Here is a 56502-nt window from a genome sequence, read left to right on the forward strand (position 1 = left end):
CATCAATGCGCACCCGACGAAAACCGCACCGGTCAATGCGGCTGATAGCGACAGCGTGCCACCGCATCAAACCACCCCTGATAATTATCCTGCATGCTTTTCGCCTGATCCTCACGCGGCAAAATGACGCTGCCGCCTTGCAATGCCTGCATCTCACTGCCCTGTTGCCACCAGTTAAGTTGGCGGCCCGCCAATAACGCTGCGCCCAATGCGGAGACTTCCGCCGTTGGCGCTCGCTTAAGTGGCCGCTGCAATACATCCGCCTGCAGCTGCATCAACCAGCTGTTTTCCGTGGCGCTGCCATCAACGCACAACGCTGGCAACCGCACGCCGCTAGCCTGTTCCATCGCGAAAAACACATCCGCAATCTGAAAAGCGATCGATTCCAGCGCCACGCGCGCCAGTACTTCTGGCGTCGCCGCATCGGTCAGCCCGCACACCATACCGCGCGCTTTAAGATCCCACCATGGCGCACCCAGGCCGGAGAGCGCTGGCACAAAATAGATGCCCTGATTGTGCTCGCTGCGCTGGGCCAGCGCCGTAAGTTCGCGCGGATCGCTAACGCCGAGCATGCGCCCAAGCCACGCGGCACCCGATCCGGTATGGGTGATGTTGCCTTCAAAAGCGTAGCGCAGCGTGCCGTCGTGCCAGGCTACCGTGGTGCTGAGGCCATTTTCGGTGAGCAACGGCGTCGCCATTGACATCATTAATGACGACCCGGTGCCGTAAGTCGCTTTCACCACCTCCTGGTTGCCGCTGCGCTGCGCTTGCAGCGCGGCGTGCGAATCACCGATGCGTGCCTGGCGTTAAACCGGGAATATCATGACGTGTTACCACGCCATGGGCGCTGGCCGACGGCACAATCTGCGGTAGCGCCGCGCGTGGAATGTGGAATAACGCCAGCAGTTCATCATCCCAGTCGCCGCTGTGCAGGTTATAGAGTTGGGTGCGCGCCGCATTAGCATGATCGGTAACGAAGCTTTCGCCCTGACTCAGCTGCCAGCTCAGCCAGCTGTCTACCGTGCCGATGCACAGTTCCCCGGCCTGCGCCCGCACCAAACCCTTCGGCAGCGCGGCGAGCATGCCGGTGAGTTTGGCGGCAGGAAACATTGGATCGACCGCTAATCCAGTCAGACCCGTAATACGCGGCGCTTTACCCGCCATACGTAAATCACGGCAACAGGCTTCCGAGCGACGATCCTGCCAACTCACGAGCGGCGTCAACGGCTCGCCGTTATGTCGTTGCCAGATCAGTACCGATTCGCGCTGGTTACTGATCGCCACCGCTGCCACCTCCGCGCCTGCGCACTGCGCCAGGCAATCACTCACCGCCTGTTTTACCGCCTGCCAAATCGCCAGCGGGTCCTGCTCGGCCAAACCCGGCTGCGGATGTTCCAGCGTCAGCGGCTGGCTAGCGCGCGCCACCACGTTTCCAGCGCGATCCACCGCAATCGCTTTCGCGTTGGTGGTGCCTTCATCAATCGCCAGTATCAACGAACCTGCCATTTTTACGCTCCTGCACAGATGCGCACTGCACGCTTCACCACGCTGGCTGCGTCAATGCCATGACGAGCACGCGTTGAAGCGCGATCGCCTGCAATGGCGTACTCGCCGTCCGGTATGCCCAAACGTAATAGCGGGATACCACAGCCACCTTCAGCCAGCACTTCTGCCACCAGGCTGCCGACGCCGCCGTTAACGTTATGCTCCTCCACGGTGATTACCGCTGGATAGTGATTTAACAGCTCGCGCAGCCGTTGGGTATCACAAGGTCGAATCGATGGAATGGCGATCACACCCGCGCTAATGCCTTGTTCATGCAGTTGCTCAGCGGCGTGCACCACCTCGTGAACGGTGGAGCCCATCGCCACCAGCACGATGTCATCACCTTCATGTAGAACATCAATCTGGCCAGGACGGAATTGATAGTTTTCATCGTGCAGCTGCGGCAGATCTTTGCCGTCGAGGCGGATATACACCGGGCCGACATGCGCCAGCGCGTACTCAATGATCTGGCGACACTCCAGCGGGCAGGATGGCGCATAGATTTCGATGTTGCCGAAGCCGCGCATCACGGCAATGTCGTCGATGCTGTGATGGGTGCTGGCCAGCGGCCCATAGCTGGCGCCAGCATTCAGGCCAAACAGTTTGACGTTAGTGTTGTTGTAGCAGACGTCGACTTTTACCTGCTCATTAGCGCGGGAAACCAGGAACGGCGCGGCATTACAGGTGACGGCGACTTTGCCGCCAATCGCCAGACCGGCGGCGGTGCCCACCAGCGTTTGTTCTGCGATGCCGACATTAATCAGGCGATGGGGAAACGCTTGAATAAACGGCGCGATTTTGGCGGTTGACGTGGAATCCGCCACCACCGGCACCAAATCAACGCCGCGATTCACCGCATCAATAAAAGCCTCGACCATCACCGTCGCCAGGTGTTTTGCATTACTCATCTTTCAGCTCCTCCAATGCCAATGCAATCTCTTCGCCTTTCGGCACGCGGTGATGCCACTCCGGTTTACTCTGAATAAAGGAGATGCCGAAGCCTTTTTCGGTATGCGCCACAATCACCTGCGGCTTGCCGCCGTTACGTGGCAGCTTTTCGATGGCCTCAACCACGGCAGCCATGTCATTGCCGCTACACTCGCTCACCTCCAGGCCAAAGGCGCGCCATTTTTCCGGCAGCGGATCGGTGTTCATGATGTCGCGCGTATGACCCGCCAGCTGCAGCTTGTTCTTGTCGTTGATGATCACCAGGTTATCGAGGCCGTAATGCGCCGCCACCAGCGCCGCTTCCCAGTTACTGCCCTCAGCCAGTTCTCCGTCGCCGGTGACGACAAATATGCGTCGGTCGCTGTTATCTTTCTTCGCTGCTAAGGCAATGCCGACGGCGACCGGTAAACCGTGACCCAGCGCGCCGGTGTTTAGCTCAACGCCCGGCGTTTTCTGCCGTACCGGATGGCCCGGCAGAGGTGAATCAGCATGCTGATACGTCGGCAGCCATTCGGTGGGGAAATAACCCGCTTCCGCCAGCACGCAGTAATAACCGCCAACCGCGTGGCCTTTCGACTGAATATAAATGTCTCGCTGGGGATCGTTGGTGCGATCCGGCGCGCAGTTAAGGATGCGGAAATAGAGCGCGGTCAAAATCTCCACCTGAGAGAGATCGGCCCCCGTGTGCCCACCAGCCGGGCTGCCTGCATTAAGCTGGATGATGCGGCGGCGCACGGCACGCGCTTTGGCAGCCAGATCCGCTATCGAGTAGTTGAAAGGATTCATAAACACCTCTGAATTTTAAATCGACAATGAATATATATTCCCGATAAAGAAAAAAAGGTGCAGACTCACTACGCCTGCACCCAACCGATTACCTTTTTGCCGGACTGGCACTCTCCTCAATCACCGCTTTTTGTGCCACCACTGCCGCTTTCTGCTGCATGCGACTTTGCATCTGGTCGATGATCACCGCCACGATAATCACGATGCCTTTAATCACCATCTGCCAGAACTCGCTGACACCCATCATGATCAAACCATCGGCGAGAAAGCCGATAACGAAAGCACCAATCAGCGTGCCGAGAATGGTGCCGCGCCCACCGGCCAGCGAGGTGCCGCCGAGCACCACGGCAGCAATGGCGTTCATTTCAAATGAAGTGCCGTTAGCCGGATGGCTGGCCACCAGCTGTGACGAGACCACGATGCCAGCAATGGCCGCACAGAAGCCGGAAATGGCGTATACCCAGATTTTTACCGACTTCACCTTCACGCCCGAGAGCTCCGCCGCGCGTTCGTTATCGCCAATCGCATAAACCTGACGGCCAAAGGGCAGGCGCCGCGCGACGTAAGCAATGATCAGCGCCAATAGCACCATCATCCAGATGGCCCATGGCAAACCAAGAAAATAGCCCGCGCCAATCTTGTCGAATCCGGTATTGCCCAGCAGCGTATTGCCCTGCAGACCGGGGAAGGTTTCGCCCCCCGACGTGAGCATTGCCGTGCCGCGCAGGATATACATGGTGCCGAGCGTGCAGATAAATGGCGCCACGTTGTAGCGAGTGATAATCCAGCCGTTAGCTGCGCCAATCACGCCGCCAATCAGCAGCACGATGGGCACAATCACCCACACGCTGGGGAAGATGGCGATGCCGAACATCGGCAGCACAATGCCTTTGGTAATCAGCCAACCGGCAATCATGCCGCACAGCCCGAGCGTTGCGCCGATGGAAAGATCGATGCCCGCGGTGATAATGACAAAGGTGATACCAAGCGCGAGGAAGGCATTAATGGCGATGTGTTTCACCATGATCACCAGGCTACCGGGCGCAAGGAAATCCGGCACGGTGATGGCAAAGAAGCCAACAATCAGAAACAGCGCAATAAAGGTGCGCAGTTTTAACAACAGCAATATCAGGCTTTCGCGTGAATTGAACGCTTTGCCCGGCGTTGAGAGCGCGAGCGCGCCGTTATTTTTCATATCAGAACCCTTGTGCGCTTGCTTTAACCAGCGCCGCCTCTTCCGCTTCAGCGCGCGGCAGGTCAGCAGTCAGTTTGCCGCCGGACATCACAAGGATGCGATCGGCAACGGCCATAATTTCCTTCAGGTCCGAGGTGGAGAACACCACCGCAATGCCCTGCTCCGATAACTTCACCATCATGCGGAACACTTCGCCTTTTGCACCGACGTCAATGCCGCGACTCGGTTCATCCAGCAGCAGCAAGCGCGGGTTGGTCAGCAGCGAGCGGCCAATCACCACTTTCTGCTGATTACCGCCGCTTAACGCGCTGATGGCGACATCCGGCGAGGAGATTTTGATGGCCAGATTGCCAACGGTGCTGGCCACCACGTCGCGTTCGGCCTGTTCAGAAATCACGGTGCGATGGGAGAGGCGTCGCCACAGGCTGGCGATGGTCAGATTGCTCGCCACCGACGAGATGGGAAAAATGCCTGAGCGTTTGCGATCTTCCGGGACCAGGCTCATCCCCATGCGGATGCGTTCTGCGGTGGGCAGGCGCGTCGGCAGCGGTTTGCTATCAAGCCACAGCTTGCCCAAATAGTTACGCTGGGTGCCGAGTAAGCACTCAAACAGCTCGGTACGCCCGGCGCCCATTAAGCCGTAAATGCCGACGATTTCGCCGGAACGCACCTGGAAACTGACGTCATCCACCAACGTATTGCCATTCGGGCTGACGCAGGTGATGTGTTCCGCTTCCAGCACCGGTGCGCCAAACTGCCGGTTCGCTGGCAGGAAGGTGTTAACCGGATCGCTGCCGAGCATTTCATGCACGATCCACGGCACATCGATATCGCTCACCTGGGCTTCAGCCTGAAACCGGCCGTCGCGCAGAATGGTGATCACATCGCCAATCGCCATCAACTCCTCCAGCCGATGCGAGATGTAGATGATGGAAACGCCCTGACGCGTCAGTTCGCGGATCACCCGAAATAGCATCTCTACTTCGGTTTTGCTCAGCGCCGAGGTGGGTTCGTCGAGGATGAGAATGTCAGCATCCTCCGCCAGCGCTTTGGCGATCTCCACCAGCTGCTGCTGGCCAACTTTGAGGTTGCCGACCTTCTCATCCGGTGAAATCGGCTGATCGAGGCGCTGCATCAGCGCAGCGGTGCGGCGTTTCTGCTCGGCTTCGTTGATCGGACGTATGCCGCGCTGAATTTCGCGACCAAGAAAAATGTTCTCTGCCACGCTGAGGTTTTCAAACAGGTTAAGTTCCTGATGCACCATGCCGATGCCGTGGCGCGCGGCGTCACGCGTGCTGCTGAAAGCCACTTTTTGCCCATTAAGCAGCATTTCACCACTGGTCGGCTGCTGCACGCCGGCGATAATTTTCATGAGCGTCGATTTACCCGCCCCGTTCTCGCCAATGATGACGTTGACCTTGCCGCGCCATACGCGGTAATCCACGCGATCTAGCGCGAGCGTGCCAGGAAACAGCATCGACATCTGGTTAGCCTGCAGAATGATTTCATCGCTCATCATGGATTCCCCTGCTGCAGCTGAAGTGCCACTGCATCGTCCACCGTGCCCGCGCCCATGCTGACGGCCAGCAGCGCCTGCGCCGGTTTGCCGACCCAGCTGGCATCCACCGTCGGCAACTGCTGCACCGCATGGCGATTGAGCGCTTTGGTCAGCTGCGCGTACTGCACTTGATTGGTGAACTCTTCAAAACGAAAGCCGGCGGCGTCGCGAATGGCATTGCCGCGCAACACCGGGCCAATCAACACCTTCACCGGCTTGCCGTTGATGGTCATGGTGAGGCTGCGCTCACGCTCATTGCTGTTGTCAAATGCCGTCACCGTGCCAGAGGCGCGCACGAACACGCTTGCACTGCCGCCCGTTTTGACGGTATGACTTTTGGTTTCCATATCGGCCCAGCTCAGCGCCTGTTTCTCTGCGGGCTGCTGCACGCGGCTGGCCCAGCTCGATTCCGCGATCTGCTGCGGGGTTTGATCGCGGTAACCCGGCTGCGCGTGAGGATCTTTCGGCATGATGGGATTGCCGTTGGCATCCAGATCTACCACGGTGCAGGCGGCTAACATCAGCGTCAGCAGCACGACCAACATCTTCTCCTTCATGCCGACCGCCATATTATTGCGCCAGCTTGAAGGTTTTCAGCTTCGAGGCGTTGCTGTCGTCAATCAGCACGCAATCCATCAGCTGCTTCTCTTCTTTCTGCGCGTTGCCGTTCTTCAGGTAATAATCCACCTGCTCAACCGCCATTTGCGCCTGATCCCAGCCCGGCTGCAGCACGGTAGCTTTGATATTGCCTTTGTTGATGATGGAGTCGCGGGTGTAATCACTGCCGTCGAAACCGACGATAATCACGTTGGTTTTGCCCGCCGCCTTCAGTGCCGCTTCCGCACCCAGCGCCATGGTGTCGTTACCGGAGATCACGCCGACAATGTTGGGGTTCTTCTGCAGAATGGTTTCCATCCGGCTAAACGCTTCGGTTTGGCTCCAGTTGGCACTCTGCTGTGCCACCATTTTCAGATCGGGATAATCGTCCAGCACATCGTGATAACCCTGCGAACGCACGCCCGCGTTGGTATCCGACTCTTTACCCAGCAGCTCCACATAATCGCCTTTGCCGTTCAGCAGCTTTGCGAACTTCTCCGCACCGAGCTGTGCGCCCTGATAGTTGTTAGAGACAATTTGTGCCACGGCGATACCGGTTTTGTTGATTTCACGATCGATAAGGAAGGTGGGAATACCGGCGTCTTTGGCTTTTTGTACCGGTCCAACGGTGGCATCAGCGCCGGCGTTATCAAGGATGATGGCTTTGGCTTTGCGCGCGATAGCGGTTTCGATCAACTGGTTCTGCTTGTTGACGTCATCATCATGCGAGGCCACCAGCGTGGTGTAGCCCAGCGCTTTGGCTTTTTCCTGCGCGCCGTCGGCTTCCGCTTTAAAGAACGGGTTGTCATGCGATGGCGTGATGATGGCCAGCAGCCCCTTATCAGCCGCCAGCGACGCTGCCGATATCAATATGAGTGAAGCAAGTAGAGAGACTTTAAGAACAGAGGCTTTCATTGGCGATCTCCGATTGAATATATATTCAATTATGATTTTATATGCATAGTGACTATGCGCTGCCTTAATGAGCACGTCCAATGCGCGATGTTTAAAAAGCGAAAACGATCACAAAATGTTCTGCGTTGTTATTTATCAGCGGCTGATTAACAATACCAGGCAGGTTAAGAGAGAGAAAAAACCATGGCAAAACAGGATGAACAGCGGCTGATGGTGAAAATCGCCACGCTCTATTACGTGGAAGGCAGGAAGCAGTCCGACATTGCGCAGCTGCTGAAGCTGTCACAATCCTTCGTGTCACGTATTCTCAATCGCAGCGTGAAAGAAGGCGTGGTGAAGATCAGCGTTGTGCCGCCTGCCAACGTGTTTCCCGAACTGGAAAAAGCCATTGAGCAACGGTATCAACTGCCGCAGGTAATTGTGGTGGATGTGCCGGATCAGGCATCGGCTTTGCAGATCAAACAGGCGATCGGTTCCGCTGCCGCGCACTATCTGGAAACGCGTCTGCGCGCCGATGAGCTGATTGGCATTTCGTCATGGAGCGGCACCATCCGCGCTATGGTGGATGCGCTGCATCCGCTGAGCGCCCCCTGCAAAGGGGTGATTCAGCTGCTGGGCGGGGTTGGCGCCAATGGCAACGTGCAGGCGACGATCCTGACGCAAAATCTGGCGGCGCTGCTGAACTGTCCGGCATGGCTTTTGCCATCGCAATCGATTGAGCATTCGGTGCAGGATCGCCAGCGTTTGTCGGTTAATCCCGAGGTGGCGGTGGTACTGGAGAAGTTTGACCAAGTGGATTTGGCGATTGTCGGCATTGGCGATCTTGAGCCATCCGCCCTGCTGCGTAACTCCGGCAACTATTACGACGGCGAGATGCTGCGCACGCTGGCCGAGCGTGGCGCGGTGGGTGATATTTGCCTGCACTATTTCGATGCCGATGGTCAGCCGGTGCTGAGCGCCGCAGAAGATCCGGTGATTGGTATGGAGCTGGCGCAGGTTAAACGCTGTCCGCAAGTGGTGGCACTCGCCGGCGGCAAAGAGAAAGCGCAGGCGATTCGCGGCGCGTTGCGCGGCGGCTATGTACAGGTGTTGATTGTCGATTATCCGACGGCGCGATTATTGGCAGAGGGTTAATGTGGTGCGGTTGTTAGCCAGGTCGCCATGAACAGTGCGGTTGTTAGCCAGGTCGCCATGAATGGCGACCCTACGCACATTAACCGATGGTGCGGTACGCGGTGGTGACTTTCCACAGATAACGCGGGGCCTGCGCCGCCGGATGTTTGTTCTGTACGTGTTGGTAAAACTCGTCCGGCGTCATGGCGTTGATCATCGCAATGGCACGATCGCGGTCACGCGAGAAGGTACGCAGCAGCGCGCCCGCGCCATTCGCATAGGAAACAATGGTGGCGTAACGCAGCGTCAGCGGATCGCGAATGCCGGCTAACGCTGAATCCTGCAGAATTTTCAGATACGCGGCCCCGATATCGATGTTTTTTGCCGGATCGCGCAGCTCAGAAGAGGATGGCTGACCACGACGGCCCTGCGTGCGATAAACTTCACGGCCGGCGGTCGAAGCCTTAATTTGCATTAAACCAACCGCATTGGAGCGGCTCACTACGGTGGGATTGCCTCCGGATTCGACACTAATAATGGCGCTGATTAACTTCTCATCAACGCCATAATGACTGGCGGCATCTTCGGTAAACATTGACCATGCATCATTCACTTTCGAGGGGGGTGCCTGAGTTAATGGCGTATTCTTCTCGGGCAGTGCCGGTTTCTCCGGCTCGCTTGAACAGCCAGCTAGCAACAGTGCAGAAAGCATAAGTAGGCGAATTTTCACTGATTTTTGGTTCCGCAATAGGGTTGGCGCAAGCTATCATACCTGGCGCAGCGCGATGCAAAATTACCGTTTATCCTAAATCGGTAAAAAACCTTATGCCGCCGTGACTTCGTTAACGCATTTCGTCATCATCGGCAGGCAAATAGACAGCAGGATGGAAGTTATGTTCACGCCCCGCACGCTACGTTTAATCGCCCCTTCCGGCTATTGCCACAATCAGGATGCCGCCCAGCGCGCGGTCAGTCGTTTACAGGCCGCAGGCCATCATCTGCAGAATCAATCCGCGATTACTCGCCGCTATCAACGTTTTGCCGGCGATGATGCGCAGCGGCTGAATGATATCAATGAGTTGGCAACACTGGAACCTCTGCCCGATATCATGCTGGCAGTGCGCGGCGGGTATGGCGCATCGCGTTTGCTCGATAAGATTGATTATATCGGCCTGCAACGTCGCTTGCTCAATCAGCCAGTGGCGCTATGTGGACACAGCGATTTCACCGCCATTCAGCTGGCATTGCTGGCGCAAACGGGCTTGATTACTTTCAGTGGGCCAATGCTGGCGGGCAATTTCGGCGCAGAGGCTTTATCTGAATTTACTCAGTACCACTTTTGGCAAGCGCTAACTTCGCCTACAGTCAACGTTAGCTGGCCAAGTGAGAGTCCGGATCGCGGCCCCTGGCACGGTACGTTATGGGGTGGCAATCTGGCCATGATTTGCTCGCTGATTGGTACGCCGTGGATGCCGCAGATCGAAGGCGGGATTTTGGTGATCGAGGATGTTAATGAACATCCCTTCCGCATTGAACGCATGCTGATTCAGCTACAGCAGAGTGGCATTTTGCCGCGCCAGAAAGCAATTATCACCGGCAGCTTTACCAGTACGTCGCTGTCGGCCTACGACAATGGTTTTGATTTTTCCACCGTCTGGCAGCGCGTCCGAGATGAGTACCACATCCCCGTGATTAGCGATCTGGCATTTGGTCACGATGCTGATACCGTGACGCTGCCGCTGGGTGCCAGCGCCACGTTGCAGATTGAGAGCGGAGAAGCACAGCTCGCCTTCACCGGCCACCCGACATTGCGCTAACGTTTTGCCGCAGGAGACCGACAATGAAGCCACTGTACGACGATTTGTGGATCTCCACGCCAGAATTCCCTGCCGAACAAACGGCAAGCGATTTAATGATGCATGGCTTTATGCTGCGCCATCCGCGCGGCAATTTATTAATTGGGCGCCTGGAGCATCCACTCGACCACGAATTTCTCGACGATGCGGGTGGCGTGATTCGTCACTATTTCACGCACTGGCATGAAGCGGCACCCGGCGCGCGCGCCATTCAGCAACGCTTTAATAGCGCGCTCTACTGCCATAGCCGTTCGCTGGGTCCGGTGAGTTTGGTTATCGAGCCAGATGAAACCTTTACCCAGCAAGAGACGCATTTCGGCGATTTTCATCTGTTGCCGACGCCCGGCCATACGCCCGGCAGCAGCAGCTATCTTTATCGCTCCCCGCTGGGTCATACCTATCTGTTTGTGGGTGATACGCTCACGCGTGACTACAATCGCTGGATCAGCGTACTGATGCCGGAGAGTAACCTTACTGAGCTGCAGCAGTCGCTGGAGCTCTATCGCTCTTTGCGACCCGATGTGGTGTTGATGAGCACCACGCGCGGACATCTTTCATGGGCAAAGGTGAACTTGCAAAGCTGGCTGGCAGCGATTGATGAAGCAGAACAGTCGCCGCTGGATCTGCGTCAGCGGCAGCTGATTTAACTACAGCGCTTTACTGAGATAGTGACGCTGATGATGGCGGGGATAATGATCAAGACTCAGTCGTAACGTATAGCCCAGCTTCTCGTAAAACGGACGCGCCTGGAAACTGGCGGTATCAACTTGCGCATAGCGGCAGCCGCGCGCACGCGCTTCCTCTTCTGCCGCCAGAATTAACTGACTGCCTGCCCCTTGCCCGCGCAGTTCATCACTGACCCACAGCATATCGATGCGTAACCAGTTGCCATAAGTGGAACCGGTTAATGCACCTTGTTTACGGCCCGATGCATCGGTAATAAACACGCCAATCGGTTTTAACTCATCAACGTTAATGAAGCGACTATTGTAGGTGTTGAGGCCAAGGCGGACTTCATCAAGATCCTGATGAGAGACGCTATCGGTAATGCTGAGTTGCATAACGAGCTCCTTGTAATGGCAATCACGAGTTTGGGCGGGCGTTATCGTCATAACGTTCCAGTGAAAGGATTTCCGCGTCGCGTTTTTCCGTGCGACTGCAGGGTAACAGCTTATCGCTGTCTGCGTAGACGAAAAAGGTCTCTTGATTATTTTTGTTCACAATCAACTGATCGCCATTGCGAAAACGGGTGATGGAAACCTTGTCACCCTCTTTCAGGCTGGTCCGCTGCTGCCCGGCAGCAATTTGAAAATGACGCGCAGGCCACATCAGGGTGCTCAGTCCGTACTCGGCACGTGATACCGTCATGGTAGGACGACCCGGACACGTGATTTGATATTCGGTTTCGCTCCAGGCGGGCGCAATCTGACAAGCCAGCACGCCAACGGCCATAACTATCGCCTTCATTGGATTCTCCGCTGAGGTTAAATGATGATTTCGTTGGGATTTTCGTGCAGAAGGGTAACACATTTGTGGGGATGATGAAGGCAAGCGGCCTGCAGGACGCGGGCCGCACTAAAAAAAATCAAACTGGAAAGGTCAGTTTATCGAGTTCATGTCTTTGATCTGATTGCGATTAATCTGCTGTTCTTTACCGTCAATATCTTTGTAAGTAATCATGCCGGTATCGTCATCGACCTTCGGCTTACCCTGAACCACAATGGTTTGACCATCAGTGGTATGCAAGACGTGATCGGATGCACAACCCGCCAGCAGCAGGCCAAGGCTAAAAGTACCCACTAAAAACAGTGTCTTTTTCATCTCATCCTCCTTTTGGATTCACAAACAGGTGTAGCACAGACTGTCTGAAAGAAAACCAGGAGAAAGATTAATACGTAATAGCTTTGCTGCTGGGCATCAGTCTTGTCGACTGAGCAGCAGCAAAGCTATTTGACAAAATTAATGGTGAGACGAGGGAGAGAGGATTTACTCTGCAGCCACCTGTGCGGCGACTAACATCAAGGCCAGGCCGGCCTCTTCGGCTTCAAAACGCTGCATCACTTCCTGAATGGCCGCTACGCAGTTCATGACCTGCTTTTTTTTGTCGGCTTCTAATTTGTCGATCGCGTGCTGAAGAATCATTAAACTCGCTTCTTCTTCTTTCATTCATTTACCCTTGTTTTGCTTACCCGGTGCGCAACGCTGGCAAGAATACCGTTTATCAGCTAGTAAAGTCACCCCTTTACATTTCTTCCGCTTAACGATTATACAAATGACAAATGGGAAGCAGCGTCAGACCTGCTATGATCCAGTTATCAGTACGCATTGGCGTGCCATGGCAAACCAGGGAATGAAGCAGGTGCTCATGTGGCGAATCACAGTTGTACTCACCCTTTTCGTTTTAGCTGGCTGCAGTTCGACACCAAAAGGTGTCGACTGTCCTGGTGAGGTTTCGACAATTTATGGTCAGTCGATGGGCAATACCCAGGCGCGAATCTTCGATTTGGTCAACGCCTTTGCCGTTACGCGCGATGGGGTAAAAGTCCAAAGCGGTACGCTGCACTCCACCGATCGCTTTCAGTATGTGCCCTCGGCCATTACTGCCGAAGGCTTCTATGCCCAGCGACTATCGGATAAACAGTTTCGCCTGATCAATCCTTATCAGAACACCATGATTACCTGGACGTGCCCTTAAGCCGTGCGTCGCGACGTGAGATGGTTTATTGTCTGCCCATCTCACGCTGCGGACCTGCATGATGGAAAAAAGTCTGGATAATAACGGTTATATCGATTTCCCCTTCCCTGCCACCACCAATGTGGATGGTTCGGTCAATCCCTGCGGATTTGACCTCACGTTAGAAACCGGTCGCATTGACGAGATCGCTGCGGGAAAGTATTCCGAAAATATGCGGCGCTTGCTCGAAGAGGTCAATTTGCAGGACGGCATATTCATGACGCTGGCCTGCGACTGGCAGCAGCGTGAGGATGGCGTATGCGGTTTTATCGATATCGCCTTTCGCCCAACCCTATCCACTGCCAGCCGTGAAGAGACACAAAGCCTCGATCAGGCATTTGAGGTTTACCTGAGCCGTCAGGAAAAGCAGCACAACATGCAGAGTGGAACGTTAATCAATTATGCGCGCGCCGTGCTGGATTGGGGCTGGTCACCGCTTCACCTCCGGCATCGACACTATGAAAAAGTGACGTTGCGCTATTACTGCCAGCAAGCCGAGGATGCGGAGTGGTGTTTTGATCATCTGCGCCATTTTTTGGTCAGCTGGTATCCGGCATATCGAGATAAAAGCTAACCATGTCGTGGATGAGTAGATTACGGCTTAACCAGCCGAATGGCGTGCTCTAACATACGCTGTTCATCACGCTCATCATGGGCGCGCTGATGACGTGTACGTTGCAGCAGCCTGGTGATTTCCGCCCGTCGGGTTTCATGTCCCATCTCGGTTAATACAATGACGGCATCGCCGATCACGCGGCATACTTCATCATAATCGTCTTCGTTTAATACATCGCGCTTCATGATTCCTCCGCTTTGAATCGCCCGTTAACCTGCGTGCTGAATGCACTTGACCGCTTTTTAGTCTGGACAGAATTTTTGCTTACTGCAAATTGCTGTTACAACCTTTCCCGCTGCGTCATTTGCTGACTGCAGTTTCTCTGACTACGCTAAGTAAGACATCCACCACTATCAGGGAGTTAACATGAGCGATAAAGCGGAAGCAAAATTGAACGAAGCGGCGGGTGCCGTTCAGGAAAAATTTGGCGAAGTCACCGGTTCACGCCGTCAGCAAGCGAAAGGCGCAGCGCGCCGTTATCCCTCTCAGGCCAGCTATGCGGTTCAGGATGCAGCGGATTGCGTGGTGAAATCGGTGCGTGATAATCCAGCGACCGGCCTGGCCGTGGCGGCCAGCATTGGCGTGATTGTCGGTTTCCTGCTCGGACGGAAATAATCCGTCAAAACGGGGCCTCCAGGGCCCCGTTACTCATCAGTCTTCATTTCTCATCAGATCTGTGCACGTCGTGCTTTATAGCGCGCCACCATGGTCATTAACGCCTGATAAATTAATCCCGCATATAAGCTCATCACAATTACCATGCCCATCTCTTTACCCTGCGCTTGCCAGGAGACAAACCACATAAAAATGCCCCACAGCAGCGAAAACAGCAGCCAACCTTTGACGAACTTAATGACACCTTGCATACCGCCTCCTCTCACGAATGCGATGAAGATAGCGGTTTATGAGATAACGCACACTACCGTTAATGTTTAAATGCTAGCTGTTTCAAATTTCCAGGAAAGGGATTGTAAACCCGCAGTCAGGTAGCGTATTACGCACGCGTCGCATATCGCCCTTGACGCCAATTATGTTTGAATTCTCCTCAACACTGTCCGGTATGTGGTTGAAATGACTTTTTTAAGTAATATCCAAAATTTTATTGAGGGCAATACGGTATTGTCTGCCGCTTTTAGCCTGCTAATCCTGATGGTCGCTGGCATGATCGCCCATCTAATCTGCAAATTCTTTATCGTTAAAGTGGTCAGAAAGGTGTTCTTCAGCGCGCACAAGAATGAAGTGCCGCTCGATAAAGATGTCCGCTTATCTGAAAAGCTCTCCAATTTCATTCCAGTGATTACGGTCTATTATCTGCTGCAGTTTATGCCGGATTTGCCCGAACATCTGTTAATCGCGATCAAGACCATCTGCGGCATTCTGTTCTTCGTGTATTTATCGCTGTTCTTTACCGAAGTGCTGGAGATTGTTAATAACTCCTACTCGAAAAAAGCCAAACGTAAGAATCACTCGATCAAAGGCTATATTCAGATCGGTAAAATTCTGGTGCACATTATTTCGGCGATCATGATTTTGGCGATTATGTCGAATAAATCACCGGTGATTATCATTTCCAGTTTGGGTGCGGTGGCTGCGGTATTAATGTTGGTGTTCCAGCATACGCTAATGTCATTGGTAGCAAATATTCAGGTGTCATCAAATGACGTGCTGCAGCTGGGTGACTGGATTGAAATGCCCGATAACGGGATCAGCGGCGAAGTGATCGATATTGCATTGCATACTATTACTATCCGCAACTGGGACAACACGCTGTCGCGCATCCCGACTAAAAACTTCCTCACAGAAACCTATACCAATTGGCAAGCGATGTTCTCATCGGGTGCGCGCCGCATTATGCGCAGCTTCCATCTCGATCAGATGTCGATCCGTTTTCTCGATCACGACATGGTGCAGCAGATGAGCCAGATTCGCGGCGTCAGTGAACAGCTTTCCGCGCTGATGGATGGGCGCGATACGAATGCGGTCAATGAGCGCTGGTTTGCGGAAAACGGCATCACCAATTTAACCGTTTTTCGCAAATACCTGACGGCGTGGCTGTCGCAGCGCGACGATATTAAAAAAGATATGTATATCGTAGTGCGAGCGATGAAACCTTCACCTGAAGGCCTGCCGGTGGAGGTGTACTGCTTTACCTCATCGGTGCTATGGGTTGACTACGAGAATTCACAATCGGCCATTTTCGAGTATATCTATGCGATTATCGGTCAATTTTCATTGCGAATGTACCAACATCCAGGCGGTAGCGATTTCTGGCGGCTGTCGCAAGCGCGTGCGCAGACGACAAATTCAGATGAGCAGCAGACTGGATGATATAAATATCACGGGAGCCATTGGCTCCCTGTTGTCAGGATAAACAACAAAGCTGTGGGGGAATATGATCAATAACGTGATGATAGAAATTCATATTGAGGAAGTTTTTGATGTTTTTACCGGTCAAAAAGCAGGAGATAGAGTCTCTATTATTCTAAACGTTGCATCATGAAAAAAACCTATAAAGCCTGGCTTCAGGACTTCATATGGGAATTATTTGGCGTTCGCCTGCCCATACTAACTGCCGTTATTTTTGCCGTTATTGCTGCCCGCTGCTGGCCAGAATATGCGTTAATTTCATCAGCTGTATATCTTGTCGTGGCATTTATCGTGAGTGATTTTTTATTAAAGAAGAAAAAGTAAGTATTAACAACATCCATTATTTATCAGAAAAAATTTTATAATTTCGCAAACTCATTCTAACACGTGAATAAAAAACGGGAGCCACTGGCTCCCGTTATGTTTTCTGCCGTCAGGCAAATTACATGTTATTGATGATTGCGTCACCAAACTCTGAACATTTCAGCAGTTTAGCGCCGTCCATCAGACGTTCGAAATCGTAAGTCACGGTTTTGTTAGCGATAGCGCCTTCAACACCTTTCACGATCAGGTCAGCCGCTTCGAACCACTCCAGATGACGCAGCATCATTTCTGCTGACAGAATCACTGAACCTGGGTTCACTTTGTCCTGACCAGCATACTTAGGTGCTGTACCGTGCGTCGCTTCGAACAGCGCGCATTCGTCACCGATGTTTGCGCCCGGTGCGATACCGATACCGCCAACCTGTGCCGCCAGGGCATCAGAGATGTAGTCGCCGTTCAGGTTCATACAGGCGATAACGTCGTATTCAGCCGGACGCAGCAGGATCTGCTGCAGGAAGGCATCGGCGATCACGTCTTTAACGATGATCTCTTTACCGGTGTTTGGGTTCTTAAACTTCATCCACGGGCCGCCATCGATCAGCTCGCCGCCGAACTCTTCTTTCACTAACTGGTAGCCCCAGTCTTTGAAAGAACCTTCGGTGAACTTCATGATGTTGCCTTTGTGAACCAGCGTCAGAGAATCACGATCGTTGGTGATGGTGTACTCTACCGCTGCGCGCACCAGACGTTTGGTACCCTCTTCCGAGCAAGGCTTAACGCCGATACCGCACTGCTCAGGGAAGCGAATTTTCTTCACGCCCATCTCTTCACGCAGGAATTTGATCACTTTATCGGCTTCAGGCGTGCCCGCTTTCCACTCGATACCTGCATAGATATCTTCTGAGTTTTCACGGAAGATCACCATATCGGTATCTTCTGGACGCTTAACCGGGCTTGGTGTGCCTTTGTAGTAGCGAACCGGACGCAAACACACGTACAGATCCAGCTCCTGGCGCAGCGCAACGTTAAGGGAACGAATACCGCCACCAACTGGGGTAGTCAGCGGGCCTTTAATGGCAACGCGGTACTCTTTGATTAAATCGAGGGTTTCTTGCGGCAGCCAGACGTCCTGGCCGTAGAGTTCTACTGATTTTTCGCCGGTGTAAATTTCCATCCAGGAAATTTTTCGCTCGCCGTTGTAGGCTTTCTTCACAGCGGCATCAACCACTTTCAACATTACCGGGGAAACATCAACGCCGATACCGTCACCTTCAATGTAAGGAATAATCGGGTTATTCGGAACATTCAGTTTTCCCTGATCCAGGGTGATTTTTTGACCTTCCGCCGGAACAACTACTTTGCTTTCCATCAACCTCTCCTTCGAGCGATTTTTTGTTAATGATTTGTAAGATGCGGGTCAATACTACTTGATTATTTCCGCTACGCCAATCACCGTAGTTTCGCGCTATAATGCGCCGAATGTTTCCGACTGCAAAGCCCATGCGAAAAACTTCTCAACGAATTCACCAGGATAAGCGTGCTAACGCCCCAACGCGTAAGCCTGTGCGCCGAGATACCCGCCCGAAAGGCCCAAGACGCGTCATACTCTTTAACAAACCTTTCGATGTTTTACCGCAATTTAGCGATGAGGCTGGACGCCGCACGCTGAAAGATTTTGTGCCGGTAAGTGACGTTTATGCCGCGGGCCGCCTCGATCGCGACAGTGAAGGGTTGATGATTTTAACCAACGATGGCGCGCTGCAGGCCCAGCTGACGCAGCCCGGCAAGCGCACCGGGAAGATCTATTTTGTGCAGGTTGAAGGTGCGCCGCAGGAATCAGATTTATCCCTGTTACGTCACGGCGTGACGCTGAATGATGGTCCAACCTTACCGGCGGGAATTGAATTAGTGACCGAGCCAGCGTGGCTGTGGCCACGCCAGCCGCCGATTCGTGAGCGCAAAGCCATCCCCACCAGCTGGCTGAAAATCACGTTATTTGAAGGGCGCAATCGGCAGGTACGCCGTATGACCGCGCACATTGGTTTCCCTACGTTACGCCTGATTCGCTTTGCGATGGGTGAGCACCAGTTAGGCGATTTATCACCGGGCGAATGGCGCGATATCAGCGCCGCCGTTTAATAACTTTTAGTTAACAATTTTGGAGGAAGGATGTTTAAACCTCATGTAACGGTCGCTTGTATTGTGCAGGCCCAGGGACATTTACTGGTGGTAGAAGAGCGCGTACACGGCCGTATTACCTGGAACCAGCCAGCGGGTCATCTTGAAGCCGATGAAACCCTGCTCGAAGCAGCGCAGCGCGAACTGTTTGAAGAGACGGGCATTGATGCCCAACCCGACTATTTTCTCGGCGTGCAGCAGTGGATTGCGCCGGACGATACACCTTTTGTGCGTTTCCTGTTTGGCCTCGATCTGGCGGAAAAAGTGGAAACCTCACCGCACGATCGCGACATCGATTGCTGCTGGTGGCTGCCGCCAGAGCAGATTCTGACGGCCAATCGCCTGCGGTCGCCGTTGGTGGCAGAGAGCGTACGACTGTGGCAACAAGGCGCGCGTTATCCGCTGCAACTGGTCGCGCCGTTCCAGTGGCCGTTTCATGAGGGTGCGCGCCCCGCTTCTGCATGATAGAATGCGCCGCCTGTTTTTATCGTAATTTAAGAGTGCGTCATGTCTGACAACAGCCAGAAAAAAGTGATCGTCGGGATGTCCGGCGGCGTCGATTCTTCCGTTTCCGCCTGGTTACTGCAACAGCAGGGCTATCAGGTGGAAGGCCTGTTCATGAAGAACTGGGAGGAAGACGACGGCGAGGAGTATTGCACCGCCGCCGATGATCTGGCTGACGCACAAGCCGTGTGTGACAAACTCGGCATCAAACTGCACAAAATTAACTTCGCCGCCGAGTACTGGGACAACGTGTTCGAACACTTCCTGGAAGAGTACAAAGCGGGACGCACGCCGAATCCTGATATCCTGTGCAACAAAGAGATCAAGTTCAAAGCTTTTCTCGAATTCGCGGCAGACGATCTCGGCGCAGACTTCATCGCCACTGGCCACTATGTGCGCCGTCAGGATGTTGACGGTCAGAGTCACCTGCTGCGCGGCCTCGACGGCAATAAAGATCAGAGCTACTTCCTCTATACCCTGAGCCACCAGCAGATCGCACAAAGTCTGTTTCCGGTTGGCGAACTGGAGAAACCGGAAGTACGCCGCATCGCTGAGCAGCTCGATCTCATCACGGCGAAGAAAAAAGACTCCACCGGCATCTGCTTTATCGGCGAGCGCAAATTCCGCGATTTCCTTGGCCGCTATCTGCCAGCCCAGCCGGGTGAGATTGAAACCGTTGACGGCGAAATCGTTGGTGAACATCAGGGCCTGATGTATCACACGCTCGGCCAGCGTAAAGGCTTGGGTATCGGTGGTCGTAAAGAGAGCAACGACGATCCCTGGTATGTGGTCGACAAAGATGTGGCGCGCAATCGCCTGATCGTGGCGCAAGGTGGCGACCATCCGCGCCTGATGTCGGTCGGCTTGATTGCCCAGCAGCTGCATTGGGTCAATCGTCAGCCTATCGCGGCCCCGCTACGCTGCACGGTAAAAACCCGCTATCGTCAAACCGATATTCCCTGCGAAATCATTCCGCACGGCGACGACCGTATTGAAGTCCGATTTGACGAGCCGGTTGCGGCCGTCACGCCTGGCCAATCTGCCGTGTTCTATCTCGGCGAAGTGTGCCTTGGTGGCGGTATTATCGAACAACGCCTGCCTTTGGCAGAAGCCTAAGGTCGGGGCTGTCCGACGCGATGACAGGAGTTAAGCGTGGCTAAGAACTATTATGAGATTACGCTGGCGTTGGCCGGCGTTTGCCAGGCCGCACATGTAGTGCAACAGCTTGCGCATCAGGGGCAATGCAACACCCATGCATTGAACGTGTCGCTGCGCAGTCTGCTCGATCTCAACCCCGGTTCGACGCTGGCGGTATATGGCAATGACGAAGCCAATTTGAAATTGGGGTTAGAAACCCTGATGGCGGTGCTGAACAGCAGCAGCCGCCAGGGCGCGGGTGCGGAACTGACGCGCTACACCCTGAGCATGATGGTGCTGGAGCGCAAGCTTCACGGCAACAAAAGCGCGTTGAATACGCTGGCACAGCGTATCGGCCAGCTTGATCGTCAGCTGGCGCATTATGAGCTGGAGTCCGATACCATCACCAGCGCCATGGCTGGGATTTACGTGGATGTGATTAGCCCATTGGGGCCGCGCATTCAGGTAACCGGATCGCCGCAGGTATTACAGAATTCTCAAGTGCAGAGTAAAGTGCGCGCCGCATTGCTGGCCGGTATTCGCTCTGCAGTATTGTGGCAGCAGGTTGGCGGTGGCCGCCTGCAGCTGATGTTCTCGCGCCAGCGATTGCTGGGTGAAGCGAAAACCATTTTATCCCGCCTGGGCCCGGCGTATTAAGCGCTGCCCCGGCATCATTGTTAAACGATTCAGGAGTTGCACTGATGGAATTATCCTCTCTGACCGCCGTTTCACCTGTCGATGGTCGTTACGGCGATAAAGTCAGCCCACTGCGCGCCATTTTCAGCGAGTTTGGATTGCTGAAATTCCGCGTTGAGGTTGAGGTTCGCTGGTTACAAAAACTGGCCACGACTGTAGAGATCAAGGAAGTTCCTGCATTTGATGCCGACGCAAACGCTTTCCTTGATGCTATTGTCGCCAATTTCAGCGAAGAAGACGCCGCACGCATCAAAACCATCGAGCGCACCACCAACCACGACGTAAAAGCCGTGGAGTATTTCCTGAAAGAGAAAGTGGCCGATGTGCCCGCGCTGCATGCGGTGTCTGAATTCATCCACTTCGCCTGTACTTCTGAAGATATTAATAACCTCTCGCATGCGCTAATGCTGGAAACGGCACGTCGCGATGTGATTGTGCCGTTCTGGAATAAACTCATCGATGCCGTAAAAGGCCTGGCGCACGAATATCGCGACATTCCGCTGCTGTCGCGTACCCACGGCCAGCCGGCTACACCGTCGACCATGGGTAAAGAGATGGCAAACGTGGCGTACCGTCTGGAACGCCAGCTGCGTCAGCTGAGCAAAATTGAAGTGCTGGGCAAAATCAACGGTGCCGTCGGCAACTACAATGCTCACCTCTCTGCCTATCCGGAAGTTGATTGGCATCAGCTTAGCGAGCAGTTTGTCACTTCGCTGGGCATCACGTGGAACCCGTACACCACGCAGATTGAACCGCACGACTATATTGCAGAACTGTTCGATTGCATCGCGCGTTTCAACACCATTCTCATCGACTTTGATCGTGATATCTGGGGCTACGTTGCGCTGAACCACTTCAAGCAGAAAACTATCGCTGGTGAAATCGGTTCATCAACCATGCCGCACAAAGTGAACCCGATTGACTTCGAAAATTCCGAGGGCAACCTCGGATTGGCCAACGCGATGATGCAGCATCTGGCCAGCAAACTGCCGGTTTCCCGCTGGCAGCGTGACCTCACCGATTCTACCGTGCTGCGTAACCTGGGCGTTGGCATCGGTTATGCACTGATCGCCTATCAAGCCACGCTGAAAGGCATCTCTAAGCTGGAAGTGAACCGCGATCGTCTATTGGATGAGCTGGATCACAACTGGGAAGTGCTGGCTGAGCCGATTCAAACCGTGATGCGTCGTTACGGCATCGAAAAACCGTACGAGAAGCTGAAAGAGCTGACGCGCGGTAAACGTGTTGATGCCGCCGGTATGCAGGCCTTCATTGATAGCCTGGCGCTGCCGGAAGAGGAGAAAGTGCGTCTGAAGCAGATGACGCCAGCCAACTACCTTGGCCGTGCGATTCAGATGGTTGATGATTTGCAGTAAATCTCAACAACAGGCGTGTTCAATGTTGGGCACGCCTCTATTAACAAACGTTGATCTCTTGTTTAGCTGGCTTCGCATATACTTTTCTCCATCATTATTGAGTCGGAAGCTAAGGAAATACTATGCGTGTTCTGGTTGTGGAAGATAACGCACTGCTGCGCCATCATCTCGCCGTGCAACTGCGTGAAATGGGCCATCAGGTCGATGCCGCAGAAGATGCCAAAGAAGCTGACTATTTCCTGCAAGAGCATATCCCTGATATCGCCCTGGTCGATCTGGGTTTACCCGACGAAGATGGCATGTCGTTGATTCGTCGCTGGCGAAGCGATGCCGTCCGCCAACCTATTCTGGTATTAACCGCCCGTGAAGGCTGGCAGGCGAAAGTCGAAGCGCTGGAAGCCGGTGCCGATGACTATGTCACCAAGCCGTTCCATATTGAAGAAGTGGCTGCTCGCTTGCAGGCGCTGATGCGTCGCAACAGCGGACATGCTTCACAAATCATCTCCATGCCGCCATTCCAGGTGGATTTATCACGCCGCGAGCTGACTGTGCAGGATGAGCCGGTCAAACTGACCGCGTTTGAATACACCATCGTTGAAACCTTGATTCGCAATGCCGGTAAAGTGGTAAGTAAAGATTCCCTAATGCTGCAGCTTTATCCGGATGCCGAACTGCGCGAAAGCCATACCATTGATGTATTGATGGGACGTCTGCGTAAAAAAATTCTTTCCCTCTATCCGACCGAAGTGATTAACACCGTGCGCGGCCAGGGTTATCGCTTTGATCTCTAATTTATGACGTGGTTCCAGCGCTTTCGCCCCTTCTCGCTGCGTGCCCGCTTTCTGCTGGCAACCGCCGCGATTGTCCTGTTTTTATCGCTCTCTTACGGCATGGTGGCGGTGGTGGGCTATGTTGTCAGCTTCGATAAAAACACCTATCGCGTGATGCGTGGCGAGAGCAATCTGTTCTTCACGCTGGCACAGTGGCAAGACAATAAACTCACCATCGGCCAGCCTGAGCGTATGACGCTCAACTTCCCTACGCTGGTGTTTATTTACGATGAGCATGGCAAGTTGCTGTGGCAACAGCGCGATGTGCCTGATATTCGTAAAAAGATTCGCCGCGAGTGGCTGCTTAAGCCTGACTTTTACGAAATCGACACCAACAACAGCACCAGCATGGCGGCGATGGGCAATAACCCACTAGCAAAAGAGCGACTGCACGCGCTGGACAGTGACAGCAACGACACCTTTACGCACTCGGTGGCGGTGAATCGCTACGATGCCACCACCAATTTACCCGCGCTGACGATCGTGGTTGTCGATTCAATCCCGCAGGAGCTGCAGCATTCCGATGTGGTGTGGTCGTGGTTTAGCTATGTGCTGGCCGCCAATCTGCTGTTGGTCATTCCCCTGCTGTGGCTGGCGGCGCACTGGAGTTTGCGGCCGATTGGCGATCTCACCTCGCAGGTGCGCGAGCTGGAAACGGGCCACCGCGAAAATCTTGATGATAATCCGCCGCTGGAATTGCGGAGCCTGGTGCGAAATCTCAACCTGTTGCTGACTAATGAACGCCAGCGCTATACGCGCTATCGCACCACGCTTTCGGATGTGACGCACAGCCTGAAAACCCCGTTAGCGGTGCTGCAAAGTACGCTGCGTTCGTTACGCAGCGGCAAAGAGCTGACGGTGGAACAAGCCGAGCCGGTGATGCTGGAACAGATCAGCCGTATCTCGCAGCAAATTGGTTATTACCTGCATCGTGCCAGCATGCAGGCCGACCATAATCCGTTGCAGCGCGATGTGCATTCGGTATCGGCATTGCTCGATAGCCTGTGCTCGGCGTTGAATAAGGTGTATCAGCGCAAAGGCGTGGAGATCACCCTGGACATTTCACCTGAGCTGACCTTTATCGGCGATCAAAACGATTTTATGGAAGTACTGGGCAACGTGCTGGATAACGCCTGCAAATATTGCCTGGAATTTATTGAAGTCACCGCCCGCCAAACCGATAAAGCGCTGCATCTGTTTATCGACGATGATGGCCCTGGCATTCCGGAAAGCAAACGCGATCTGATTTTCGTGCGCGGTCAGCGCGCCGATACCCTGCGTCCCGGCCAGGGGTTAGGTTTAGCCGTGGTACGCGATATCCTCGAACAGTATGCAGGTCAGGTGATTGCCACCACCAGCCCGCTCGGCGGCGCACGCATGGAAGTGATTTTTCAACGGCAGGAAGGTGAGCATCACCGCGAGTAGAAAGGGACGCAGGCTGTTATACTTGCCTTCATTCTTTGCCGCAAACGGAATCCTCGTATGGACTATCAGCTCGACATCAACTGGCCCGATTTTATTCAGCGCTACTGGCAGAAACGCCCGGTAGTGCTCAAGCGGGGTTTCAAAAACTTCGTAGATCCTATTTCTCCTGATGAGCTGGCCGGTTTGGCGATGGAAAATGAGGTGGATAGCCGCCTTGTTAGCCATAACAATGGCAAATGGCAAGTCAGTCATGGCCCGTTTGAAAGCTACGATCATCTTGGTGAGAGCAATTGGTCACTGCTGGTACAGGCGGTAAACCACTGGCATGAACCTTCTGCCGCGCTGATGCGCCCGTTCCGTTTTTTGCCTGACTGGCGCGTTGACGATCTGATGATCTCCTTTGCCGTGCCCGGCGGCGGCGTTGGCCCGCATTTCGACCAGTATGACGTGTTTATTATTCAGGGTACCGGTCGTCGTCGCTGGCGCGTAGGCGAGAAAGTGCCGCTGAAACAGCACTGTCCGCACCCGGATCTGCTGCAGGTTGAACCGTTTGACGCCATCATTGATGAAGAGATGGAGCCCGGCGATATTCTCTATATTCCGCCTGGATTCCCACATGAAGGCTACTCGCTGGAAAATGCTATCAACTATTCGGTGGGCTTCCGCGCGCCAAATGGTCGCGAGCTGATCAGCGGCTTTGCCGATCATATGCTGGCCAACGAGTTGGGTAGCTATCGCTATAGCGATCCGGATGTGCCGTCGCGTGATTGCCCATCGCAAATCTTGCCGTCAGAGCTGGAAGGCATCCGCAAAGTGATGATGGATGTCATTAATCAGCCGGAGCAGTTTAACCAGTGGTTTGGCGAGTTTATTTCCCAATCGCGTCACGAGCTGGATATCGCACCGCCGGAACCGCCTTATCAGCCGGATGAAATCTATGATGCGTTGCAACAGGGCGACGCGCTGACGCGTCTTGGTGGCCTGCGCGTATTAACCTTGGGCGATACCGTGTTCGTGAACGGCGAATCGATCAGCTGCACCCATCCGCAAGTGCTGGCGGCACTGGCACATCATCATGTGCTGACGCTGGAAGATTTTGGCGATGCGCTGGACGATCCCTCAATGCTGGCGCAGCTGGCTGCGCTGGTGAATAGCGGATATTGGTTCTTCGGCGAGTAAGGCCGTTATTGGGTCGCCATGAAGGGTGTGCAAAAAAAGGCCTTTTTATGTTGGTGCGCATGAATGCGCACCCTACGAAAACCCAGCCATATCCACGTAGGGTCACCATTTATGGTGACCGATTCACGCTTAACTTAACTGGTTAGCATTACGCCATTTATGGCAGCCAGACAAGGTTGTAGGATGCGCATTTATGCGCATCCTGTTGCTACCCTTTCTTCTGCCCCGCCAGCTCAGCCAAACGCACAATCACTTCTACCGACTGCGCCATGACATTAAGCGAAGCGAACTCGTGCTTGCCGTGATAGTTATAGCCGCCGGTGAACAGGTTCGGGCATGGCAGACCTTTCCACGACAGTGCAGAGCCGTCAGTGCCGCCGCGAATCGGTTTGACGTTTGGTTCAATGCCGCAATCGCGCATTGCCTGGAGCGCTAACTCAATGATATGCGGATGCGGTTCAACCTTCTCGCGCATATTGCGATAGCTGTCGGTAATTTCCACTTTGACCGAACACTCGCTTTGCAACCCTTTGCTGACGCGCTGTCCGATCTCTTCCAGCAGCTGCTTGCGTTTGTCATAGCTATCCGCATCGAAATCACGAATCAGATACATTAGCTCGGCATGCTCAACCGTGCCTTTAATGGTATGCAAATGGAAAAAGCCTTCGTAGCCATCGGTATATTGCGGCTTCTCCTTTGGCGGTAGCTCCGCGTGGAAACGCATCGCCAGATCCAGCGCATTGACCATCACATTTTTAGCGCTGCCCGGATGCACATTATTACCGGTGATTTTCACCATCGCGGTCGCCGCGTTGAAGTTCTCGAACTCGAATTCTCCGAGATCGCTACCGTCAACGGTATAGGCCCAATCGGCGGCAAAACCTTCAACATCGAAGTGCGAAGCACCGCGGCCGATCTCTTCATCAGGAGTAAACGCCACACGGATCGCGCCGTGCGGAATATCACTGTTCGCCAGGCGCGCCATCGCCGTCATGATCTCGGCGATGCCGGCTTTGTCATCCGCCCCAAGCAGGGTTTTACCGTCGGTGGTGATCAGCGTATGACCCACCAGTTTATGCAGGATTGGGAACATCACCGGCGACAGAACTTCATCGCCGATGCCTAAAGCAATGTCGCCACCGCGATAGTTTTCAATAATCTGTGGATTAACGTTTTTGGCTGTGAAATCCGGTGAGGTATCCATATGCGAAATAAAGCCGATCACCGGGGTAGCCCAGTCGACGTTGGCCGGCAGCGTGCCCATGACGCAGCAGTGGTCACTCAATGAAACATCAACAAATCCAAGTGCAATCAGCTCTTCCTGTAATTGACGTGCCAGGATCCACTGCCCTTCACTGCTGGGCACCTGACGCGCCTGAGGTTTTGACTGAGTTTCTACTGCCACATAACTGAGAAAACGCTCAAGTAATTGATCCATTTGTCATCCCTCTAAAGAACCTGCATCATTATCATGGCGGCTTAACACCACCATGTTGCGTCAAATCATTATCCTTCAGGTTAGCTCTCTCAACGTCTTTTGCGCTGAAAATTTGCACACTGTCGCCTGTTCGACATATCCGATACGCATACTCCGGCATTTTTCAGCGTTTTCAAGGTAAATCCGTGGCAAAACATGGCGCTGACGCATTTTTGCGGTATTATCGCGCCCTTCATCACGGCATGTCGTCTTCAGCGGCTATGCTGTAACCTGATTCACCATCAGACTGAGTGACTAAAATGACGCAAACACGCGATCTCGCGCTGGTTACGCTTTCTGGCATCAGTAAAGCTTTCGATGGCAAAACCATCATCTCTGACTTCAACCTGACCATCCGTCACGGCGAATTTATCACGCTGCTCGGCCCCTCCGGCTGCGGAAAAACCACCATCTTGCGCCTGATAGCCGGGCTGGAAGAGGCCGACCACGGTCGCATCATCCTTGATGATAACGACATCACCGATTTGCCGGCTGAACATCGCCATATCAACACCGTGTTTCAGAGCTATGCGCTGTTTCCACACATGTCGGTGTTTGAAAACGTGGCTTTTGGCCTGCGCATGCAGAAAACCCCGGCGGCCGAGATCACCACACGCGTCAACGATGCGCTGGCGATGGTGCAGCTGGAGAGCTTTGCCGATCGCCGTCCGCATCAGCTCTCAGGCGGGCAGCAGCAGCGCGTGGCGATTGCGCGCGCGGTGGTCAACCGCCCGAAAGTGCTGCTGCTGGACGAGTCGCTCTCAGCGCTGGATTATAAGTTGCGTCGTCAGATGCAAAATGAGCTGAAAGCGCTGCAGCGCAAGCTCGGCATCACGTTTGTTTTCGTTACCCACGATCAGGAAGAAGCGCTGACCATGTCAGATCGTATCGTGGTGATGCGCGATGGCCGCATTGAACAGGACGGCACGCCGCGCGAAATCTATGAAGAACCGGCCAACCTGTTTGTCGCGCGCTTTATCGGCGAGATTAACGTGTTCGATGCCGAGGTGCTCAACAGCGATAATGCCCCCAGTATCCGCGCGCGGGTTGAAGGCCGGGAATGTGACCTCCACTGTGATTTTGCGGTGAAGCTCGGCGATCGGCTGCATGTCCTGCTGCGCCCGGAAGATCTGCGCGTTGAGGAGATCGATCACGACAGCCGCAGCGACAATCTGATTGGCTACGTGCGTGAACGCAACTATAAAGGCATGACGCTGGAATCCACCGTTGAGCTGGAGAACGGTAAGCTGCTTACGGTGAGCGAATTTTTCAACGAAGACGATCCCGATTTTGACCATTCGCTGAACCAGAAAATGGCCGTCAGCTGGGTGCCGAACTGGGAGGTGGTGCTGCCGTATGAAACGGATGCGTAATCGTCTACAGAAAGTGATTGTCGCCCTGATCGTCAGCTGGCTGACGCTATTTGTGCTGCTGCCCAACCTGATGATTTTCGTCACCAGCTTCCTGACGCGCGACGATGCGCATTTTGTCAGCATGGCCTTTACCCTCAATAACTACACGCGCCTGCTCGATCCACTCTACGCCGATGTGTTATTGCACTCGCTTAACATGGCCTTTATCGCCACGCTGTGCTGCCTGCTGCTCGGTTATCCGTTCGCCTGGTGCCTGACCAAATTGCCGGCACGCCTGCGTGCGCTAATGCTGTTCCTGCTGATTGTCCCGTTCTGGACCAACTCGCTGATCCGCATTTACGGCCTGAAAATTTTTCTCAGCACACGCGGCTGGCTGAATGAGTTTTTACTGTGGATCGGCGTGATCGATAAACCCTTCCGCATTATGTACACCTCAGAAGCGGTCATCCTCGGGCTGATTTACATCCTGCTGCCGTTTATGGTGCTGCCGCTCTATTCCAGCCTCGAGAAGCTGGACAAATCCTGCCTCGAAGCCGCACGTGACCTCGGTGCCAACAAGCTGAAAACGTTCCTGCGCATTATTTTGCCACTCACCATGCCTGGGATTGTCGCCGGTTGCCTGCTGGTGTTTATCCCGGCGATGGGGCTGTTCTTCGTCTCCGATTTAATGGGCGGCGCGAAAAACCTGTTGATTGGTAACGTCATAAAAAGCCAGTTCCTCAACATCCGCGATTGGCCGTTTGGCGCGGCCACCAGTATCGTGATGACGCTGTTAATGGGTTTAATGCTGCTGGCCTACTGGCGCGCGGCACGTATGCTAAACAGCAAGGTGGATCTGCAATGATGGCGCGCTGGCTACGCGGCGGCTTCATGGCCATGATTTACGCCTGGTTTTACATCCCGATCATTATTCTGATCGTCAACTCCTTTAACAGCTCGCGGTTTGGCATCAACTGGCAGGGCTTCAGCACTCAGTGGTATCGCCTGTTGATGAATAACGACAGCCTGATTCAGGCCGCACAGCACTCCTTACTGATGGGCGTGCTGTCGGCCAGCTGCGCAACCATCATTGGCTCGCTAACCGCTGTTGCACTCTATCGTTATCGCTTCCGCGGTAAACCGTTCGTCAGCGGCATGCTATTTGTGGTGATGATGTCGCCCGATATCGTGATGGCGATTTCCCTGCTGGTGCTGTTTATGCTGTTGGGCATTTCGCTTGGTTTCTGGTCGCTGCTGTTCTCACACATTACTTTCTGCCTGCCCTTTGTGGTGATCACTGTCTATTCTCGCCTGAAAGGATTTGATGTGCGTATGCTGGAGGCGGCAAAAGATCTCGGCGCCAGCGAAGTCACTATCTTGCGCAAAATTTTGCTGCCGCTGGCGCTGCCTGCGGTCGCGGCGGGTTGGCTCCTCAGCTTTACGCTGTCGATGGACGATGTAGTGGTCTCCTCGTTCGTCACCGGCCCGAGTTTTGAAATCTTACCGCTAAAAATCTATTCGATGGTTAAAGTTGGCGTGTCACCGGAAGTGAACGCGCTGGCGACAATTTTGCTGCTGCTGTCGCTACTGTTGGTGGCGCTCAGTCAGCTGTTGCTCCGTGATAAAACTAAATAGAGGATTATCCATGAAAAAGTGGTCTCACTGGCTAGCGGCTGGGGCGCTGGCGCTGGGCATGCAGGGCGCGCAGGCAGATGACAGTAAAACGCTCTACTTCTATAACTGGACGGAATACGTTCCGCCGGGACTGCTGGAGCAGTTCACTAAAGAGACCGGCATCAAGGTGATTTACTCCACCTACGAATCCAATGAGAGCATGTATGCCAAGCTGAAAACCTGGAAAGATGGCGCCTACGATTTGGTAGTGCCTTCGACGTACTTCGTCGCCAAAATGCGTAATGAGGGGATGCTGCAGAAGATTGATAAATCTCAGCTCAGCAACTTTAAGAATCTCGATCCTAACTTGCTCAACAAACCGTTCGATCCCAACAATGATTACTCAATCCCCTATATCTGGGGCGCGACGGCAATTGGTGTGAATACTGATGAGATCGATGCCAAAAGCATTACGCGCTGGGCCGATTTGTGGAAGCCGGAGTACAAGCAGAGCCTGCTGCTGACCGACGATGCACGTGAAGTGTTCCAGATGGCACTACGCAAGTTGGGCTACTCCGGTAATACACGCGATCCTCAACAGATCGAAGCCGCCTATGAAGAGTTGAAAAAGCTGATGCCGAACGTACTGGCCTTCAACTCCGATAATCCGGGAAATCCGTTTATGGAAGGCGAAGTGAATGTGGGCATGATCTGGAACGGATCAGCCTATGTTGCGCGCCAGGCCGGCACGCCGCTACAGATTATCTGGCCGCAGGAAGGCGGCATTTTCTGGATGGATAATCTGGCGATTCCGGCCAATGCGAAAAACCGCGAGGGCGCGTTAAAGCTAATCAACTTCCTGTTGCGTCCAGACGTGGCGGCAAAAGTGGCAGAAACCATCGGCTACCCTACGCCAAACCTGGCGGCGAAGAGCTTGTTGCCACCGGAGGTGGCCAACGATCCTTCACTTTATCCTTCTGAAGAGGTGATCAAAAACGGCGAGTGGCAGAACGATGTCGGTGATGCCAGCGTGCAGTATGAGACGTTGTTTCAGAAATTGAAGGCGGGACGTTAGTCCTCTGCGTGATTCCCCTCACCCTGCCCTCTCCCGCAAGCGGGAGAGGGTTCTAAAATAGCTCACGCCTTCAGCGGGAGAGGGTTGTTTTTAGCTCCTTCTCCCGCTGGCGGGAGAAGGTTGGGATGAGGGAAAGCGCGCACAGCTCTTACTTATACAACCCACGCAAAAACGTGTGCACAAACTCCGGTACCACTTCGCTCGCTAATCCATATTTACTCTCAGCAAACTCGTTGCCGACCTGGCTGGGTTCCAGATTTAGCTCCACGGTGTGCGCGCCCTGCAGCTTCGCCTCATGGACAAAACCGGCGGCGGGATAAACGTGGCCTGAGGTGCCAATCGCGATAAACAGGTTTGCCCGTTCAATCGCCTGATAAATCTCTTCCATCCCCAGCGGCATTTCACCGAACCACACCACATGCGGACGCAGCATCGCCGGGAACTGGCAGCAGGTGCAGCGATCGTCCGGGGTGAGATCTCCCGTCCAGTCGAGCACCTGTCCACTGTGCACGCAGCGCACTTTCAGCAGTTCGCCATGCATATGCAGCACGCGCTGGCTGCCCGCACGCTCGTGCAGATTGTCGATATTCTGCGTCACCAGCAGGAAGTTATCGCCCAGCACCTGTTCCAGCTCCGCCAGCGCTTTGTGTGCGGCATTCGGCTGAATTTCCGACTGCTGCAGCTGGCGGCGGCGCGCATTATAGAATGCCTGCACCAGCGCCGGGTCGCGCTGAAAACCCTCCGGCGTGGCGACATCCTCGACGCGATGCTCTTCCCACAGGCCATCAGCCGCACGGAAGGTACGAATGCCGGACTCAGCGGAAATACCTGCGCCGGTCAGCACCACCACGCGCGGTTGCGGATGCGCGGCGAGTTCAGCTTTGCGATCGCGCTCGAAGATGCGCTGGCGAAAGCGCTGATGCACTTTGCGGCGGTTTTTTTTGTCGCGGGCGAGTCGTAGGCGGCGGCGCGGTATGCGCATAAAAGCTCCTTAATCTGCGGCGTTGATCGCCGCGCTTCGGGTATTTTTCGGGCTAATCTGCCCGATAATAGCGGCTGCGTATGACGGCTGCATGCGGCAGACGCTGAAAATGTGCGCAGCCGCTAAAGCGGCTGCGCGATGACGTTACTGGCCGCTGAGCACGCGGGCCGGATCGATACGGCTGGCGCGCCGTGCCGGATACCAGCTGGCAATCAAACTCAGCACAATCGCGGTGCCCAATACCGAAATCACATCAATCCAGTGCAGCTCGGACGGCAGGAAATCGATAAAGTAGATATCGCCCGCCAGCAGCTGATGCCCGGTAATGTGCTCAAACACGCGCATCACCGGTGTGAGATTGAGTGCCACCAGCACGCCAACCACTACGCCGCTGACGCTGCCAAGCAGACCCGCCAGCAAACCGTACCAGATAAAGATGGCGCGAATCAGGCCATCTTTAGCGCCCAGCGTGCGCAGCACGGCGATATCGCTGCTTTTATCTTTTACCGCCATCACCAGCGTTGAGACAATGTTGAAGCACGCCACACCAATCACTAGCACCATGGCTAAATACATAATGGCGCGAATCATCTGGATGTCACGGTACATATAGCCGTAAGTCCCTATCCAGCTCTTGATATAGACGTACGAATGCGTCACTTCACCGGCGTCGCGCACCAGCTTTTGCGCCTGGAACGGGTCATTCATCTTCAGCGCGATACCGCTGACGCTGTCGCCCATATCCAGATATTTCTGCGCATCGGCCAGCGGCACCAGCGCCAGGCTGTGATCCAGCATACCGCTGAGCTGCAGCACGCCGCTAACCTGCAGGCGAATACGTTTCGGCTGCAGCAGCTTATTGTCGCCATCGTTATTGGGGATCATGATGGTGATCCAATCGCCCTGTTTGACGTTAAGCGATTTAGCAATACCGCCACCGAGAATGATTTGCTGTTTACCGGCCGCAAACTGTGACCATGCATCGCCGGCGACGAAGCTCGGCAAGGCGCTCAGCCGTGACTCCTGCTGCGGATCGACGCCTTTCACCTGCAGCGCCTGCAGCTTCGCACCGCTCTCAATCAGCCCGGTAAAATTAATATACGGCGCCGCAGCGGCAATGCCCGAGACCTGTTCAATGGGCGCAATCATCGGCTGCCAGTTGCGGAACGGCTGATTAACCGGTTCGATTTCACCGTGCGGCACCACCGCCAAAATGCGGTTGTTTAACTCTCGCTCGAAACCGTTCATCGCGCTCAGGCCGATGATCAGCACCGCCACGCCCAGCGCAATGCCGATGGTAGAGATGATGGAGATCAGCGAGACCATGCCACCACGCCGCCGACCGCGGCTAAAACGCAGCCCGAGCAGCAGGGATAAGGATGAACCCATCAGATCACTCCCAGCGTCAGTTGGTCGCTCAGCTCGCCGTCGCGCATCTCCATTTGGCGGCTCAGGCGTTTCGCCAGCTGCAGATCGTGCGTCACCACCAGGAAGGCGGTGCCCTGCTTCACGTTCAACTCGCCCAGCAGTTCGAAGATAGCGTCGGCGTTGCGTGCATCAAGGTTACCGGTGGGTTCATCAGCCATCACCAAACGCGGACGGTTCACCAGCGCGCGGGCAATCGCCACGCGCTGACGTTCACCGCCCGATAGCTCAGAAGGCCGATGTGCGGCACGTTTATCCAGCCCTACCGCCGCCAGCATTTCACGCGCGCGGGATTCTGCTTCTGCCTTGCCGATTTTGCCAATCAGCAGCGGCATCGCCACGTTCTCTAGTGCGCTAAAGTCCGGCAGCAAGTGGTGGAACTGATAGATAAAGCCCAGCTCGCGGTTGCGCAGCTCTGCCTTAGCGGCGGATGACATCGCATTCAGCGATTTACCATCGAAAATCACATCGCCCGAGGTGGGCGCATCCAGGCCGCCCAACAGGTGCAGCAAGGTACTTTTACCCGAACCTGAGCTGCCGACAATCGCCGTCAGTTCACCCGGCTGCAGGCTGAAAGCCACATTGCGCAGCACATCGGTCTGCACGCTGCCTTCCTGATAGCGTTTGCACAGGTCACGACACTGCAACAAAGGAGTATTACTCATAACGTAAAGCCTCAGCGGGTTGAACGGCGGCAGCGCGCCACGACGGATAAAGGGTAGAAAGCAGCGCAACGGCCATGGAAACCAGCGCAATGGTGATCACCTGCAACACGTTGATGTCGACCGGCAGCGCCGCGCCATCCAGGAACAGGCCGATCACCGGCATCAAATTATTCAGCTGGCTGGCCAGTAGCACGCCGAGCCCAGTGCCAAGCAGCGCGCCGATAATTCCGGCGCTGGCGCCCTGCACCATAAATACCGCCACAATCTGACGGCGAGTTAAGCCCAACGTTTGTAAAATCGCCACTTCGCCCTGCTTCTCCATGATCAGCAGGCCCAGCGACGTAATGATGTTAAAAGCCGCCACCGCGATGATCAGGCTCAGCAGCAGCCCCATCATGTTTTTCTCCATGCGCACCGCCTGGAATAGATCGCCTTTGCGCTCGCGCCAGTCTTTCCACGTCAGACCTTCTGGCAGCTTTTGCTGGCTTAGCGCATCGACGTTCAGCGGCTTATCCAGCCACAAACGCCAGCCGGTGACGTTGCCAAGCGGATAGCGCATTATGCGTGATGCATCCTGCTGATTGACCAGAATCTGATAGCCGTCGACTTCGCTGTTCGCCGCGTAGGTGCCCGCTACGGTGAAAATACGCTGGCTCGGCAAGCGACCGACTGGCGTAAACTGGCTGACGGAAGGCACCATCAAACGCAGCTGGTCGCCACGCTTCACGCCAAGCTGCGCTGCCAGCTGTTCACCGAGGATGACGTTATACTGTCCGGGTTGCAGCACGCTTTGCTGAGTGTTGACGAGGAACGGCGTCAACGGATCCTGTTCATCAGGATTGATACCCAGCATCACGCCCACCGAGACGTTACGTGCGCTCTGCAATACCACATCCGCCGTCGTGAGCGGCGCCAGGCGCGTTACGCCTTGCAGCTTGAGATCCTGTGCCGTTAGCTGTTGCGGGTTGATACTGCCTTTCTCGCTGGTGACCAGCGCCTGCGGCATCAGGCCAAGAATGTTGCCTTCCAGCTCGCGCTCAAAACCGTTCATCACCGATAGTACGGTAACCAACGCTAGCACGCCGAGCGTAATACCAATGGTAGAGAGCCAGGAGACGAAGCGACCAAAGCGGTCTGAGGCACGTCCACGCATGTAGCGTAAACCGATGAATAACGCGACTGGTTGATACATGAGATCCGTCTTGGCAGTTGCCTGAAAATAAGTAGTGGGATGATAAAGGAGGCGTCTGTTTTATGAAACCTCTAACCCTCTGAGTATCCGGCAAAGTTGTGTCAAAAACCGTCCCAGCAGGTGGCTATGCATAAAATTGCGACAAATTAATGATGTTATTTGTACATTTATTGCCCATGGGCTGGCGTAGACTTAGTGATGAAGCAGTAGATTAAGCACCGATTGTACCGATGTAAGCGCACAGCGCGGGAGTACAGACTATGTTGAAATTTCCTAAAGGCAGCATCGTTAAACATAAATCGGGCGAGATCAGAGGGGAGATTGTGAACGTTTTTGAACAGGGCGATTCACCCACTGGCTATTACGTGAAATGGGATGACGGCAACCACAGCTATCATCTGGAAAAAGAGCTGTCATGGGCCAATGTCGATCGACCCCGGATGCACTACACACAGCAATCGAGTAAGTGATTTGTGGTCGCCATGAATGGCGACCCTACGTTATTTCACCATGAATGGCGACCCTCCGCGTTTTTGTAGGGTCGTCATTTATGGCGACCACGCAGAAACTCAGAAACGACAGATGATCCGCAGGGCGGATTATGGAATGATGACGCCCTGTAATCCAAGGAGAGAATGTCGAGATCCCATGTCGGAACAGAGTCGTTATACCCTGCCAGTCAAAGCCGGTGATCATCGCCAGCTCGGCCAATTAGTCGGTGCCGCTCAGGCGCTTGAGTGTGCCAGCATCACCGAACGCCATAACGGTCCGGTGTTGATGATTACCCCAGATATGCAATCTGCCCTGCGTTTACAGGAGGAGATTCGTCAGTTTACCGATCTGCCGGTTACTCATCTCGCTGACTGGGAAACGCTGCCCTATGACAGCTTCTCGCCGCATCAGGACATTATCTCCGCTCGCCTCTCCACGCTGTATCAGCTGCCGAACTTAACGCGCGGCATGCTGATTATGCCGGTCAACACGCTGATGCAGCGCGTCTGTCCACACAGCTTCCTGCACGGTCATGCGCTGGTGATGCAGCAAGGGCAGAAGCTGTCGCGCGATGCGCTGCGCGATCAGCTGGAGCAGGCAGGCTATCGCCATGTCGATCAGGTGATGGAGCATGGCGAATACGCCACGCGCGGCGCGCTGCTCGATCTGTTCCCGATGGGCAGCGATCAGCCCTATCGCATCGACTTCTTTGATGACGAAATCGACAGCCTGCGCCTGTTTGATGTTGATACCCAGCGCACGCTGGAAGCGGTCAACGCCATCAACCTGCTACCGGCGCATGAGTTCCCGACGGATAAAGCCGCCATCGAGCTGTTCCGCAGCCGCTGGCGTGAAACTTTTGACGTGCGCCGCGAACCGGAGCACGTCTATCAGCAGGTGAGCAAAGGCACGCTCCCTGCCGGTATTGAATACTGGCAGCCGCTATTCTTCGAGCAGGAATTGCCGACGCTGTTCAGCTATTTGCCAGGCAATACGCTGCTGCTCAACAGCGGCGATTTACTGGCGAGCGCCGAGCGCTTCTGGCTTGATGCCAACGCGCGCTTCGAGAATCGCCGCATCGATCCGATGCGCCCGCTGCTGGAGCCGGTGACGCTGTGGCTGCGCCCCGATGCGCTGCTCAGTGAACTGAAAGCCTGGCCGCGCATGCAGCTCAGCAGCGAGACGCTGCCGGAGAAAGCCGCAAATACCAACCTTGGTTATCAGCCGCTGCCGGAATTAACCGTGCAGGCGCAGGCCAAAGCACCGCTCGATCTCCTGCGTCAGTTCCTGGAGCAGTTCAGCGGCCAGGTGATTTTCTCGGTGGAGAGTGAAGGCCGCCGCGAAAGTCTGCAAGAGCTGCTGACGCGTATCAAACTGCGTCCACGCGCCATCGATCACTTCGATCAAGCCGTCGATCAGCCGCTCAGCCTGATGATCGGCGCCAGCGAGCGCGGCTTTATTGATACCCAACGCCAGCTGGCGTTGATCTGCGAAAGCGATCTGCTCGGCGAGCGCGTCAGTCGCCGCCGCCAGGATAATCGCCGCACCATCAATCCAGACGTATTGATCCGCAACCTCGCCGAGCTGCATCCCGGCCAGCCGGTGGTGCATCTGGAGCACGGCGTTGGGCGCTATATCGGCCTCACCACGCTGGAAGCCGGCGGCATCGTGGCGGAATACCTGATGCTCTCCTATGCCGGCGACGCCAAACTGTACGTGCCGGTTTCGTCGCTGCATCTGATTAGCCGCTATGCCGGTGGCGCAGATGAGAATGCGCCGCTGCATAAGCTGGGCAGCGATGCCTGGTCACGTGCGCGACAGAAAGCCGCGGAAAAAGTGCGCGACGTGGCGGCAGAGTTGCTGGATATCTATGCTCAGCGCGCTGCCAAAACCGGCTTCGCCTTTAAGCACGATCGCGATCAATATCAGCTGTTCTGCGAAGGCTTCCCGTTTGAAACCACGCCGGATCAGGGCCAGGCGATCAATGCCGTATTGAGCGACATGTGCCAGCCGCTGGCCATGGATCGTCTGGTGTGCGGCGACGTGGGCTTTGGTAAAACCGAAGTGGCGATGCGCGCCGCGTTCCTCGCGGTCGAAAATGCCAAACAGGTTGCCGTGCTGGTGCCGACCACGCTGCTGGCACAGCAGCACTACGATAACTTCCGCGATCGTTTCGCCAACTGGCCGGTGCGCATTGAGATGCTGTCGCGCTTCCGCACCGCGAAAGAGCAAAGTCAGGTGCTGGAACAGGCGCGTGAAGGCAAAATCGATATTCTGATTGGTACCCATAAACTGTTGTCGAACGATCTGAAATGGCACGATCTCGGCCTGCTGATCGTCGATGAAGAGCACCGCTTTGGCGTGCGCCATAAAGAGCGTATTAAGGCGATGCGCGCCGACGTGGATATCCTGACGCTCACCGCCACGCCGATTCCGCGAACGTTGAACATGGCGATGAGCGGCATGCGCGATCTGTCGATTATTGCCACGCCGCCGGCACGACGTATGGCGGTGAAAACCTTTGTACGCGAGTATGACAGCCTGGTAGTGCGCGAGGCGATCCTGCGCGAAGTGCTGCGCGGCGGCCAGGTTTACTACCTCTACAATGACGTGGAGAACATTGAAAAGGCAGCACAGCGGCTGGCAGAGCTGGTGCCGGAAGCGCGTATCGCCATTGGCCACGGTCAGATGCGCGAGCGCGATCTGGAGCGGGTGATGAACGATTTCCACCATCAGCGCTTTAACGTACTGGTGTGTACCACCATCATCGAAACCGGCATCGACGTGCCAAGCGCCAACACCATCATCATCGAGCGCGCCGACCACTTTGGTTTGGCGCAGCTGCATCAGCTGCGTGGCCGCGTTGGCCGATCGCATCATCAGGCGTATGCGTGGCTGCTGACGCCGCATCCGAAAGCGATGACCACCGATGCGCAGAAACGCCTTGAGGCCATCGCTTCGCTGGAAGATCTCGGCGCCGGTTTCGCGCTGGCGACACACGATCTGGAGATTCGCGGTGCCGGTGAACTGCTCGGCGAAGATCAGAGCGGACAGATGGAAACCATCGGCTTCACGCTGTATATGGAGCTGCTGGAGAACGCGGTGGATGCGTTGAAAGCGGGTCGCGAGCCATCGCTGGAAGATCTCACCAGCAATCAAACCGAAATCGAACTGCGCATGCCCGCCCTGCTGCCGGATGATTTTATCCCCGATGTGAACACCCGTTTGTCACTGTATAAACGCGTGGCCAGTGCGGCGGATGAGCAGGATCTGGCGGAACTTAAAGTCGAGATGATTGATCGCTTCGGCAAGCTGCCGGATGCGGCGCGTAATTTGCTGGACATTGCCGGTCTGCGACTGGTGGCCCGTGAATTAGGTATTCGTAAAGTTGAAGCCAGCGAGAAAGGCGGTTTCTTTGAATTCGCGCCGCAGAACCACGTCGATCCAGGCTGGCTGATTGGGCTGCTGCAGAAGGATCCAAAGCAGTGGAAGCTGGATGGCCCAACGCGGTTGAAGTTCACCCGCGATATGGCCGACCGTAAAATCCGCATGGAGTGGGTGCAAGGTTTTGTCAGCGAGCTGACTAAAAACCGGGTTTGATGTTGTAGGGGCGCCATTTATGGCCCCCCCGTCAAACCGCAATGAATCCAATAAAAAAGCGCCTTTCGGCGCTTTTATTATTACAGCTGCTGTGATGTATCTTTGCCCAATTAGGCCTGATTCGAATTCAGGATCAGCTGACCGTTACGGTCGAGCGGAATGCGGGTGCCAGGGTCATTTTCCATGCGGATTTTGCCCTGCTGGTCGCCTATTTTATAGGTCACGTCATAACCCAGCATTTTTTCCTGTTTATCGTATACCGTTTTGCAACGCTGCTCGTTGGTGGTGTAGGTATCGCGATCCTGCAACGCACCTTGCACCTGATTACCGCCGTAACCACCGGCCAGCGCACCCGCTACCGTCGCCACATCACGACCGCGTCCACCACCAAACTGATGGCCTAACACGCCCCCTGCGACCGCGCCCAGCACCGAACCTGCAATGCGGTTCTCATCCTGCACGGCACGACGATGCGTGAGCGTCACGTTGCGGCACTCTTGTCGCGGCTGCTTGATGCTCTCTTTAATCGGCGTCGCCGACAAAACTTGTGCGTATTGCGGACCACGGTCGAAGACATCCATGCTGGCGACTGCGGCAACACCTAACGCTGCTGCTACGCCGATACCGATACCCGCTAACATTGATTTATTCACAGGAATGTCCTCCTGAAGATTGTTACCGCGCATTCCCGCCGCTACGAAATCCTGAGTAGCCGAGGCAAAACCGGCGTGCGCGCCGCGCCGTGTTGTTGGTAATAAGTTTTACAGATGGCCCGTAATTGCAACATCAGATTAATGGAGGAAACGCAGCGGAAACCCATCAGGGCCAGCTTTTAGGAGAGTTCTGAGAGCGGATGAAATAACGCCGTAACCTTAAGCTGAAAGCACCTTTTTCAGCGGGTCACGGCGGGGCAAGGCGCTTCAGGCGGCGTTGCGCCGCCCGAAATCATCAGTGCAGTTTAAGGCGCGGACGCAGGACACGGTTCAGGCTGCCCACCAGCATCATCAAGCCAGTTTTGAAGTATCCGTGGAGCGCAATCTGGTGCATACGATACAGAGAAATGTAGACAAAACGCGCAATGCGCCCTTCCACCATCATCGAACCGCGCATCAGGTTGCCCATCAAACTGCCCACCGTGCTGAAGCGCGACAGGGATACCAGCGAACCATGATCTTTATAAACATAGGCTTTCAGCGGCTTGCCTTTACGCTGCGCGAGGATATTCTCCAGCGCGCGGGAAGCCATCTGGTGCGCTGACTGCGCGCGCGGCGGCACAAACCCGCCTCCCGGCAGCGCACAGGACGCACAATCACCGATGGCATAAATGTCATCATCCAGCGTGGTTTGCAGCGTCTCTTTCACCACCAGCTGATTGATGCGGTTGGTTTCCAGCCCGCCAATCTCCTTCAGGAAATCGGGGGCTTTAATACCAGCCGCCCACACCATCAGATCGGCATCAATGAATTCGCCACCTTTCGTGTTCAACCCTTTTTCCGTTGCGCTGGTGACCATGGTTTGCGTCAATACGCGCACGCCGAGTTTAGTCAGCTCCTGATGCGCCGCGGCAGAAATACGCGGTGGCAGCGCCGGCAGAATACGTTCACCGGCTTCCACCAGTGTGACATTCAGCGAAGAGCTGTCCAGGCCTTTATAGCCGTAGCTGTGCAGCTGTTTCACCGCATTATACAGTTCAGCAGAGAGTTCCACGCCGGTAGCGCCGCCGCCGACAATGGCGATGTTCACTTTTTCCAGGCTACCTTCGCTAGCTGAAAAGCGCAGGAATAAATTGAGCATTTCGTTATGGAAACGACGCGCCTGATGCGGGTTATCAAGGAAGATGCAGTGATCTTTTACGCCCGGCGTGCCGAAGTCATTTGAGGTGCTGCCCAGTGCGATAACCAGGCGATCGTAGGCCAGCTCACGCTGCGGCACTAACAGTGCGCCTTCCGCATCACGAATCTCGGCCAGCTCAAGGGTTTTGTTTTCACGATTGATTTGCGTCAGCGATCCCAGCTGGAACTGGAAGCCGTGATTGCGCGCGTGCGCCAGATAGCTCAGCGCATCAATGCCTTCATCCATCGAACCGGTCGCCACTTCATGCAGCAGCGGCTTCCACAGATGACTGTGGTTACGATCGACCAAAATAATCTCGGCTTTCTTGTTACGTCCTAGCTTGTGGCCGAGCTGCGTTGCCAGCTCTAAGCCGCCAGCACCACCGCCGATGATAACGATTTTTTCCATAGATATAGTCAACAAAGACCCCCTCAAAGTTGTAAACCAATAGTTAATTAATGGTTAATAAAAACCTTAATAAACATAGGGTTGGCGAAGTTAAATCGCGAGCTAGGGGCAGAATATCACGGCGTCGAAGACATAACATAAGAAAATTGATGTGGATCAATCTTTCAACTGCATTATCAGAATGTTACACATTCTTTGCGCCGCATCACACGGCGCACAGGGGTTCAGGCGAGGAGTTTGAAGGCTTTAATCCGTTGTAAATGCGGCGCAATATTTTTGAATTTATGGCTGGCTTCGTCATCCCAGATAATTTCATAGAACGGCTGCAAGTGCGCCGCACTGCGCTGATTGTCCAACGCTTCATCATGGCGCGACAAGATAGTCAGGCACTTTTCACGGTTCTTTTCACGAAAATCGCTGACGCATTTGGTGGCAATATCGAGATACTCTTCCGGGCGGTCGATTTTTCCCTCCATGTTTTCGAAAGGAAACAGATTGGGATTAAAAATCGCCTGCCGCATGCCGCAAAGAAAACCAATGCGTTCGGCCCAGTAGCCACCCAGGCCCACTCCGCAAATCAGCGGATGCGCATCGTCGCCCTGCTGCAACAGCTTGTCGCACTCTTTCAACAGAAACTGCATGTCGTGTTTGGGATGGCGGGTGCTATAGCTGACTAATCTGACGTCCGGGTCAATAAACTGCAGCTGCAGCACCTTTTCATGGTTGCCCGGACTGTTGGAATCAAAACCGTGCAGATAGATGATCATGATAATCCTCAGCGTGGAATGAAATCCGGGCAGCGGCGCTTATCTGCCCGAAGCTTTGTGCGCCAGCCAGCGCTCTTGCAACGCGCTCAGCTGACGCTGATTTTGCCGCCAGCGCTCGCTTGCCAAAAGGCTTTGACGGGTAAAACGACCCTGATGGTACAACTGCGCTACCCGCTCTGCCCCGATCGGCGTCAAGTTATCCAGCACGCTTACCGCGCCCGCGCGCTGATTGCACACCAGGATCATATCGCAACCGGCATTCAGCGACTGCTGCGCGCGCTCGGCGTAGCTGCCCATGACGGCGGCGCCTTCCATTGACAAATCGTCGGAGAAAATCACGCCGTTGAAGCTGAGTTCTTTACGCAGCACGCTTTTCAACCAGTATGGCGAACCGCTGGCAGGAAGCGGATCCACCTCAGTATAGATAACGTGCGCCGGCATCACCGCATCGAGGAGCTGCTCGTCAATCAACTGCTTAAAGATGGCCATATCATGCTGACGCAGCGTGGCGGCATCGCGGTTATCGCGCGGCGTCTCTTTGTGCGAGTCGGCGCTGACCGCGCCGTGACCGGGGAAGTGTTTGCCGGTGGTTTTCATGCCGGCTTCATGCATGCCGTTGATAAAGCGACGCGCCACCTGCAGCGCGATAGTAGGATCTTCATGGAATGAACGATCGCCAATTGCCGCGCTGATGTGACCAATATCCAGCACCGGCGCGAAGCTGATGTCAATGTCCATGGCGATCATCTCCGCCGACATTTGCCAGCCTGCCTGTTGTGCCAGTTCACCTGCGCTATGGAGATCGTTCAGCGCAGCGAAAGATTGCATCGCCGGTAACTGAGTAAAGCCGTCGCGGAAACGCTGCACGCGGCCGCCTTCCTGATCCACGGCCACCACCAAACGATTACGCGAAGCGGCGCGAATCTGCCGCACCAGCTCTGCCAGTTGGTCAACATCGTGGAAGTTACGGGCAAACAGGATTAGCCCGCCTACCAGCGGATGCTGCAGAATCTCACGTTCCTCGGCATCAAGCTCATAGCTCTCAACGTCGAGCATCAGCGGTCCAGGCGTGTTTATGGTCATGATTAAAATCCCAGGTTAAAGGTCGTGCCAGCTGGCCTGCGCCAGCTGTTGTAAGGTGTCGTCGTGACTCTGCTCGGCTCGCAGCTGATACCAACTCGCCATGAGCAGCTGCAGCCATGGCTGCCAGCGCTGCATCTGTCGGGCCAGCGTTTGTTCATCAAGATGGGCGCGCTCGGCGTAACCGCTCACCCAGGCCGATCGCGTGTCTCCATCTACCGCACATACCGCTGCCAGTTCCAGCGCCACGTCGCCGTCAGCGGCATATTCCCAGTCGATCAAACGTAAGCCATCAGGTGTAGCGACAAGATTACCGGCATGTACATCCATATGCAGCGGCGCCAGCCGCAACGGCTGCGGCTCGCCCTGCTGTAACAAACGTTGCAGACGCCGCTGCCAGCGCCAGTGCCGCTGCTGGCAAAGCTGCCAGTAACGCTGCAGCAGCGGTGTCAGGCGCAAACGATAGCCGGTGAGCGGCTGTTGATGCAAACGATGCAGCAGCGCTAGCACGGCTGCACGCTGCTGATTGAATTGTGAAGATGTCAGCACTTCTCCCGGCAACCAGCTTTGCAGCAGCCACGGAGCGCGCCACGCCAGCGGCTGCGGTCCCAGCTGCGCGTGCCGCAGTTGCCGCAGCACGCGATATTCGCGCTGGCGGTCAACAAACGGAATCGGCTGCGGCGGCGCACGACGCGCCAGCACATCGCCCTGCTGGGTTTGCACGTGCATGCTTTGCCCACTGAGCCCCGGCAGCGCGAAAAAATGACCGGCAGCTTGCGCCGTCGGCCATTGTTGCTGAATCATTTTTTGCAGCTGAGGATCAGGGTTGAGCAACGCCGTTTCCTGACCAGATAATTTCGCCGGTTTGCACCAGCATCAGCTGCATTTGCAGGGTAGGTGCTTTCACATCGCCTTGCGCATTGCTGTACAACACATACTGCGCATTCACGTTGCGTGCCAAACCAATCGCTTTACTGCGCGAGTTAAGGCTGTCATCCGCCGATAAACCCAGCGTCTGTTTGGCCTGCGCCAGCTGCTCCGGCGTGATCAGCGTGAATTTACCGTTGTTAGCCAGTGCATTCTGGATGGCATCGGTGGCTTTATCCGTTTGCAGCGAACCATTGGTGCTGTTCTTGATGCGATCCACCAGCAGCACGCTGCCAGGGTTCACCCCTGATGATTGCACCATGTTGCCAACCAGCGGCTGCACGCTGGCATCCCAGTTAATGGTTTTTAGCTTCGGCGGCTGCGGCACGGTTTGCGGCGGCGGCACCGGCTGCGTTGGCGGTTCTACCGGCTGAGTGGGTGTGGTCGGCTGTGTCGGTTCAACCGGTGCCGGAGTCTGTTGTTGCACCACGCAACCGGTAAGCATTAGCGCAAATAGCAATGCGCCCGAACGTTTTACACTGCGAATCACAGCTTACTCCTTAAAGATAAAGATAGAGACGCACCTTGCTGGCGGTCGGATTGCCCATTTGTGAGGCCACTTCCACGCTACCATGCGCCGGTACAATCAGTGTCTGAGCCGGCTCTTCTGGCGTGATTTCCAATCCTTTGTCGTCATACCAATAGAAACGATAGTGCACTTTTACCGGCGTTTCACGCAGGTTTTGCAGCACGCTCAAGGCACGCTGCTGGCCATCCTGCTCTGTCAGCTTAGGGGAGTCAGTAATGATGCCTGCTGACAGCACCGCCGATTCCATAACCAGCGACTGCGAAGTATTAATCATCGGCTTATCACTGCTGCAACCTGCAAGGGTTAGCAACAGTAAGCCACTCAGCCATTGACGCATAACCGGGTCCGCCTGAGTTAGCTAGCCAGCATCGGGCCCAGCGGCTGACCGCCGACCAGGTGCATATGGATATGATAAACCTCCTGCCCGCCATGACTATTGCAGTTCATGATCAGGCGATAGCCATCTTCGGCAATGCCTTCATCACGCGCGATCTTCGCGGCTACGGTGATCATGCGGCCCAGCGCCTGTTCATGAGCGGCCTGCACATCGTTGGCGGTAGGAATAAGTACGTTGGGGATGATCAGAATATGGGTGGGCGCTTTGGGCGCGATATCGCGGAAGGCGGTGACCAGTTCGTCCTGATAAACCACGTCAGCGGGAATTTCGCGACGGATGATTTTACTGAAAATGGTTTCTTCAGCCATGGTGCATTTCCTTAAGCCTGAGTTCAGTCAGGCAGTATGCGTGAGGAATTCCATTTCTTTCAACCTCAGGACCACATTTCTTGCATTAAATGGCTGCCTTTACACCGCTTTTTCACTTCGCCATGCCTTGTGCTGCAACTCGCATTTCTAACACTTCATTAACCACAAAAATGAAACGCTGTTTTATAAATTAGAGATATCTCGCCATTTTCTTTGTGATTTTGCCACCACCGCGCAATACCTTGCGAAATCGCGAAGGTTTGCCGGTTTAAGCCGCTCTATTTTCAATCCAATCCGATCACGCTGTACGGAGTGATGAGGGACGTGTTTACCGCCTATTTCAAGGAGAACCTGCCATGCGCTCTCGTAAGATTGGCCTGGGTCACTATCTGGCCTATGGTTCCGGGGACTTCCTCGGGGCGGGCACCACGGCGCTAACTGCCGCCTGGCTGCTCTACTTCTACACCACCTTTTGTGGGCTATCGCCGATTCAGGCGACGTTTATTTTCGCTGCCGCCCGCGTGCTGGATGCGGTGGTTAGCCCGCTGATGGGATTTTTGACCGATAACTTTGGATCGACCTGGCTTGGCAAACGCTTTGGTCGTCGCAAATTCTTTATCCTGCTCGGTATCCCGTGCGTGTTTAGCTATAGCCTGATGTGGGTCAGCGATATGAGCTTCTGGTGGTATCTGCTGACTTATCTGCTGTTCGATATGGTCTACACCATGATTCTGGTGCCATACGAAACGCTGGTGCCGGAAATGACCGATGACTTTAAGCAGAAAACCCGTTTCTCCGGCGCACGCATTGGTCTGGCACAGCTTTCGGCGATCCTGGCAGCTTTCTTGCCGGGCGTGCTAATTGGCTGGTTTGGCAAAGAGAATCCGATCTCCTTCTTCTACGCCAGCCTGGTGTTCTCGGTGATTTGTGCGCTAGTGCTGACGCTGGTATGGGTGTTTACCTGGGAACGCGATCCTGATGATTTCTCAGCAGAATCACGCCGGGCGGAACAGGAGAAATCACGGCTAACGTTGATGCAAAGCCTAAAACGTCTTTACACCGAGCTGGCTTCTACGCTGCGTATTCGTATTTTTCGCCAACATCTCGGCATGTATCTCGGTGGTTACATCGCGCAGGACGTGTTTAACGCGGTATTCACCTGGTATGTGGTGTTTGTGCTGATGCAAAGTGCGCAAATTGCCTCAAACCTGATGGGCACCATGGCAGTGATGCAGTTTATTGCGGTGATGGCGATGATTCCACTCTGTATTCGGCTTGGTCCCGCGCCAGCCTATCGCATGGTGGTGGTGCTGTTTGGCCTCAGCGCCCTCTCCTATGCCGGATTGTGGTACACCGGCATGAACGACAACTTCGCGCTGCTGGTACTGATTTCCGGCCTGGCGGGTCTGGGACGCGGCGGCATCAACTATGTACCCTGGAATACCTATACCTATATTGCTGACGTCGATGAAGTGATTACCGGCCAGCGTCGCGAAGGCATTTTTGCCGGCATCATGACATTGACGCGCAAAGCGTCACAGGCTGGCGCGGTGATGTTCGTCGGCATCGTGCTGCAGTTGGCCGGTTTCTCCTCTGGCCAGGCCACCCAGGTGCCTGCCGTCGGCCATACCATTTTGGCGATTCTCAGCGTTGGCACCCTTTGCGTGCTGGCCTGCGGCTTCATTATCTCCCTGCGTTTCAAGCTCAACCTGCACACTCACACCGTGTTACGTGAAGAGACGCTGAAGATGCGTGCAGCCGGACGCGTGGTGCCTGAACGCATTACGCCACAGGCACGTGGCGTCGTCGAAATGCTGGCGGGCATGCCGTATGAAAATCTGTGGGGCAATAACAACGTCGGTTATCTCAATCGTCATAAACCCGCAGCCCCACCGCTGCCGAGCCAACCGCGATCTTTACCTACTCTACCGACCACCCTGATTAATGATAGGAATGAACCATGACTGTATTTCCTGTAAAGCACAGCGCGCTGCTGCGTCAGCCTGAATATCTCCTACCTCGAACCGAACTGGTGCAGTTGATTCAACAACTCACGCAGAATCTGGTGAATATTACCGATCACAGCGGGGAATTTTTGCTGCGCCTCGACGATGGGCGCGTGATCGATACCAAAGGTTGGGCCGGTTGGGAGTGGACGCACGGCATTGGTCTGTACGGCATGCTGCACTATTATCAGCAGACCGGCGATCGGGCGACGTTAAAAATCATTGATGATTGGTTCACTACGCGGCTCGCGGAAGGCACGCCGACGAAGAACGTCAATACCGTTTGTCCGTTCCTGACGCTCGCCTATCGCTACGAAGAAACACGCAATGCGGCCTGGCGCCCGGTGCTTGAGCGCTGGGCTGAATGGGTGATGTATGAGATGCCGCGTACTGAACAAGGCGGGTTACAGCACATCGTCTATAACAACGAGAATACCCAGCAGCTGTGGGACGATACGCTGATGATGAGCGTGATGGCGCTGGCGAAAATTGGTCAGCTGCTCGATCGCCCAGAGTTTGTGGAAGAAGCCAGCTATCAGTTCCTGGTTCATAGCCAATATTTGATGGATCGCCAAACCGGCCTGTGGTTCCACGGCTGGACGTTTGAGGGGCGACATAATTTTGCCAACGCGCGTTGGGCGCGCGGTAACAGCTGGGTCACCATCGTCATTCCGGACTTCCTCGAGATGATGAACTGGCCGCAACAGCACGCCACACGCCGCTTCCTGCAACAGGTGCTGGAGAGCCAGGTCAAGGCATTAAGTGCCTGTCAACACAGCAGCGGCCTGTGGCATACCTTGCTCGACGATCCCAATAGCTACCCAGAAGCCTCTGCTACCGCCGGTTTCGCCTATGGCATTCTCAAAGCTGTGCGTAAACGGTATCTCTCGCCGGAGTATTTACCGCTGGCGGAGAAAGCGTTGTGCGGCGTTATCGGCAATATTGATCAGGATGGGGAGTTAAAACAGGTGTCGTTCGGCACGGCGATGGGCAGCGATCTGGAGTATTACCGCCAGATACCACTCACTTCAATGCCATACGGTCAGGCAATGGCGCTGCTGTGTTTGACGGAATATTTGCGGGTCTACTTGTAATAAAAAATGCCCTCACTAGAGGGCATTATTAGGCACCGAAAGTAAAGTGCGTTGAAGCGGCGGCAGAGGAGTAAAGCATCCCAAGCCATGGATGGCTTGGGGCGAGCCCCAGGGATGGTTTATGGCGTCTTTACGATCTGACGCCGCTTCATCGCACCGGCTCTGCCTGCCAACTTAGGTTACATACTGCGGATATAGTCATCCATTTCAGTTTTCAGGTTATCGGACTTAGTACCGAAAATTGCCTGAACACCTGAACCTGCTACCACCACACCTCGTGCGCCGAGGCTTTTCAGTTCAGCCTGATCCACTTTGCCCACATCTGCCACGCTCACACGCAGACGGGTAATACAGGCATCCAGATTAGTGATGTTCTCTTTACCACCAAACGCGGTAACCAGCTTGCCCGCCATTTCGCTACCGGTTGCGCTGCTCTGCTCCATTGCTGTGTCCTCACGACCCGGTGTTTTCAGGTTCAGTTTTACAATCAGGAAACGGAATACGCTGTAGTAAATCAGGCCGTAGATAATACCGACAATCGGGAACAACCAGATTTTGCTACTGTTGCCGCTCAGCACGATAAAGTCGATCAAACCGTGTGAGAAGCTAGTGCCATCACGCATGCCCAGCAGGATACAGATTGGGAATGCCAGGCCAGCCAGAATCGCATGGATCACATACAGAATCGGCGCGACGAACATGAAGGAGAATTCGATCGGCTCGGTTATACCGGTCAGGAACGAGGTCAGCGCCGCTGAGATCATGATGCCGCCCACTTTGGCGCGGTTTTCTGGTTTAGCTGAATGCCAAATCGCAATCGCTGCCGCTGGCAGACCATACATTTTGAACAGGAAGCCACCTGACAGTTTACCTGCCGTTGGGTCGCCCGCCATATAGCGCGGAATATCACCGTGGAACACCTGACCGGCTGCATTGGTGAATTCACCAATTTGCATCTGGAAAGGTACGTTCCAGATGTGGTGCAGACCAAATGGTACCAGCGAACGCTCAATCAGGCCGTAAAGGCCAAAGGCCACTACCGGGTTTTGATAGGCAGCCCACTGAGAGAAGTCTTGAATGGCAGTACCGATTGGCGGCCAGATGAATGACAGCACCACACCGGTGAAAATCGCCGTCAGACCGGAGATGATCGGGACAAAGCGCTTGCCCGCAAAAAAGCCAAGATACTCAGGCAGCTTGATGCGGTAGAAACGATTGAACATATAGGCAGCAATTGAGCCCGCGATGATCCCGCCTAGCACACCGGTATCCGCCAGATGCTTGGCTTCGATTTCCGCAGCCGGTAAATGCAGCACTAACGATGCCACTACCGCCATGGTTTTCACCATGATGCCGTAAGCCACTACCGCAGCCAGTGCTGAAACACCGTCGTTATTGGTAAAGCCAAGAGCCACACCGATCGCGAAGATCAGTGGCATATTAGCAAATACCGAACCGCCCGCTTCCGCCATCACATGCGAAACCACGGCAGGTAGCCAGCTAAAGTTTGCAGAACCAACACCTAACAAAATACCGGCAATCGGCAGAACCGATACCGGCAACATCAGCGATTTACCTACTTTCTGCAGGTTCGCAAATGCGTTCTTGAACATAGAAACTCCTGAGTATGAGTGCAATTTTTTTGCGCAGTGCGCATGGCTTAGGGGGAGGATCCTTCGCCGGGTGACGCTGAGCGTCTTTTGATTTATTACGAAGAGTAAAATAAATCGCTAATTGTTAAATTGACGGCCATCACATTTCGCTAAGAGTGGCTGCGTCTTTTCAGTTGTTTCTTACAGATCCGGCTTAAAAAACAGCAATAAAACGCTGCCTGCACCCGTTAAGATGCAGTGCAGCCGATGGTTTTCTGATTAATTACAGTATTTGAAATAAAGTCGTTAGCTACCGAGACGACTCATTGGGATATGGAACAGGCGGGAGAAATTTTCCGTCGTCACAGCGGCCAGCGTCTCAATATCGACGCCTTTTAATATCGCCATGTAGTCTGCCACATCACGGGTAAATGCCGGTTGATTCTCTTTACCACGGTGTGGCACGGGTGCCAGATAGGGAGAATCGGTTTCCACCAGCATACGATCCAGCGGTACATAGCGCGCCGCCTCGCGAATTTGTTCGGCATTGCGAAAGGTGAGAATGCCTGAGAAAGAGATATAAAAGCCCAGATCCAGCAGCTTCGCCGCAGTTTCTTTATCTTCAGTGAAGCAGTGCAGCACACCGCCACATTTCTCTACGTTTTCTTCACGCAAAATCGCCAGCGTATCTTCACGTGCGTCGCGGGTATGAACAATGATCGGTTTATTCAGCGCAATGCCCGTGCGGATATGCTCACGAAACGATGCTTGCTGCTGCGCTTTGGTCTCTTGTTGATAGAAATAATCCAGCCCGGTTTCGCCCAGTGCGACCACGCGCTCTTCAGCCGCCAGCCGGCGAAACTCCTCAACATCATAGGGTGTTTCCTGATTCAACGGATGCACGCCGCAGGCTAACGCTACGTTTTCACGATCGCCAACCAGCTGTTTGATTTTGTAGTAATCCGGCAGCGTCGTCGCGATTGCCAGCATAAACTTCACATCACGCGCCGCCGCTTTGGCAATAACATCATCGAGATCGCGATGATGTTTTTCATAATCAAGGCCATCAAGATGGCAGTGTGAATCCACAATAAACATACTTCTCTCTTTCTCTCTTAGCCGACCACGGCGGGTGCGAGTAAACGCTCCCAGGCAAGCAAACGGTCAGTCAAAATTAATTCACGATTAAGGGCTGCCACATGTAGCAGTTGATCCCGACACTGCATCCATTGCTGTGCGCTGCTATTTAACGCGCCGCTGTTCAGTCTTTGCGCCAGTTGTGCAACCACATCCGGGCGATCGCCGTTGCTGAGCCACTGACTTGCCCCCTGCTGCACTTTCATTGCATCAACCAGCAGAGAAATCAGCCAGCTTAGTCGCTCAGCCACATCCTCTGCATTGAGCGCCGGCAGCAGCTGCAGCACATCATTATTGAGCGCGCTGATCAGCATTTCGCACAATTTTTCACGCGCCTGCCAGCGTTCAGGTTGTAACAGCGCCAGTGCGGCCGCCGGTGCGCCATTACTCAAGCGCAGTGCCGCACGCAGCGTGGCTTCCGGTTGCGGCTGCTGTTTCTGCAGCCACTGCAGACTATGCGCTTCTTCCGGTGGTGAAAGATGCCATGTCATGCAGCGGCTGCGGAGCGTAGCCAGCAAGCGTGAAGGCTCACGCACGCTGAGGAAGAACCAACAGTTCGCCGGCGGCTCTTCCAGCGTTTTCAGTAACGCATTGGCTGCGGCTTCAGTGAGCTGTGAAGCATCAGGCAGCCAGACGATTTTCGCACCGCCCTGCTGGGCAAAGTGATACAGCTTTTCGGTTACATCTCGCACCGCATCGATGCCTAGCGACGATTTGCCCTTTTCGGCTTCGAGCCGATACCAATCAGGGTGGGTATGTGCCTGCATCAGCTGGCAGCCGTGACAATGCCCGCAGCTTTTTAGCCCTTCAGGCTGCAGACACATCAACCAGCGACTGACGCCCCAAACCAGCGCATCATCGCCCATTCCCTCGATAGCTTGCACCAGCAGCGCATGATGTGCCTGACCGCTCTGATGGCGGGCGATAATCTGTCGGTAAGGTTGATTCAACCAGGGATACCAGTTCATGCGGATTGATCTGCCAGCCAGCGACGCAGCGCCGTTTTAAGTGACAATGTCACTTCATCAATATTTTGCGTCGCATCAATAGTGAGGATAGAAGGATCCTGCGCGGCTAATGCCAGATAGCATTCACGCGTACGCTCAAAGAAGCGTAACGACTCTTGCTCAATACGATCTAACTCGCCGCGAGCTCGGGCGCGCTGCAAACCCACTTCTGGCGTGACATCGAGGTAAAGCGTGAGATCGGGACGGAAATCACCGAGTACCGCATCGCGTAGCGTGGTCATTAATTTTGCATCTACACCACGTCCGCCGCCCTGATACGCTTGAGAAGAGAGATCGTGGCGGTCGCCAATCACCCATGCACCACGTGCTAATGCTGGTTTAATCACGTTCTCCACCAGCTGCACGCGTGCCGCATAAAGCATCAGCAGTTCGGCTTTATCGGTGACCTGTTCACCATCAATACCCTGCTTAACCAGTACACGCAGCTGTTCCGCCAGCGGCGTTCCACCTGGCTCACGGGTAAAGACGACATCATTGATGCCATGTTCATGCAGCGCAGCGACTACCGCATTACGCGCAGTGGTTTTACCTGCGCCTTCAAGGCCTTCAATGACGATAAACTTACTTTTCATTTTTTTCCTTCATTGCTAGCCGATAAACCTGCACCGCTTTGTTGTGACTGGCCAAATTAGTCGTGAAAGTGTGGCCGCCTTTACCATCTGCGACAAAATAGAGGTAATTGGTCTTCTCTGGATGTGCTGCCGCCTCAAGCGAAGCACGGCTCGGCATGGCAATCGGACCCGGAGGCATACCGCTAATGGTGTAGGTATTGTAGTCGGTTGGGGTTTCGAGATCTTTACGCGTTAACGAGCCGGTATAGCTATCACCCATGCCGTAAATCACCGTAGGATCGGTCTGCAGTTTCATGCCCGTACGCAGGCGATTGATAAATACTGATGCCACGCGTGCGCGCTCTTCGCTGACGCCGGTTTCTTTCTCAATGATTGACGCCATGGTCACCAGATCCTGCTCTTTTTTATAAGGCAGGTTATCCATGCGGCCCTGCCAGATCTCATCAACCAGCTTATTCATGCGTGCATGAGCCCGCTCCAGTAGCGCCACATCGCTGGTATTTGCCGTATAAAGATAGGTATCGGGATAGAAACTGCCCTCGAGTTGGCTGGGCTCAATTTTGAGCGCCGTGGCAACGGTGGCAAACTCATCGTCGGTGAGCGTGTGTTTGAGGTAAGGCGACTTGCGCAACTCAGCCAGCCACTCCTTCAGCCTTGAACCTTCAACAAAGCGTACCGGAAACTGAGCTTCTTTACCGCTGGCCAGCAGTTGCAGCAGTTGTCGTACCGTCATGCCTTTTTCCAGCCGATAGGTGCCTGCTTTAAACTTTGCCAGTTCTGGCTCCAGTTTTAATAGCGGACCAAACCAGATACTGGTGGGAATAATGTGCTGGCTTTCGAGCTGGGCTTCCAATACCACGCGGCCACTACCGGCCGGCAATGTGTAAATGGTTTCCTGTTGCAAAGTGAGTGGTGCATCAGCTAAGCGTTGAACCTGCCAATAGCTAAAGGCGGCGGCGAGCCCCGCTAATGCCACTACACCTGCGAGAATCTTTTTCATTCGAGTCATGATACTTCCATCGTCGGGCAACTGGCGCGCAGTTGCTGGTACAGCGAACGTGCGGTGAACGAAACATCGTCAATTTGTCGCACGGGTAAAACCGGCATCAGGGCATTGCAGATCACCACTTCATCGGCATTCAAAACCTCCTCCCTGCGGCTATCTATCAGCTGACAATTCTGGCCAGATGCCGCCATTTCTGCCAGCAGATAACGGCGCATAATGCCATCTACACCGGCTTGCTCCAGGCGCGGCGTATAAAGGGTATTGTCTTTGCGCCAGAATAAATTGGCCGCACAGCATTCCACCACCGTCCCGTTAGTGTCAAGCACCAGCGCCTCGTCCCCGCCCGTCTGATCAAGATGGTGCCGAATGAGCACCTGCTCCAGGCGATTGAGATGCTTAACGCCGGCCAGCAGCGGATTTCGCGCCAGGCGAACAGGGCTGGTATTTAGCACGACACCCTGCTGTTGCAGCGCGGCATAATGATGTGGCCAGGGAGAAAGCGAAAGGATGCGGGTAGGCATGGTGCAGCCGCTACGGCTGTAACCGCGGCCACCTGCGCCTGGCGTCAAAATCACCTTTAGCACCGCCTGTGCTTGCCCATGAGCAGCCTGCTGCATTTCTTTAGCCAGCTGCTGCAAGTCCGGAATGCGCATCAATAACCTTTCACAGCCATCTTTAAGGCGTTGCAGATGGGCAGCAAGCATGACAACCTGGCCATTAACCACCGCCGCGGTAGTAAAACAGCCATCACCAAATTGCACAGCGCGATCGCGTGCTGAAAGTTCGGTCTGCTTTACCCCGTTTATCCACATGTTGATTACCCTGAGCGTTGTGCCTGTTTTCAATACCACTGCAGCACGTAAAATTCCACGCTACTGCGTGTCAAAATATAAAAAAGGCCCGCATTGCGGGCCTCTGTTCAGCTAAGTAGCGATTAAACTTTGCGGAAGATCAGCGAGCCGTTAGTGCCGCCAAATCCGAAGGAGTTACACAAGGTATACTCCAATCCGCTGACCTGGCGCGCCGTGTGTGGCACAAAGTCCAGGTCACAACCTTCGTCAGGATTGTCGAGGTTAATCGTTGGTGGAACCGCCTGATCGCGCAGCGCCAGAATCGAATAAATCGCTTCTACCGCGCCTGCTGCACCCAGCAGATGGCCCGTCATCGATTTGGTTGAGCTCACCATCACGCTATGAGCCGCAGCACCAAACACCGATTTCACCGCCTGAGCTTCCGCTTTATCACCGGCTGGCGTCGAGGTGCCATGCGCGTTGACATAACCGATCTGCTCAGCGTTCAGCTGTGCATCACGCAGTGCGTTAACCATCGCTGCTGCTGCACCTGAACCATCTTCTGGCGGTGACGTCATGTGGTAAGCATCGCTGCTCATACCAAAACCAATGATTTCAGCATAAATTTTCGCGCCGCGTTTCTTAGCGTGTTCGTACTCTTCCAGTACGACAATGCCTGCACCATCACCCAACACGAAACCGTCACGATCTTTATCCCACGGACGGCTCGCCGCCTGCGGATTGTCGTTACGCGTGGAGAGCGCACGTGCAGCACCAAAACCACCCACACCCAATGGCGTACTGGCTTTCTCCGCACCACCTGCCAGCATCACATCAGCATCGTTATACGCGATGATACGCGCAGCGTGACCAATGTTATGCACACCAGACGTACACGCAGTCGCGATTGAGATGCTAGGACCTTTTAGGCCATACATGATGGTGAGGTGACCGGCCACCATATTTACAATGGTAGAAGGCACGAAGAAGGGGCTGATTTTGCGCGGTCCACCTTTGACCAGCGAGCTGTGGTTATCTTCGATCAAACCCAGTCCGCCAATGCCAGAACCGATTGCCGCACCAATGCGACCAGCATTCTCATCGGTTACGACCAGACCTGAGTCTGCCATAGCCTGAATACCCGCAACGATGCCGTATTGGATGAAGTCATCCATCTTGCGCTGATCTTTGCGCGAGATGAAATCATCGCAATTGAAATCTCTTACTAAGCCTGCAAAACGCGTTGCATAGGCACTAGTATCAAAATGGTCGAT

58 protein-coding genes and 1 pseudogene (1 of these 59 running past the window's edge) are annotated in these 56502 nt (G+C 54.6%); 24 read left to right on the forward strand and 35 right to left on the reverse strand.

Features of this window, described 5'->3' with window-relative positions:
• Window positions 1-32 precede the first annotated feature (32 nt).
• From AAGR08_RS10910 to AAGR08_RS10940, 7 genes and pseudogenes are all read right to left on the reverse strand, one after another.
• Window positions 33-1506 (reverse strand): annotated as a pseudogene (locus tag AAGR08_RS10910) (FGGY-family carbohydrate kinase).
• Window positions 1507-1508: 2 nt separating this feature from the next.
• A complete protein-coding gene (locus AAGR08_RS10915; RefSeq protein WP_345826860.1) occupies window positions 1509-2453 on the reverse strand; it encodes a transketolase C-terminal domain-containing protein in 945 nt (314 codons plus the stop codon).
• Window positions 2446-3279, reverse strand: coding sequence for a transketolase (locus AAGR08_RS10920; RefSeq protein WP_345826861.1), 834 nt, complete (start codon window positions 3277-3279; stop codon window positions 2446-2448). The genes AAGR08_RS10915 and AAGR08_RS10920 overlap by 8 nt, the downstream gene beginning before the upstream one ends.
• A gap of 88 nt (window positions 3280-3367) precedes the next feature.
• Window positions 3368-4474 carry an ABC transporter permease gene (locus tag AAGR08_RS10925; RefSeq protein ID WP_345826862.1) on the reverse strand — a complete coding sequence of 369 codons (1107 nt, stop codon included), beginning with the start codon at window positions 4472-4474 and terminating at the stop codon, window positions 3368-3370.
• Between the two features lies 1 nt (window position 4475).
• Complete coding sequence (locus AAGR08_RS10930) at window positions 4476-5990, reverse strand: sugar ABC transporter ATP-binding protein (RefSeq protein ID WP_345829899.1); 1515 nt, start codon at window positions 5988-5990, stop codon at window positions 4476-4478.
• Window positions 5990-6589: a DUF2291 family protein gene (locus AAGR08_RS10935; protein ID WP_097097552.1), complete on the reverse strand. Its 600-nt coding sequence runs from the start codon at window positions 6587-6589 to the stop codon at window positions 5990-5992. Before AAGR08_RS10935 ends, AAGR08_RS10930 begins: the two co-directional genes overlap by 1 nt.
• Before the next feature lie 13 nt (window positions 6590-6602).
• Window positions 6603-7544, reverse strand: coding sequence for a D-ribose ABC transporter substrate-binding protein (locus AAGR08_RS10940; protein WP_176519116.1), 942 nt, complete (start codon window positions 7542-7544; stop codon window positions 6603-6605).
• A 183-nt stretch (window positions 7545-7727) separates the two neighbouring features.
• Between AAGR08_RS10940 and AAGR08_RS10945 the strand changes: the two genes are divergently transcribed.
• A complete protein-coding gene (locus tag AAGR08_RS10945; RefSeq protein ID WP_097094199.1) occupies window positions 7728-8678 on the forward strand; it encodes a sugar-binding transcriptional regulator in 951 nt (316 codons plus the stop codon).
• A 79-nt stretch (window positions 8679-8757) separates the two neighbouring features.
• On the opposite strand, the gene emtA is transcribed toward AAGR08_RS10945, so the two are convergent.
• Window positions 8758-9387 (reverse strand): membrane-bound lytic murein transglycosylase EmtA, encoded by a 630-nt coding sequence (emtA, locus tag AAGR08_RS10950; RefSeq protein ID WP_097094200.1) that lies wholly within the window; start codon window positions 9385-9387, stop codon window positions 8758-8760.
• Window positions 9388-9550: 163 nt separating this feature from the next.
• Here emtA and ldcA point away from each other — a divergent pair, with 163 nt between their 5' ends.
• Both ldcA and AAGR08_RS10960 read left to right on the forward strand, forming a co-directional pair.
• Window positions 9551-10474, forward strand: a complete 924-nt coding sequence (gene ldcA, locus AAGR08_RS10955) for a muramoyltetrapeptide carboxypeptidase (protein WP_345826863.1) — start codon at window positions 9551-9553, stop codon at window positions 10472-10474.
• Window positions 10475-10497: 23 nt separating this feature from the next.
• On the forward strand, window positions 10498-11160 hold the full coding sequence (locus AAGR08_RS10960; protein ID WP_345826864.1) for an MBL fold metallo-hydrolase: 663 nt from the start codon (window positions 10498-10500) through the stop codon (window positions 11158-11160).
• Here the strand turns inward: AAGR08_RS10960 and AAGR08_RS10965 are convergent, their stop codons facing one another.
• From AAGR08_RS10965 to AAGR08_RS10980, 4 genes are all read right to left on the reverse strand, one after another.
• A complete protein-coding gene (locus AAGR08_RS10965; protein WP_345826865.1) occupies window positions 11161-11574 on the reverse strand; it encodes a GNAT family N-acetyltransferase in 414 nt (137 codons plus the stop codon).
• Window positions 11575-11596: 22 nt separating this feature from the next.
• Complete coding sequence (locus AAGR08_RS10970; protein WP_345826866.1) at window positions 11597-11980, reverse strand: hypothetical protein; 384 nt, start codon at window positions 11978-11980, stop codon at window positions 11597-11599.
• A 132-nt stretch (window positions 11981-12112) separates the two neighbouring features.
• Window positions 12113-12334, reverse strand: coding sequence for a YgdI/YgdR family lipoprotein (locus tag AAGR08_RS10975; protein WP_097094205.1), 222 nt, complete (start codon window positions 12332-12334; stop codon window positions 12113-12115).
• A gap of 165 nt (window positions 12335-12499) precedes the next feature.
• Window positions 12500-12679 carry a hypothetical protein gene (locus tag AAGR08_RS10980; RefSeq protein ID WP_008108187.1) on the reverse strand — a complete coding sequence of 60 codons (180 nt, stop codon included), beginning with the start codon at window positions 12677-12679 and terminating at the stop codon, window positions 12500-12502.
• 199 nt (window positions 12680-12878) lie between these two features.
• On the opposite strand from AAGR08_RS10980, the gene AAGR08_RS10985 reads away from it, so the two are divergent.
• Window positions 12879-13208 (forward strand): hypothetical protein, encoded by a 330-nt coding sequence (locus AAGR08_RS10985; RefSeq protein WP_097097554.1) that lies wholly within the window; start codon window positions 12879-12881, stop codon window positions 13206-13208.
• A 61-nt stretch (window positions 13209-13269) separates the two neighbouring features.
• Window positions 13270-13821 carry a hypothetical protein gene (locus AAGR08_RS10990; RefSeq protein WP_345829900.1) on the forward strand — a complete coding sequence of 184 codons (552 nt, stop codon included), beginning with the start codon at window positions 13270-13272 and terminating at the stop codon, window positions 13819-13821.
• Between the two features lie 20 nt (window positions 13822-13841).
• Here AAGR08_RS10990 and AAGR08_RS10995 read toward each other — a convergent pair whose 3' ends face one another.
• Complete coding sequence (locus AAGR08_RS10995) at window positions 13842-14048, reverse strand: DUF2767 family protein (RefSeq protein WP_345826867.1); 207 nt, start codon at window positions 14046-14048, stop codon at window positions 13842-13844.
• 181 nt (window positions 14049-14229) lie between these two features.
• Between AAGR08_RS10995 and AAGR08_RS11000 the strand changes: the two genes are divergently transcribed.
• Window positions 14230-14478 carry a CsbD family protein gene (locus AAGR08_RS11000; protein WP_097094208.1) on the forward strand — a complete coding sequence of 83 codons (249 nt, stop codon included), beginning with the start codon at window positions 14230-14232 and terminating at the stop codon, window positions 14476-14478.
• 53 nt (window positions 14479-14531) lie between these two features.
• Here the strand turns inward: AAGR08_RS11000 and AAGR08_RS11005 are convergent, their stop codons facing one another.
• Window positions 14532-14729 (reverse strand): DUF6404 family protein, encoded by a 198-nt coding sequence (locus AAGR08_RS11005; RefSeq protein ID WP_097094209.1) that lies wholly within the window; start codon window positions 14727-14729, stop codon window positions 14532-14534.
• A 205-nt stretch (window positions 14730-14934) separates the two neighbouring features.
• Between AAGR08_RS11005 and AAGR08_RS11010 the strand changes: the two genes are divergently transcribed.
• The gene (locus AAGR08_RS11010) at window positions 14935-16191 is read left to right on the forward strand and encodes a mechanosensitive ion channel domain-containing protein (protein WP_097094210.1); all 1257 of its coding nucleotides are present in this window, start codon (window positions 14935-14937) and stop codon (window positions 16189-16191) included.
• Between the two features lie 168 nt (window positions 16192-16359).
• A complete protein-coding gene (locus AAGR08_RS11015; protein WP_345826868.1) occupies window positions 16360-16554 on the forward strand; it encodes a hypothetical protein in 195 nt (64 codons plus the stop codon).
• Between the two features lie 118 nt (window positions 16555-16672).
• On the opposite strand, the gene icd is transcribed toward AAGR08_RS11015, so the two are convergent.
• The gene (icd, locus tag AAGR08_RS11020; protein ID WP_097094212.1) at window positions 16673-17923 is read right to left on the reverse strand and encodes an NADP-dependent isocitrate dehydrogenase; all 1251 of its coding nucleotides are present in this window, start codon (window positions 17921-17923) and stop codon (window positions 16673-16675) included.
• Between the two features lie 110 nt (window positions 17924-18033).
• Here icd and rluE point away from each other — a divergent pair, with 110 nt between their 5' ends.
• The 8 genes from rluE to AAGR08_RS11060 all read left to right on the forward strand — a co-directional run bounded on the left by rluE (window position 18034) and on the right by AAGR08_RS11060 (window position 25879).
• A complete protein-coding gene (rluE, locus tag AAGR08_RS11025) occupies window positions 18034-18693 on the forward strand; it encodes a 23S rRNA pseudouridine(2457) synthase RluE (protein WP_097094213.1) in 660 nt (219 codons plus the stop codon).
• A gap of 30 nt (window positions 18694-18723) precedes the next feature.
• Entirely contained in the window at window positions 18724-19197 is a 474-nt protein-coding gene (locus tag AAGR08_RS11030; RefSeq protein ID WP_097094214.1) for an NUDIX hydrolase, read from the forward strand.
• A 42-nt stretch (window positions 19198-19239) separates the two neighbouring features.
• Window positions 19240-20352, forward strand: a complete 1113-nt coding sequence (gene mnmA, locus AAGR08_RS11035; RefSeq protein ID WP_097094215.1) for a tRNA 2-thiouridine(34) synthase MnmA — start codon at window positions 19240-19242, stop codon at window positions 20350-20352.
• A gap of 36 nt (window positions 20353-20388) precedes the next feature.
• Window positions 20389-21030: a high frequency lysogenization protein HflD gene (gene hflD / locus AAGR08_RS11040; RefSeq protein WP_097094216.1), complete on the forward strand. Its 642-nt coding sequence runs from the start codon at window positions 20389-20391 to the stop codon at window positions 21028-21030.
• 44 nt (window positions 21031-21074) lie between these two features.
• Window positions 21075-22445, forward strand: a complete 1371-nt coding sequence (gene purB, locus AAGR08_RS11045; protein ID WP_097094217.1) for an adenylosuccinate lyase — start codon at window positions 21075-21077, stop codon at window positions 22443-22445.
• A 122-nt stretch (window positions 22446-22567) separates the two neighbouring features.
• The gene (gene phoP, locus AAGR08_RS11050; RefSeq protein ID WP_097094218.1) at window positions 22568-23236 is read left to right on the forward strand and encodes a two-component system response regulator PhoP; all 669 of its coding nucleotides are present in this window, start codon (window positions 22568-22570) and stop codon (window positions 23234-23236) included.
• Between the two features lie 3 nt (window positions 23237-23239).
• On the forward strand, window positions 23240-24700 hold the full coding sequence (gene phoQ / locus AAGR08_RS11055) for a two-component system sensor histidine kinase PhoQ (protein WP_097094219.1): 1461 nt from the start codon (window positions 23240-23242) through the stop codon (window positions 24698-24700).
• Between the two features lie 57 nt (window positions 24701-24757).
• Window positions 24758-25879, forward strand: coding sequence for a cupin domain-containing protein (locus tag AAGR08_RS11060; RefSeq protein WP_097094220.1), 1122 nt, complete (start codon window positions 24758-24760; stop codon window positions 25877-25879).
• A gap of 208 nt (window positions 25880-26087) precedes the next feature.
• On the opposite strand, the gene pepT is transcribed toward AAGR08_RS11060, so the two are convergent.
• A complete protein-coding gene (gene pepT, locus AAGR08_RS11065; protein ID WP_097094221.1) occupies window positions 26088-27317 on the reverse strand; it encodes a peptidase T in 1230 nt (409 codons plus the stop codon).
• A gap of 299 nt (window positions 27318-27616) precedes the next feature.
• Between pepT and potA the strand changes: the two genes are divergently transcribed.
• Genes potA through potD form a run of 4 tightly spaced genes read left to right on the forward strand, consistent with a single transcriptional unit; the run spans window position 27617 to window position 31397 of the window.
• Window positions 27617-28729, forward strand: coding sequence for a spermidine/putrescine ABC transporter ATP-binding protein PotA (gene potA, locus AAGR08_RS11070; RefSeq protein ID WP_345826869.1), 1113 nt, complete (start codon window positions 27617-27619; stop codon window positions 28727-28729).
• Window positions 28713-29573 carry a spermidine/putrescine ABC transporter permease PotB gene (gene potB / locus AAGR08_RS11075; RefSeq protein WP_345826870.1) on the forward strand — a complete coding sequence of 287 codons (861 nt, stop codon included), beginning with the start codon at window positions 28713-28715 and terminating at the stop codon, window positions 29571-29573. The genes potA and potB overlap by 17 nt, the downstream gene beginning before the upstream one ends.
• Window positions 29570-30343, forward strand: coding sequence for a spermidine/putrescine ABC transporter permease PotC (gene potC / locus AAGR08_RS11080; RefSeq protein ID WP_097094224.1), 774 nt, complete (start codon window positions 29570-29572; stop codon window positions 30341-30343). Before potB ends, potC begins: the two co-directional genes overlap by 4 nt.
• Before the next feature lie 10 nt (window positions 30344-30353).
• Window positions 30354-31397 carry a spermidine/putrescine ABC transporter substrate-binding protein PotD gene (gene potD / locus AAGR08_RS11085; protein WP_345826871.1) on the forward strand — a complete coding sequence of 348 codons (1044 nt, stop codon included), beginning with the start codon at window positions 30354-30356 and terminating at the stop codon, window positions 31395-31397.
• A 148-nt stretch (window positions 31398-31545) separates the two neighbouring features.
• Here the strand turns inward: potD and cobB are convergent, their stop codons facing one another.
• The 4 genes from cobB to lolC form a co-directional block, all read right to left on the reverse strand.
• Window positions 31546-32379 carry a Sir2 family NAD+-dependent deacetylase gene (gene cobB / locus AAGR08_RS11090; RefSeq protein WP_097094226.1) on the reverse strand — a complete coding sequence of 278 codons (834 nt, stop codon included), beginning with the start codon at window positions 32377-32379 and terminating at the stop codon, window positions 31546-31548.
• 144 nt (window positions 32380-32523) lie between these two features.
• Complete coding sequence (gene lolE, locus AAGR08_RS11095) at window positions 32524-33768, reverse strand: lipoprotein-releasing ABC transporter permease subunit LolE (protein WP_345826872.1); 1245 nt, start codon at window positions 33766-33768, stop codon at window positions 32524-32526.
• Window positions 33768-34469 (reverse strand): lipoprotein-releasing ABC transporter ATP-binding protein LolD, encoded by a 702-nt coding sequence (gene lolD, locus AAGR08_RS11100; protein WP_007885730.1) that lies wholly within the window; start codon window positions 34467-34469, stop codon window positions 33768-33770. The genes lolE and lolD overlap by 1 nt, the downstream gene beginning before the upstream one ends.
• Window positions 34462-35661 carry a lipoprotein-releasing ABC transporter permease subunit LolC gene (gene lolC, locus AAGR08_RS11105; RefSeq protein ID WP_345826873.1) on the reverse strand — a complete coding sequence of 400 codons (1200 nt, stop codon included), beginning with the start codon at window positions 35659-35661 and terminating at the stop codon, window positions 34462-34464. The genes lolD and lolC overlap by 8 nt, the downstream gene beginning before the upstream one ends.
• Before the next feature lie 260 nt (window positions 35662-35921).
• On the opposite strand from lolC, the gene AAGR08_RS11110 reads away from it, so the two are divergent.
• Both AAGR08_RS11110 and mfd read left to right on the forward strand, forming a co-directional pair.
• Complete coding sequence (locus AAGR08_RS11110; protein ID WP_097094229.1) at window positions 35922-36131, forward strand: hypothetical protein; 210 nt, start codon at window positions 35922-35924, stop codon at window positions 36129-36131.
• A gap of 178 nt (window positions 36132-36309) precedes the next feature.
• Complete coding sequence (gene mfd, locus AAGR08_RS11115; RefSeq protein ID WP_345826874.1) at window positions 36310-39753, forward strand: transcription-repair coupling factor; 3444 nt, start codon at window positions 36310-36312, stop codon at window positions 39751-39753.
• A 110-nt stretch (window positions 39754-39863) separates the two neighbouring features.
• Here mfd and AAGR08_RS11120 read toward each other — a convergent pair whose 3' ends face one another.
• The 8 genes from AAGR08_RS11120 to hinT all read right to left on the reverse strand — a co-directional run bounded on the left by AAGR08_RS11120 (window position 39864) and on the right by hinT (window position 46002).
• Complete coding sequence (locus AAGR08_RS11120) at window positions 39864-40406, reverse strand: glycine zipper 2TM domain-containing protein (RefSeq protein ID WP_097097555.1); 543 nt, start codon at window positions 40404-40406, stop codon at window positions 39864-39866.
• 295 nt (window positions 40407-40701) lie between these two features.
• Entirely contained in the window at window positions 40702-42006 is a 1305-nt protein-coding gene (locus tag AAGR08_RS11125) for an NAD(P)/FAD-dependent oxidoreductase (RefSeq protein WP_097094231.1), read from the reverse strand.
• Window positions 42007-42218: 212 nt separating this feature from the next.
• The gene (ycfP, locus tag AAGR08_RS11130) at window positions 42219-42761 is read right to left on the reverse strand and encodes an alpha/beta hydrolase YcfP (protein WP_097094232.1); all 543 of its coding nucleotides are present in this window, start codon (window positions 42759-42761) and stop codon (window positions 42219-42221) included.
• 39 nt (window positions 42762-42800) lie between these two features.
• A complete protein-coding gene (gene nagZ / locus AAGR08_RS11135; protein WP_097094233.1) occupies window positions 42801-43844 on the reverse strand; it encodes a beta-N-acetylhexosaminidase in 1044 nt (347 codons plus the stop codon).
• A gap of 15 nt (window positions 43845-43859) precedes the next feature.
• Window positions 43860-44675 carry a thiamine kinase gene (gene thiK / locus AAGR08_RS11140; RefSeq protein ID WP_097094234.1) on the reverse strand — a complete coding sequence of 272 codons (816 nt, stop codon included), beginning with the start codon at window positions 44673-44675 and terminating at the stop codon, window positions 43860-43862.
• Window positions 44662-45258 (reverse strand): penicillin-binding protein activator LpoB, encoded by a 597-nt coding sequence (lpoB, locus tag AAGR08_RS11145; protein ID WP_097094235.1) that lies wholly within the window; start codon window positions 45256-45258, stop codon window positions 44662-44664. Before lpoB ends, thiK begins: the two co-directional genes overlap by 14 nt.
• 10 nt (window positions 45259-45268) lie before the next feature.
• Window positions 45269-45634 (reverse strand): YcfL family protein, encoded by a 366-nt coding sequence (locus AAGR08_RS11150; protein WP_345826875.1) that lies wholly within the window; start codon window positions 45632-45634, stop codon window positions 45269-45271.
• Between the two features lie 17 nt (window positions 45635-45651).
• The gene (gene hinT, locus AAGR08_RS11155; RefSeq protein ID WP_097094237.1) at window positions 45652-46002 is read right to left on the reverse strand and encodes a purine nucleoside phosphoramidase; all 351 of its coding nucleotides are present in this window, start codon (window positions 46000-46002) and stop codon (window positions 45652-45654) included.
• Between the two features lie 356 nt (window positions 46003-46358).
• Between hinT and AAGR08_RS11160 the strand changes: the two genes are divergently transcribed.
• Window positions 46359-47966 carry an MFS transporter gene (locus AAGR08_RS11160; RefSeq protein ID WP_097094238.1) on the forward strand — a complete coding sequence of 536 codons (1608 nt, stop codon included), beginning with the start codon at window positions 46359-46361 and terminating at the stop codon, window positions 47964-47966.
• Window positions 47963-49102, forward strand: coding sequence for a glycoside hydrolase family 88 protein (locus tag AAGR08_RS11165; RefSeq protein WP_345826876.1), 1140 nt, complete (start codon window positions 47963-47965; stop codon window positions 49100-49102). Before AAGR08_RS11160 ends, AAGR08_RS11165 begins: the two co-directional genes overlap by 4 nt.
• A gap of 179 nt (window positions 49103-49281) precedes the next feature.
• Here AAGR08_RS11165 and ptsG read toward each other — a convergent pair whose 3' ends face one another.
• The 7 genes from ptsG to fabF form a co-directional block, all read right to left on the reverse strand.
• A complete protein-coding gene (gene ptsG, locus AAGR08_RS11170; RefSeq protein WP_345826877.1) occupies window positions 49282-50715 on the reverse strand; it encodes a PTS glucose transporter subunit IIBC in 1434 nt (477 codons plus the stop codon).
• A gap of 285 nt (window positions 50716-51000) precedes the next feature.
• Window positions 51001-51792, reverse strand: coding sequence for a metal-dependent hydrolase (locus AAGR08_RS11175; RefSeq protein WP_345826878.1), 792 nt, complete (start codon window positions 51790-51792; stop codon window positions 51001-51003).
• 17 nt (window positions 51793-51809) lie between these two features.
• Entirely contained in the window at window positions 51810-52799 is a 990-nt protein-coding gene (gene holB / locus AAGR08_RS11180) for a DNA polymerase III subunit delta' (RefSeq protein WP_345826879.1), read from the reverse strand.
• Window positions 52796-53431 carry a dTMP kinase gene (gene tmk / locus AAGR08_RS11185; RefSeq protein ID WP_345826880.1) on the reverse strand — a complete coding sequence of 212 codons (636 nt, stop codon included), beginning with the start codon at window positions 53429-53431 and terminating at the stop codon, window positions 52796-52798. The genes holB and tmk overlap by 4 nt, the downstream gene beginning before the upstream one ends.
• A complete protein-coding gene (gene mltG / locus AAGR08_RS11190) occupies window positions 53421-54440 on the reverse strand; it encodes an endolytic transglycosylase MltG (protein ID WP_345826881.1) in 1020 nt (339 codons plus the stop codon). The genes tmk and mltG overlap by 11 nt, the downstream gene beginning before the upstream one ends.
• Entirely contained in the window at window positions 54437-55249 is an 813-nt protein-coding gene (gene pabC / locus AAGR08_RS11195; RefSeq protein ID WP_345826882.1) for an aminodeoxychorismate lyase, read from the reverse strand. The genes mltG and pabC overlap by 4 nt, the downstream gene beginning before the upstream one ends.
• Before the next feature lie 122 nt (window positions 55250-55371).
• On the reverse strand, window positions 55372-56502 hold the 3' portion of the coding sequence (gene fabF / locus AAGR08_RS11200; protein WP_097094246.1) for a beta-ketoacyl-ACP synthase II. 111 nt of this gene lie beyond the right edge of the window; only the last 1131 of its 1242 coding nucleotides appear in the window; its start codon lies beyond the right edge, outside the window; it ends in the stop codon at window positions 55372-55374.

Origin of the sequence: Pantoea sp. BRR-3P (assembly GCF_039621635.1) — a bacterium.
GTDB classification, from domain to species: Bacteria; Pseudomonadota; Gammaproteobacteria; order Enterobacterales; family Enterobacteriaceae; genus Pantoea; species Pantoea floridensis.

Bases quoted from the DNA above. Each gene is read 5' to 3' on its own strand.
- AAGR08_RS10915 (WP_345826860.1), bottom strand. From the start codon at position 2,453: ATGAGTAATGCAAAACACCTGGCGACGGTGATGGTCGAGGCTTTTATT.
- AAGR08_RS10920 (WP_345826861.1), bottom strand. From the start codon at position 3,279: ATGAATCCTTTCAACTACTCGATAGCGGATCTGGCTGCCAAAGCGCGT.
- AAGR08_RS10925 (WP_345826862.1), bottom strand. From the start codon at position 4,474: ATGAAAAATAACGGCGCGCTCGCGCTCTCAACGCCGGGCAAAGCGTTC.
- AAGR08_RS10930 (WP_345829899.1), bottom strand. From the start codon at position 5,990: ATGAGCGATGAAATCATTCTGCAGGCTAACCAGATGTCGATGCTGTTT.
- AAGR08_RS10935 (WP_097097552.1), bottom strand. From the start codon at position 6,589: ATGAAGGAGAAGATGTTGGTCGTGCTGCTGACGCTGATGTTAGCCGCC.
- AAGR08_RS10940 (WP_176519116.1), bottom strand. From the start codon at position 7,544: ATGAAAGCCTCTGTTCTTAAAGTCTCTCTACTTGCTTCACTCATATTG.
- AAGR08_RS10945 (WP_097094199.1), top strand. From the start codon at position 7,728: ATGGCAAAACAGGATGAACAGCGGCTGATGGTGAAAATCGCCACGCTC.
- ldcA (WP_345826863.1), top strand. From the start codon at position 9,551: ATGTTCACGCCCCGCACGCTACGTTTAATCGCCCCTTCCGGCTATTGC.
- AAGR08_RS10960 (WP_345826864.1), top strand. From the start codon at position 10,498: ATGAAGCCACTGTACGACGATTTGTGGATCTCCACGCCAGAATTCCCT.
- AAGR08_RS10965 (WP_345826865.1), bottom strand. From the start codon at position 11,574: ATGCAACTCAGCATTACCGATAGCGTCTCTCATCAGGATCTTGATGAA.
- AAGR08_RS10970 (WP_345826866.1), bottom strand. From the start codon at position 11,980: ATGAAGGCGATAGTTATGGCCGTTGGCGTGCTGGCTTGTCAGATTGCG.
- AAGR08_RS10975 (WP_097094205.1), bottom strand. From the start codon at position 12,334: ATGAAAAAGACACTGTTTTTAGTGGGTACTTTTAGCCTTGGCCTGCTG.
- AAGR08_RS10980 (WP_008108187.1), bottom strand. From the start codon at position 12,679: ATGAAAGAAGAAGAAGCGAGTTTAATGATTCTTCAGCACGCGATCGAC.
- AAGR08_RS10985 (WP_097097554.1), top strand. From the start codon at position 12,879: ATGTGGCGAATCACAGTTGTACTCACCCTTTTCGTTTTAGCTGGCTGC.
- AAGR08_RS10990 (WP_345829900.1), top strand. From the start codon at position 13,270: ATGGAAAAAAGTCTGGATAATAACGGTTATATCGATTTCCCCTTCCCT.
- AAGR08_RS10995 (WP_345826867.1), bottom strand. From the start codon at position 14,048: ATGAAGCGCGATGTATTAAACGAAGACGATTATGATGAAGTATGCCGC.
- AAGR08_RS11000 (WP_097094208.1), top strand. From the start codon at position 14,230: ATGAGCGATAAAGCGGAAGCAAAATTGAACGAAGCGGCGGGTGCCGTT.
- AAGR08_RS11005 (WP_097094209.1), bottom strand. From the start codon at position 14,729: ATGCAAGGTGTCATTAAGTTCGTCAAAGGTTGGCTGCTGTTTTCGCTG.
- AAGR08_RS11010 (WP_097094210.1), top strand. From the start codon at position 14,935: ATGACTTTTTTAAGTAATATCCAAAATTTTATTGAGGGCAATACGGTA.
- AAGR08_RS11015 (WP_345826868.1), top strand. From the start codon at position 16,360: ATGAAAAAAACCTATAAAGCCTGGCTTCAGGACTTCATATGGGAATTA.
- icd (WP_097094212.1), bottom strand. From the start codon at position 17,923: ATGGAAAGCAAAGTAGTTGTTCCGGCGGAAGGTCAAAAAATCACCCTG.
- rluE (WP_097094213.1), top strand. From the start codon at position 18,034: ATGTTTCCGACTGCAAAGCCCATGCGAAAAACTTCTCAACGAATTCAC.
- AAGR08_RS11030 (WP_097094214.1), top strand. From the start codon at position 18,724: ATGTTTAAACCTCATGTAACGGTCGCTTGTATTGTGCAGGCCCAGGGA.
- mnmA (WP_097094215.1), top strand. From the start codon at position 19,240: ATGTCTGACAACAGCCAGAAAAAAGTGATCGTCGGGATGTCCGGCGGC.
- purB (WP_097094217.1), top strand. From the start codon at position 21,075: ATGGAATTATCCTCTCTGACCGCCGTTTCACCTGTCGATGGTCGTTAC.
- phoP (WP_097094218.1), top strand. From the start codon at position 22,568: ATGCGTGTTCTGGTTGTGGAAGATAACGCACTGCTGCGCCATCATCTC.
- phoQ (WP_097094219.1), top strand. From the start codon at position 23,240: ATGACGTGGTTCCAGCGCTTTCGCCCCTTCTCGCTGCGTGCCCGCTTT.
- AAGR08_RS11060 (WP_097094220.1), top strand. From the start codon at position 24,758: ATGGACTATCAGCTCGACATCAACTGGCCCGATTTTATTCAGCGCTAC.
- pepT (WP_097094221.1), bottom strand. From the start codon at position 27,317: ATGGATCAATTACTTGAGCGTTTTCTCAGTTATGTGGCAGTAGAAACT.
- potA (WP_345826869.1), top strand. From the start codon at position 27,617: ATGACGCAAACACGCGATCTCGCGCTGGTTACGCTTTCTGGCATCAGT.
- potB (WP_345826870.1), top strand. From the start codon at position 28,713: ATGAAACGGATGCGTAATCGTCTACAGAAAGTGATTGTCGCCCTGATC.
- potC (WP_097094224.1), top strand. From the start codon at position 29,570: ATGATGGCGCGCTGGCTACGCGGCGGCTTCATGGCCATGATTTACGCC.
- potD (WP_345826871.1), top strand. From the start codon at position 30,354: ATGAAAAAGTGGTCTCACTGGCTAGCGGCTGGGGCGCTGGCGCTGGGC.
- cobB (WP_097094226.1), bottom strand. From the start codon at position 32,379: ATGCGCATACCGCGCCGCCGCCTACGACTCGCCCGCGACAAAAAAAAC.
- lolE (WP_345826872.1), bottom strand. From the start codon at position 33,768: ATGGGTTCATCCTTATCCCTGCTGCTCGGGCTGCGTTTTAGCCGCGGT.
- lolD (WP_007885730.1), bottom strand. From the start codon at position 34,469: ATGAGTAATACTCCTTTGTTGCAGTGTCGTGACCTGTGCAAACGCTAT.
- lolC (WP_345826873.1), bottom strand. From the start codon at position 35,661: ATGTATCAACCAGTCGCGTTATTCATCGGTTTACGCTACATGCGTGGA.
- AAGR08_RS11110 (WP_097094229.1), top strand. From the start codon at position 35,922: ATGTTGAAATTTCCTAAAGGCAGCATCGTTAAACATAAATCGGGCGAG.
- mfd (WP_345826874.1), top strand. From the start codon at position 36,310: ATGTCGGAACAGAGTCGTTATACCCTGCCAGTCAAAGCCGGTGATCAT.
- ycfP (WP_097094232.1), bottom strand. From the start codon at position 42,761: ATGATCATCTATCTGCACGGTTTTGATTCCAACAGTCCGGGCAACCAT.
- nagZ (WP_097094233.1), bottom strand. From the start codon at position 43,844: ATGACCATAAACACGCCTGGACCGCTGATGCTCGACGTTGAGAGCTAT.
- AAGR08_RS11150 (WP_345826875.1), bottom strand. From the start codon at position 45,634: ATGCGTCAATGGCTGAGTGGCTTACTGTTGCTAACCCTTGCAGGTTGC.
- hinT (WP_097094237.1), bottom strand. From the start codon at position 46,002: ATGGCTGAAGAAACCATTTTCAGTAAAATCATCCGTCGCGAAATTCCC.
- AAGR08_RS11160 (WP_097094238.1), top strand. From the start codon at position 46,359: ATGCGCTCTCGTAAGATTGGCCTGGGTCACTATCTGGCCTATGGTTCC.
- AAGR08_RS11165 (WP_345826876.1), top strand. From the start codon at position 47,963: ATGACTGTATTTCCTGTAAAGCACAGCGCGCTGCTGCGTCAGCCTGAA.
- ptsG (WP_345826877.1), bottom strand. From the start codon at position 50,715: ATGTTCAAGAACGCATTTGCGAACCTGCAGAAAGTAGGTAAATCGCTG.
- AAGR08_RS11175 (WP_345826878.1), bottom strand. From the start codon at position 51,792: ATGTTTATTGTGGATTCACACTGCCATCTTGATGGCCTTGATTATGAA.
- holB (WP_345826879.1), bottom strand. From the start codon at position 52,799: ATGAACTGGTATCCCTGGTTGAATCAACCTTACCGACAGATTATCGCC.
- tmk (WP_345826880.1), bottom strand. From the start codon at position 53,431: ATGAAAAGTAAGTTTATCGTCATTGAAGGCCTTGAAGGCGCAGGTAAA.
- mltG (WP_345826881.1), bottom strand. From the start codon at position 54,440: ATGACTCGAATGAAAAAGATTCTCGCAGGTGTAGTGGCATTAGCGGGG.
- pabC (WP_345826882.1), bottom strand. From the start codon at position 55,249: ATGTGGATAAACGGGGTAAAGCAGACCGAACTTTCAGCACGCGATCGC.